The organism is Pseudomonas sp. RIT-562 (genome assembly GCF_026241895.1).
Taxonomy (GTDB): Bacteria; Pseudomonadota; Gammaproteobacteria; order Pseudomonadales; family Pseudomonadaceae; genus Aquipseudomonas; species Aquipseudomonas mandelii_F.
Window position 1 is genome coordinate 1 of the sequence record NZ_JAPJIV010000027.1, and the last position, 57439, is coordinate 57439.

At 56.2% G+C, this 57439-nt stretch carries 52 protein-coding genes and 3 pseudogenes; 29 read left to right on the forward strand and 26 right to left on the reverse strand.

Annotation, left to right across the window (positions count from 1 at the left end; genetic code table 11):
• Positions 1–68: 68 nt before the first annotated feature.
• The gene (tssH, locus tag ORL50_RS25190; RefSeq protein ID WP_266018992.1) at positions 69–2693 is read right to left on the reverse strand and encodes a type VI secretion system ATPase TssH; all 2625 of its coding nucleotides are present in this window, start codon (positions 2691–2693) and stop codon (positions 69–71) included.
• On the opposite strand from tssH, the gene ORL50_RS25195 reads away from it, so the two are divergent.
• Positions 2692–2844 carry a hypothetical protein gene (locus tag ORL50_RS25195; protein ID WP_266018994.1) on the forward strand — a complete coding sequence of 51 codons (153 nt, stop codon included), beginning with the start codon at positions 2692–2694 and terminating at the stop codon, positions 2842–2844. The two genes, tssH and ORL50_RS25195, sit on opposite strands and share 2 nt — an antisense overlap.
• Before the next feature lies 1 nt (position 2845).
• Here ORL50_RS25195 and tssD read toward each other — a convergent pair whose 3' ends face one another.
• The 6 genes and pseudogenes from tssD to tssB all read right to left on the reverse strand — a co-directional run bounded on the left by tssD (position 2846) and on the right by tssB (position 9209).
• Positions 2846–3328 carry a type VI secretion system tube protein TssD gene (tssD, locus tag ORL50_RS25200; RefSeq protein ID WP_266018995.1) on the reverse strand — a complete coding sequence of 161 codons (483 nt, stop codon included), beginning with the start codon at positions 3326–3328 and terminating at the stop codon, positions 2846–2848.
• A 33-nt stretch (positions 3329–3361) separates the two neighbouring features.
• A complete protein-coding gene (locus ORL50_RS25205; RefSeq protein ID WP_266018996.1) occupies positions 3362–5068 on the reverse strand; it encodes an OmpA family protein in 1707 nt (568 codons plus the stop codon).
• A gap of 7 nt (positions 5069–5075) precedes the next feature.
• Positions 5076–5760: pseudogene (tssL, locus tag ORL50_RS25210) on the reverse strand (type VI secretion system protein TssL, short form).
• A complete protein-coding gene (tssK, locus tag ORL50_RS25215; RefSeq protein ID WP_266018998.1) occupies positions 5757–7112 on the reverse strand; it encodes a type VI secretion system baseplate subunit TssK in 1356 nt (451 codons plus the stop codon). Before tssK ends, tssL begins: the two are co-directional and overlap by 4 nt.
• A gap of 23 nt (positions 7113–7135) precedes the next feature.
• Positions 7136–8674 carry a type VI secretion system contractile sheath large subunit gene (tssC, locus tag ORL50_RS25220; protein WP_266019000.1) on the reverse strand — a complete coding sequence of 513 codons (1539 nt, stop codon included), beginning with the start codon at positions 8672–8674 and terminating at the stop codon, positions 7136–7138.
• A gap of 31 nt (positions 8675–8705) precedes the next feature.
• Entirely contained in the window at positions 8706–9209 is a 504-nt protein-coding gene (gene tssB / locus ORL50_RS25225) for a type VI secretion system contractile sheath small subunit (protein ID WP_266019002.1), read from the reverse strand.
• A 316-nt stretch (positions 9210–9525) separates the two neighbouring features.
• Between tssB and ORL50_RS25230 the strand changes: the two genes are divergently transcribed.
• From ORL50_RS25230 to ORL50_RS25250, 5 genes are all read left to right on the forward strand, one after another.
• Positions 9526–10836 (forward strand): flavin-containing monooxygenase, encoded by a 1311-nt coding sequence (locus tag ORL50_RS25230; protein ID WP_266019004.1) that lies wholly within the window; start codon positions 9526–9528, stop codon positions 10834–10836.
• Between the two features lie 21 nt (positions 10837–10857).
• Entirely contained in the window at positions 10858–11274 is a 417-nt protein-coding gene (locus tag ORL50_RS25235) for a RidA family protein (RefSeq protein ID WP_266019014.1), read from the forward strand.
• Positions 11275–11414: 140 nt separating this feature from the next.
• A complete protein-coding gene (locus tag ORL50_RS25240; protein ID WP_266019015.1) occupies positions 11415–12092 on the forward strand; it encodes a DUF1028 domain-containing protein in 678 nt (225 codons plus the stop codon).
• Entirely contained in the window at positions 12089–13249 is a 1161-nt protein-coding gene (argE, locus tag ORL50_RS25245) for an acetylornithine deacetylase (RefSeq protein ID WP_266019016.1), read from the forward strand. Before ORL50_RS25240 ends, argE begins: the two co-directional genes overlap by 4 nt.
• 298 nt (positions 13250–13547) lie before the next feature.
• On the forward strand, positions 13548–14963 hold the full coding sequence (locus ORL50_RS25250) for a purine-cytosine permease family protein (RefSeq protein WP_266019017.1): 1416 nt from the start codon (positions 13548–13550) through the stop codon (positions 14961–14963).
• Between the two features lie 187 nt (positions 14964–15150).
• Here the strand turns inward: ORL50_RS25250 and ORL50_RS25255 are convergent, their stop codons facing one another.
• On the reverse strand, positions 15151–15534 hold the full coding sequence (locus tag ORL50_RS25255; protein WP_266019018.1) for a hypothetical protein: 384 nt from the start codon (positions 15532–15534) through the stop codon (positions 15151–15153).
• 1273 nt (positions 15535–16807) lie between these two features.
• On the opposite strand from ORL50_RS25255, the pseudogene ORL50_RS25260 reads away from it, so the two are divergent.
• From ORL50_RS25260 to ORL50_RS25275, 4 genes and pseudogenes are all read left to right on the forward strand, one after another.
• Positions 16808–16906 (forward strand): annotated as a pseudogene (locus ORL50_RS25260) (VOC family protein); the annotation flags it as partial.
• Between the two features lie 50 nt (positions 16907–16956).
• Positions 16957–17175, forward strand: coding sequence for a PLD nuclease N-terminal domain-containing protein (locus ORL50_RS25265; protein ID WP_266019019.1), 219 nt, complete (start codon positions 16957–16959; stop codon positions 17173–17175).
• A 261-nt stretch (positions 17176–17436) separates the two neighbouring features.
• Positions 17437–17874 carry a hypothetical protein gene (locus tag ORL50_RS25270; protein WP_266019020.1) on the forward strand — a complete coding sequence of 146 codons (438 nt, stop codon included), beginning with the start codon at positions 17437–17439 and terminating at the stop codon, positions 17872–17874.
• 40 nt (positions 17875–17914) lie between these two features.
• Entirely contained in the window at positions 17915–18343 is a 429-nt protein-coding gene (locus tag ORL50_RS25275) for a PaaI family thioesterase (RefSeq protein ID WP_266019021.1), read from the forward strand.
• A 68-nt stretch (positions 18344–18411) separates the two neighbouring features.
• On the opposite strand, the gene ORL50_RS25280 is transcribed toward ORL50_RS25275, so the two are convergent.
• The 4 genes from ORL50_RS25280 to ORL50_RS25295 form a co-directional block, all read right to left on the reverse strand.
• Positions 18412–18960 carry a cupin domain-containing protein gene (locus tag ORL50_RS25280; protein WP_028623608.1) on the reverse strand — a complete coding sequence of 183 codons (549 nt, stop codon included), beginning with the start codon at positions 18958–18960 and terminating at the stop codon, positions 18412–18414.
• Positions 18961–19133: 173 nt separating this feature from the next.
• Positions 19134–20417, reverse strand: a complete 1284-nt coding sequence (locus ORL50_RS25285; RefSeq protein WP_266019022.1) for an NAD(P)/FAD-dependent oxidoreductase — start codon at positions 20415–20417, stop codon at positions 19134–19136.
• Positions 20418–20469: 52 nt separating this feature from the next.
• Entirely contained in the window at positions 20470–21960 is a 1491-nt protein-coding gene (locus tag ORL50_RS25290; RefSeq protein ID WP_266019023.1) for an aldehyde dehydrogenase, read from the reverse strand.
• 188 nt (positions 21961–22148) lie between these two features.
• Entirely contained in the window at positions 22149–23525 is a 1377-nt protein-coding gene (locus tag ORL50_RS25295; protein WP_266019024.1) for a glutamine synthetase family protein, read from the reverse strand.
• 280 nt (positions 23526–23805) lie between these two features.
• On the opposite strand from ORL50_RS25295, the gene ORL50_RS25300 reads away from it, so the two are divergent.
• From ORL50_RS25300 to ORL50_RS25320, 5 genes are all read left to right on the forward strand, one after another.
• Positions 23806–24567, forward strand: coding sequence for a gamma-glutamyl-gamma-aminobutyrate hydrolase family protein (locus tag ORL50_RS25300; protein ID WP_266019025.1), 762 nt, complete (start codon positions 23806–23808; stop codon positions 24565–24567).
• 351 nt (positions 24568–24918) lie between these two features.
• Positions 24919–26061, forward strand: a complete 1143-nt coding sequence (gene potA, locus ORL50_RS25305; RefSeq protein ID WP_266019026.1) for a polyamine ABC transporter ATP-binding protein — start codon at positions 24919–24921, stop codon at positions 26059–26061.
• 29 nt (positions 26062–26090) lie between these two features.
• The gene (locus tag ORL50_RS25310) at positions 26091–26972 is read left to right on the forward strand and encodes an ABC transporter permease subunit (protein WP_266019120.1); all 882 of its coding nucleotides are present in this window, start codon (positions 26091–26093) and stop codon (positions 26970–26972) included.
• Positions 26969–27853: an ABC transporter permease subunit gene (locus ORL50_RS25315; RefSeq protein ID WP_266019028.1), complete on the forward strand. Its 885-nt coding sequence runs from the start codon at positions 26969–26971 to the stop codon at positions 27851–27853. The genes ORL50_RS25310 and ORL50_RS25315 overlap by 4 nt, the downstream gene beginning before the upstream one ends.
• Before the next feature lie 119 nt (positions 27854–27972).
• Positions 27973–29070: a polyamine ABC transporter substrate-binding protein gene (locus tag ORL50_RS25320; RefSeq protein WP_266019029.1), complete on the forward strand. Its 1098-nt coding sequence runs from the start codon at positions 27973–27975 to the stop codon at positions 29068–29070.
• 262 nt (positions 29071–29332) lie between these two features.
• Here the strand turns inward: ORL50_RS25320 and thpR are convergent, their stop codons facing one another.
• On the reverse strand, positions 29333–29872 hold the full coding sequence (gene thpR / locus ORL50_RS25325) for an RNA 2',3'-cyclic phosphodiesterase (RefSeq protein ID WP_266019030.1): 540 nt from the start codon (positions 29870–29872) through the stop codon (positions 29333–29335).
• Positions 29873–29932: 60 nt separating this feature from the next.
• Between thpR and ORL50_RS25330 the strand changes: the two genes are divergently transcribed.
• On the forward strand, positions 29933–30127 hold the full coding sequence (locus ORL50_RS25330; RefSeq protein WP_266019031.1) for a hypothetical protein: 195 nt from the start codon (positions 29933–29935) through the stop codon (positions 30125–30127).
• 14 nt (positions 30128–30141) lie between these two features.
• Here ORL50_RS25330 and ORL50_RS25335 read toward each other — a convergent pair whose 3' ends face one another.
• Both ORL50_RS25335 and ORL50_RS25340 read right to left on the reverse strand, forming a co-directional pair.
• Positions 30142–30495, reverse strand: coding sequence for a DUF1428 domain-containing protein (locus ORL50_RS25335; protein WP_266019032.1), 354 nt, complete (start codon positions 30493–30495; stop codon positions 30142–30144).
• Positions 30482–31579, reverse strand: a complete 1098-nt coding sequence (locus ORL50_RS25340; protein ID WP_266019034.1) for a hypothetical protein — start codon at positions 31577–31579, stop codon at positions 30482–30484. Before ORL50_RS25340 ends, ORL50_RS25335 begins: the two co-directional genes overlap by 14 nt.
• 410 nt (positions 31580–31989) lie before the next feature.
• Here ORL50_RS25340 and ORL50_RS25345 point away from each other — a divergent pair, with 410 nt between their 5' ends.
• Entirely contained in the window at positions 31990–32268 is a 279-nt protein-coding gene (locus ORL50_RS25345; RefSeq protein ID WP_266019035.1) for a hypothetical protein, read from the forward strand.
• Here the strand turns inward: ORL50_RS25345 and ORL50_RS25350 are convergent.
• Positions 32250–33187, reverse strand: a pseudogene (locus ORL50_RS25350) (LysR family transcriptional regulator). The gene ORL50_RS25345 and the pseudogene ORL50_RS25350 sit on opposite strands and share 19 nt — an antisense overlap.
• Positions 33188–33323: 136 nt before the next feature.
• Between ORL50_RS25350 and ORL50_RS25355 the strand changes: the two are divergent.
• A complete protein-coding gene (locus tag ORL50_RS25355; protein WP_266019036.1) occupies positions 33324–34712 on the forward strand; it encodes an MFS transporter in 1389 nt (462 codons plus the stop codon).
• Positions 34713–34730: 18 nt separating this feature from the next.
• On the opposite strand, the gene srmL is transcribed toward ORL50_RS25355, so the two are convergent.
• Positions 34731–35879, reverse strand: coding sequence for a PheS-related mystery ligase SrmL (gene srmL, locus ORL50_RS25360; RefSeq protein WP_266019037.1), 1149 nt, complete (start codon positions 35877–35879; stop codon positions 34731–34733).
• Between the two features lie 216 nt (positions 35880–36095).
• Positions 36096–37133, reverse strand: a complete 1038-nt coding sequence (locus ORL50_RS25365; protein ID WP_266019039.1) for a GGDEF domain-containing protein — start codon at positions 37131–37133, stop codon at positions 36096–36098.
• A 256-nt stretch (positions 37134–37389) separates the two neighbouring features.
• Between ORL50_RS25365 and ORL50_RS25370 the strand changes: the two genes are divergently transcribed.
• Entirely contained in the window at positions 37390–39015 is a 1626-nt protein-coding gene (locus ORL50_RS25370) for an NADP-dependent glyceraldehyde-3-phosphate dehydrogenase (RefSeq protein WP_266019040.1), read from the forward strand.
• 417 nt (positions 39016–39432) lie between these two features.
• Here the strand turns inward: ORL50_RS25370 and ORL50_RS25375 are convergent, their stop codons facing one another.
• Positions 39433–40323 (reverse strand): DMT family transporter, encoded by an 891-nt coding sequence (locus ORL50_RS25375; RefSeq protein WP_266019041.1) that lies wholly within the window; start codon positions 40321–40323, stop codon positions 39433–39435.
• Between the two features lie 135 nt (positions 40324–40458).
• On the opposite strand from ORL50_RS25375, the gene ORL50_RS25380 reads away from it, so the two are divergent.
• The 8 genes from ORL50_RS25380 to ORL50_RS25415 all read left to right on the forward strand — a co-directional run bounded on the left by ORL50_RS25380 (position 40459) and on the right by ORL50_RS25415 (position 50183).
• Positions 40459–40896 carry an Lrp/AsnC family transcriptional regulator gene (locus tag ORL50_RS25380; protein WP_266019042.1) on the forward strand — a complete coding sequence of 146 codons (438 nt, stop codon included), beginning with the start codon at positions 40459–40461 and terminating at the stop codon, positions 40894–40896.
• 57 nt (positions 40897–40953) lie between these two features.
• Positions 40954–41283, forward strand: a complete 330-nt coding sequence (locus ORL50_RS25385; protein ID WP_266019044.1) for a YceK/YidQ family lipoprotein — start codon at positions 40954–40956, stop codon at positions 41281–41283.
• Between the two features lie 418 nt (positions 41284–41701).
• Positions 41702–43897 carry a hypothetical protein gene (locus tag ORL50_RS25390; protein ID WP_266019045.1) on the forward strand — a complete coding sequence of 732 codons (2196 nt, stop codon included), beginning with the start codon at positions 41702–41704 and terminating at the stop codon, positions 43895–43897.
• Position 43898: 1 nt separating this feature from the next.
• Positions 43899–45950: a tyrosine-type recombinase/integrase gene (locus ORL50_RS25395; RefSeq protein WP_266019046.1), complete on the forward strand. Its 2052-nt coding sequence runs from the start codon at positions 43899–43901 to the stop codon at positions 45948–45950.
• Complete coding sequence (locus tag ORL50_RS25400) at positions 45950–46972, forward strand: hypothetical protein (protein WP_266019047.1); 1023 nt, start codon at positions 45950–45952, stop codon at positions 46970–46972. Before ORL50_RS25395 ends, ORL50_RS25400 begins: the two co-directional genes overlap by 1 nt.
• Before the next feature lie 2 nt (positions 46973–46974).
• Positions 46975–48258, forward strand: coding sequence for a site-specific integrase (locus tag ORL50_RS25405; protein WP_266019049.1), 1284 nt, complete (start codon positions 46975–46977; stop codon positions 48256–48258).
• A 546-nt stretch (positions 48259–48804) separates the two neighbouring features.
• Positions 48805–49494 (forward strand): hypothetical protein, encoded by a 690-nt coding sequence (locus ORL50_RS25410; RefSeq protein WP_266019051.1) that lies wholly within the window; start codon positions 48805–48807, stop codon positions 49492–49494.
• A gap of 284 nt (positions 49495–49778) precedes the next feature.
• Positions 49779–50183 carry a hypothetical protein gene (locus ORL50_RS25415; protein WP_266019053.1) on the forward strand — a complete coding sequence of 135 codons (405 nt, stop codon included), beginning with the start codon at positions 49779–49781 and terminating at the stop codon, positions 50181–50183.
• A gap of 18 nt (positions 50184–50201) precedes the next feature.
• Here ORL50_RS25415 and ORL50_RS25420 read toward each other — a convergent pair whose 3' ends face one another.
• Entirely contained in the window at positions 50202–50663 is a 462-nt protein-coding gene (locus ORL50_RS25420; protein WP_266019055.1) for an Xre family toxin-antitoxin system antitoxin, read from the reverse strand.
• A gap of 242 nt (positions 50664–50905) precedes the next feature.
• Between ORL50_RS25420 and ORL50_RS25425 the strand changes: the two genes are divergently transcribed.
• Positions 50906–51691, forward strand: coding sequence for a hypothetical protein (locus ORL50_RS25425; RefSeq protein ID WP_266019057.1), 786 nt, complete (start codon positions 50906–50908; stop codon positions 51689–51691).
• Between the two features lie 1054 nt (positions 51692–52745).
• On the opposite strand, the gene ORL50_RS25430 is transcribed toward ORL50_RS25425, so the two are convergent.
• Positions 52746–53039 (reverse strand): antitoxin Xre/MbcA/ParS toxin-binding domain-containing protein, encoded by a 294-nt coding sequence (locus tag ORL50_RS25430; protein ID WP_266019123.1) that lies wholly within the window; start codon positions 53037–53039, stop codon positions 52746–52748.
• Between the two features lie 283 nt (positions 53040–53322).
• The gene (locus tag ORL50_RS25435; RefSeq protein ID WP_266019058.1) at positions 53323–53889 is read right to left on the reverse strand and encodes a GIY-YIG nuclease family protein; all 567 of its coding nucleotides are present in this window, start codon (positions 53887–53889) and stop codon (positions 53323–53325) included.
• On the opposite strand from ORL50_RS25435, the gene ORL50_RS25440 reads away from it, so the two are divergent.
• Entirely contained in the window at positions 53888–54760 is an 873-nt protein-coding gene (locus ORL50_RS25440; RefSeq protein WP_266019059.1) for a Fic family protein, read from the forward strand. The two genes, ORL50_RS25435 and ORL50_RS25440, sit on opposite strands and share 2 nt — an antisense overlap.
• A 138-nt stretch (positions 54761–54898) precedes the next feature.
• On the opposite strand, the gene ORL50_RS25445 is transcribed toward ORL50_RS25440, so the two are convergent.
• The 4 genes from ORL50_RS25445 to ORL50_RS25455 all read right to left on the reverse strand — a co-directional run bounded on the left by ORL50_RS25445 (position 54899) and on the right by ORL50_RS25455 (position 57435).
• Complete coding sequence (locus ORL50_RS25445; protein WP_266019060.1) at positions 54899–55507, reverse strand: hypothetical protein; 609 nt, start codon at positions 55505–55507, stop codon at positions 54899–54901.
• Between the two features lie 472 nt (positions 55508–55979).
• Positions 55980–56288 (reverse strand): hypothetical protein, encoded by a 309-nt coding sequence (locus ORL50_RS25450; RefSeq protein WP_266019062.1) that lies wholly within the window; start codon positions 56286–56288, stop codon positions 55980–55982.
• Between the two features lie 133 nt (positions 56289–56421).
• Positions 56422–56997 carry a Cap15 family cyclic dinucleotide receptor domain-containing protein gene (locus ORL50_RS29175; protein ID WP_416236045.1) on the reverse strand — a complete coding sequence of 192 codons (576 nt, stop codon included), beginning with the start codon at positions 56995–56997 and terminating at the stop codon, positions 56422–56424.
• Complete coding sequence (locus tag ORL50_RS25455; RefSeq protein WP_266019064.1) at positions 56998–57435, reverse strand: hypothetical protein; 438 nt, start codon at positions 57433–57435, stop codon at positions 56998–57000. It lies immediately after the preceding gene.
• Positions 57436–57439 lie beyond the last annotated feature (4 nt).

Below are 57439 nucleotides of genomic sequence, written 5' to 3' on the forward strand. Positions count from 1 at the left end.
GTGGCTGTCGACGCCGTGGACCTTGAGGGTGTAGAGGTTGTGGTTGTAAGTGAATTGCTCGGACATGGTCACAGCTCCCCGACTGCGTCGACAAACTGCAGAGTGATCCCTTCTTCTTCGCTGTAACCCAGGCTCACCCCGTGGGTTTTCAGCTGCGCTGCCTGGCGTTGCAGCAGCTGTTGGCTGAGCACCGGCAAAATCTGCTGGTTGAGCAGGCTGTCGATATTGCGCGCGCCGGTGTCAGGCAGCAGGCAGGCGGCGACCAGGGCGTCGGTAAGCTGATCGTCGATCTGGCAGCTCAGGCCGTAATGACGATGCAGACGCTGGCCGACCTGGGCGAGTTTGATCGCGACGATGCACTTCAGCGCGTCGGCTTGCAAGGGACGGTAGATGAGGGTCTGGAAACGGGCGAGCAAGGCTGGCTGGAAGTGCTCGCGCAGGATCGGGCGCAGCCATTCATGCAGGGTGTTGTCGCAGGCTTCGGGTTGTTCCTGCAAGCCACTTTGCAGTTCGTCGCTGCCGAGGTTGGAGGTCATGAGAATCACGGTGTTGCGAAAGTCGATTTCCCGCCCTTCGCCGTCGCGCATGAAGCCGCGGTCGAACACTTGATAAAACAGGTTGAGTACGTCGCGGTGGGCTTTTTCGACCTCATCCAGTAGCACTACGCTGTAGGGTCGCTGACGCACCGCTTCGGTGAGCACGCCGCCCTGGCCGTAACCGACGTAGCCTGGCGGCGAGCCTTTGAGCTGGCTGACAGTATGGGCTTCCTGGTACTCGGAAAGGTTCAGGGTGATCAGTGATTTTTCGCCGCCGAACAGGCAGTCGGCCAGTGCCAGCGCGGTTTCGGTCTTGCCGACACCGCTGGTGCCCACCAGCAGGAATACGCCCAGTGGCGCCTGGTCTGCAGTGAGGCCGGTCTTGGCTGCGCGCAGTCGCTGGGCAAGCGCGCCAAGGGCATGATCCTGGCCGATGACTCGCTCGCTCAAGTGCTGTTCCAGTTCCAGCAGGCTGGTCTGCTCGTCCTTGAGCAGGCTGCCCAAGGGCACGCCGGTCCAGTCGGCAATGACTTCAGCGACGTTGCGGGCGCTGACGTCCAGCGACAGCAGGGGTTGTGCTGCCTGGATGTCAGCCAGTTGTTGCTGCACGTCTGCGCACAGGCTCCTGTCTGGTGATTCAGCCTGGCGGGCGTCGCGCAGTTGCTGAGTCAATTCCAGTTCGTGCCAGTACTGGCGCTCCACGACAAATCGTTGGCGATTGAGCTCGGCGTCCTGGTTAGCGATCAATTCCAGCCGATCAACCGATGCGCTGCCGCTGAGCCGCGCATCGTCTTCCAGCGCCTGTCGTTCCAGGTCCAAGGCGGCCTGCCGCGCCTTGATGCGCACCAGCGCCTGTGGCTCGCAGTCGAGGCTCATGCGCACTCGGGCGCTGGCGGTATCGAGCAGGTCGACGGCTTTGTCGGGCAGCTGCCGTCCGGTCAGGTAGCGACGCGACAGGCTGACTGCCGCCTGCACTGCCGCATCCTGGATGTGCACGCCATGATGACTTGCGTAGCGCTCCTTGAGTCCGCGCAGCATCAGGCAAGCGCTGTCGTCATCCGGCTCGTCGACCTTGACCATCTGGAATCGTCGTTCCAGCGCTGCGTCGCGCTCGAAGTACTGCTTGTACTCGCTCCAGGTGGTAGCGGCGATGGTGCGTAGTTCGCCCCGAGCCAGCGCCGGCTTGAGCAGGTTTGCCGCATCGGCACCGCCGGCCTGGTTTCCGGCACCGATCAGGGTGTGGGCTTCGTCGATGAACAACAGCACCGGGTTGGCGGACTGCTGCACGGCGTCGATCACGTTTTTCAGGCGCTGTTCGAATTCGCCTTTCACCCCCGCACCGGCCTGCAAAAGGCCGAGATCCAGGGTGCGCAGGCTGACCGGTTTGAGGCTGTCGGGAACGTTTCCAACAGCAATGCGCAGGGCCAGGCCTTCCACCAGTGCGGTCTTGCCCACCCCTGGCTCACCGACCAGGATCGGGTTGTTCTTGCGGCGCCGGCTGAGAATATCGATGACCTGGCGGATCTCATCGTCGCGCCCGAACACCGGATCGATCTGCCCTGCGCGGGCCTTGGCGGTGATGTCCTGGGTGAACTTGTCGAGCACGGCGAGCAACGCGTCGTTGCTCACCGGGCCGGGAGTTACGGTGTCGAAACTGTTATCCAGCGTTGCCTCTTTTTGCACCTGCGGGCGCTCCTGCGAGTGCTGGTCAAGTATTGCAAACAGCTGCTGCAGCTGGTTTTCACTGAGGCTGAGCAGCGGCCAGGCCGCATCGCATGCCAACAGGTCGGGGGTTTCCAGCAGTGCGCCGAGCAGATGTGCCGAGCGCAGGGTGTCCTGGCTGTCCAGGGAGGCTCGCAGCCAGGCTGTGCTGATCAGCTGCTGCAACCTGACGCACAACTGCGGCTTGGCCTGCACGCTGCGCGGCAAGGTGTCGAGATGGTCGAGCAGGCCGCGCCAGAGTGCGTCCATGTCCCACTCGTAGCGTCGGGCAATCAGGGTCAGGTCGCCCTCGCCTTGCTCCAGCAACTTGAGCAGCCAGTGCTCAATGCTGATGTGTGCGTGGGCACGGCTTTGACACAGTGAGGCCGCCGCACTCAGGGCCTGGGCGCAGTAAGGATTGAGGCGGCGTAACAGGCGCGTGGAGTTCTGAGGCATGCGAGGGCGTCCTTGTTCGGAAGACTTGCGAGTCGTCGATGAAAGTGGCGTGAAAACGCAACAGGTGCGGTTGAGTGTCCGCGAGCAGACGCTCAACCTATCGGAAGGCCTGGCAGCAGCCGCTACCTGCCAGGCCCTGGGACTTCACTGAGTTAGCGAACGGCCCAGCTATCCGTGTGGCTGTGGTTGCCATCGACGAAAAGCCAGTTGATGCCCTCGTAGCGCAACTCAACTAGCTCCAGGTGATTGTGCCGCTCCTTGGTCGGGTCCTTGATGTCGTGCATCTTGGCGGCTACTTTCACCACTTTGACGTTGCTCAAAGTAATGCTGTAGTACTCAGCTTCCGCACCGCTGTCAGTGATACGGTAAAAACGGAACAAGGCGGTCTTGAGTGTTTGTCCGTTGGCGACGGCCTTGTACAGGTACACGCTGGATACATCAATTTCCTTGGTGAACTCGAAAGGTGCATGCAAGCGTGTGCTGGTCAACTTGCCTGTGTTGTTATCCGTAGGGGAATAGACGCTGTGATCGCAGGCCACCACCTCGATGGAACCCTCTCGCCCCTCAACGTCGACCGAACCCTCTATGCTGGCGCCAGTCTCATCTGTCAGCCATAAGTAAACGGGAATTGCCATTTGAAGCTCCTTCTCTTGAACATCAACGTCGCATTACGCGACAGGGGGTTGCAGATCCGGCCCCGGATTGGGGAACTCACACGCCCCCCTTTCCGGCACCAGACGAATTTCAACTCGACGGTTGGCCGAACGTCCGGCCTCGGAGTCATTGCTGGCGATCGGCTGGCTTTTGCCAAAGCCCTGCACCGCAAAGCAGCTGTCGGGAATACCGCCCATGCGTTGCATCCACTCATGCACCGCCGCCGCGCGGGCCCGTGAAAGCTTGAGGTTTTGCTCGTCGCTGCCAACTGCATCGGTATGACCGGCAATGATGATCAGCCAGCCTGGTTGAGCCTTGATGCCCACCAGGGCCTCGATCAGCACCCTGGTCGACTCCGGCTTGAGCTGCGCACTGCCGGTACTGAACAGGGAGAGACTGTCGAGCCGTACGGGTCGGGGACTACCCGCTGGAGCTAGCGCCAGCGACGGGTATCGATGCCCGGTAATCGTTGCCTGCACCAGCTCGCGCAGACGCTCGCCGCGATACAGGCCAAGGCCCAGAGACAGCGGTTCACCTGATCGGTAGTAGCCATCGAGGCGATCGGCATCCACCCGCAACACATCCAGTGCCGCCTCGCGCCGGGCGAACTCCGCGTCGTCCCGTTGCGCGGTCGGGGGAATGGACGTGTAGCGACGCAGGTCATCGCTGACCTGGCGTAGTAGCAAGGTGTTCTGCCAGGCTGAATTGGCCAGGGCGACGACGCCAGCCGCAGCGAACAGCCAGAGCGCGATGACCTGGGCACGACGCCTCGGGGAACGCAGCGCCCGGATTGGCAGAAGATGCAGTAGCGCATCAGGGAATGGCAGCGTCGCATCGGTCACAGACAGCGCCGACCCGGCGTCCAGCAACGCCACCCTTTCACGCATCCATTGTTGCCACAGGTTGCCTGACTGGTTCCCTGGCAACGACGTGACGAAAGTGATCGCGCATACCACCGGCAAGCTCACGACATGGCGTGCTTCGCGCTGCCTGAATGAGGGCAAGACCTTTTGATCTAGCCAGTCGGCGGCGCTGTCCAGTTGAATGCTTGCGCACAGGCGATCGGTGTGGGTCGTACTGTCAGCTGTTTGCCGCTGCCATTCAGCCATGCCCAGGCAGGCTCCGGCATCGCGAACGCTGGGGCTGGCCTGACCCACTTCCCAGCTGAACCAAGGGCCTTCGCTGCGCGAGGCCTGCAAGTAACTGACGAGCATCAATGGCACAGCCAGGCCGCGCTTACGCACCTGGGCGAGCTGATAGTTGAAGGCGCGCAGTTCTCCGCAGAGCACCGCCGCGTCGCTGTGCTCACCAGGGTTGACGCTGAACATCACGCACAGCTGCTCGCCCCAGCCTGGTCGCATGGCCATTACGCTCTCGCTCAATTCTGGCAACTGTTCCACGCAGGGGACGCGTAAATAGCAACCTCGCTCGGTCACCCGTAGTGTGTTGAAGCCAAACAGACCGTCCAGCCCATTGCCGCAAACCAGGATAACCGGCTGACGGAAGGCCTCCGGTGGCAACGACAGGTTATCGATCCGCTCCAGAACTTCGCGCTGGCGTGCCGCCAACCGTGCGGCCCGGGTCCAGGCAAGCGCCACGACACCGATCACCATTACCGCGCCAGTTACGCGAATCCAGGTTGCCCCGGGGATCAAAGCCACCAGCACCAGGCACAATGCTCCCGCCCACAACCACAGGCTTTGCTTGAGTTTGAGGGTCATGGGCGTGTCACGCCCGACCGGGCAGAAGCGTGGCGATCACGCTTTTCAACTGGTGATCCAGCGCCCACCAGACGACGATCAGCAGCAGGCCAACCACCAGAATGTGCGACAGCGCAGTTCGCAAGCGTAAGCGAGTCATCAACCCCTGGCTGGCCTGCACTTGAGTTGGCAACATGTGAGCGGTTTCCAGCGGCGCCACTCGAGCATTGAGCTGCTCCAGCAACTGCGCCCGCTCAGGGTCATCGACCTCGCGATAACGACCGAGAAAGCCCAGGGTCAACACCCGTTGGAAAGCTGTGCACCGACAGGTCCGGCGCTGGCTCACGCAATACCTCGCGCATTTCTTCGTAAAGGAATTCACCGGCTTGATGCCGATTGAAAAACTTGGCCTGCAAGGACTCACTGGCCCACCTGGAGTGGGCGTCGTCCGTGGCACGACCGAGCATTGTTTCATCGAGCAAGGCACATTGGGCGTGGCTGATCAGCTCGATGCTGCGCTTGCTCAGGCCTGCGCGCTCAAGATGCAGGCGAACATATTCGACCTGCTCCACGCAGAGGTCCATCAGGGCATTGCCGTTGTGTGCGGACGCGCCGTGGCGCAGCTGCACCACCAGCAAGTAGCTGTCCTGCAACAGCGAATCGAGATCAGGCACCATCGAGTCGGATGGGTGTGTCGATGCAGTAGGATTCATGTGCGTAACACCGCGAACAATTCAAGTTTCACGTCCGCGAGGGTGCTCGGGACATAGAAGGCACAGACCCCGGCAGCCAGCATTGCCTGGCCCTTGGGATGACCGAGATCCAGGGCGAAATACTGATTCTCCAGGCGCAGGGGAATAGCCGCCGGCACATGGCTGAGGGCCTGCAACGGCACTCCGTCCAGCGCGGCATTGATCAGGTGAACCACATCATCCGGCGCCCCTACCTTGCACAACCGCGGGAACAGGCCCTGCAGTTCGGCAGCGGGCATACGGCAGCGCACCGACAGGTAGAAGTCGGCACCGTCACGCTCCAGCAAGCGCGGATCGTTGAGTTTTACCTGCCAGCGGTTGGCACCGGTTTCCTCCAGCGTCAAGGCGATTACCCGCGACGGCAAGCTCGCTTCAAGCAAGGTGGAGATCATGCGTAATAGCGGTGGAAATACTTTTTCCAGCTGTTGATGCTGGTAAGCCGGAATCTGCTCGATATCGTGTTCCAGCGAGAAAGTCAGCAAGCTCCCGGCCAGCTTGGCCAGCTCCACATAGACTTGCTCCGGATGCCGTGCAGGCCAGGCCTGCAGGTCGGCCAACACGGGTTGATAGGTGTTCAGGGCATTGAGCAACCAGAACAACGAGACATCCGCCACGGCAAAATCCGCCATGCGCTGATTGCTCTCGCGACGCATGCCCATCAGGCGCTGGCGCTTTGCCGACAGCTGGGTCATCAGGTTGTCGAGCTGAGCCCTCAACCCCGGATGCGCGGCGAAGCTCAGCAATGGCGGGACATAGGCAGGATCGATCGACCATGCGCCCTGCCCGTCTCGCATCAGTCGAGCAATCGGGCAGGTCAGATAGTCGCCATTTTCATCGTGCTCAAATCGCAGGCTCAGCATATGCTCGAGCACGCCGATCGACTGCTGCTCATCGGAGTAGATGTCCTGCACCTCTCGGTAGTCCCGGCGATAACGCATAGGTCTATCAGCTGCAGTCACCTCCAACAGGCAGTTGCTGCCATTGGCCTGTTCCAGTGGCAGCGCCAGCAATACCGTGGCCTGCCGAACGTCCTCCGGCAGTTGCCGGGCTAGCTCCAGGCCGGGGGGTAGCCGATCCACATGATCAGAGTCGATCAAGGTGCCGTCAGGCATGCGCAGCAGCAGCTGGCTGGCCTTGAGCTTGCCCAGTCGCAGGGCATCAGGATCGAACGCCACGGCCAGGATGCCCCAGGGGTTTATCAGGGACAGATGAGCCAGTCGCTCATTGACCCAAGCCTCCCAACGCGCCTGTTGCTGGAATTGCTGCGGGCACAGCAGTGCTGCCGCGGCCCACAGGGGGCGGTCGATCTTCATGCCTGTTTCTCCTGCGAAGTGACTTAGGACTTGGCTTTGGGCATCTGCGAAACCAGCGACAAATTGACGTCCATGCCTTCCACCTGGAAGTGCGGCACGGCGTACAACTTGATGCGGAAGAAGCCCGGGTTGTCCTCGATGTCCTCGACCGTGACCTTGCCATCGCGCAGCGGATGGGAAGCCTGCAGGTCGTCGCCTGGGTTGGTCATCTCGGTGACGAGCCCGCCGATCCACCTGTTTAGTTCCTGCTCCAGCAGGCGCCGATCCTTGGTGGTTCCGATGTTCTCGCGCTGGATCAACTTCAGATGATGCGCGATGCGCGACAGCAGGAAGATGTACGGCAGACGTGAGTTGATCCGGCTGTTGGCGGTGGCATCGGCGGTGTCATAGACCGCTGGTTTTTGCGCTGAGTTGGCGGAGAAGAAGCACGCGTAATCGCGGTTCTTGTAATACGAGAGCGGAATGAAGCCGAGGTTGGCAAACTCGAATTCGCGGGTCTCCGGGATCATCACTTCAGATGGGATTTTCACCTGGTTGCCGGTGCCCAGGTCGTATAAGTGGATCGGCAATTCAGTCACCGCGCCACCGGACTGCGGGCCGCGAATCTGCACGCACCAGCCGTTGGCGATAAAGCTCTTGACCATGTTCGCGGCAAAAGCGAACGACGCGTTGGTCCACAGGTACTTGTCGTGATCAGGGCCCTTGATGCTCTCGACGTAATTGAAGCTGCGCACTGGAATGGTATCCGGACCGTACGGCAGGCGACCCAGCACACGCGGCATGACCAAACCGATATAGCGGGCATCGTCAGTGTCGCGGAAGGCTTTCCACTTGATGTATTCAGCGCGGTCAAAGTAGTTGCCGATGTCCTTGATTGCAGCCACTTCTTCCATCGACTGCTTGCCAAAGAACGCCGGCCCTACCGCACCGATGAAGGGCATGTGCGCCGCAGCCGAAACCTTGGAGATATTGCGCAGCAAGGCGATGTCCTGCGGGCTGCGGTCAAACTCGTAGTTGGATACAGCGGCCGCGATCGGCTCGCCGCCAGGGGTGTCATATTCTTGAGTGTACGTGTGCATATACAGACCGCTTTGGGCGATCTCCGGAGCATCCTCAAAATCCTGGACCAGATGGTCCTTGCTGATATCCAGCAGCTCAATGCGCACGTTCTGGCGGAAGTCAGTCTGGTCGATCAACGATTTGACGCCGCGCCAGGTTGACTCGGTGCGCTGAAAATCCGGGTGGTGCATCACCGCGTCAAGCTGACGACTGAGCTGTGCATCCAGGGCCGCGATATGACCATCCAGCAAAGTCCGATCCAGGCGCTCGAATTTCTGTGAAGACTGTTTGAGCAGATTGAGGAACACGCTGACCGCAGCGGTGACTCGCTCATCTGGAGAGGCCTCGGCCATCGACTCGGCATTCTGGAAGCTGTCGATATCAACCAACTTCGCGACCGGACTCAGGTTGATCTTGCCGAACAGTGCGCCATACACACTGGAGCTTTCTTCGGACAACACTGTAGTGCCGCGCGATTGCACGTTAGAACTTTCTGTGGACATTGAAGAACTTCCTTTTAACCAACGAATTGAATTAGTGAACTTCTTGCGGAGCCAGTGCAGCCAATTCGGCGCGCAGCTCATCACTCAATGCATCGTCCTTGAGAATGCGCTCCAGTTCGTGGCGAAAGGTGGCGTTGTCCAACAGGTTGGACTTGAGGTCGCGCAACAGGTTGCGCATGGCCAGCAGCGCACGCAGCTGCGGAATCTGCCGGGCCACCTGCTCGGGTTCGAAATCCTTCAGGCTCTGGAAGCTGAGTTCAACCGAGGTGTCGGCTACTTCATCGAGCAAAGTGTTGTCCACGGTCATTTTCAACGCCGGGGAATAATCGGCCAGTACGCTATCAAAGTTGTTCTTGTTGATATCGACTTTTTTTCTTTCGGACAGCGGGCGTTGTTCGCGACCGTTGCTGTAGTCACCCATTACCATCAACTTGAGCGGCAACTCGACCTTCTTCTGGGCCCCGCCAGTGTGCAGGTCGAGTTTGATGTTGACCCGGGCCTTGGGCACTTCATTCTGGAAACTATTTGACGTCATCCTGATCTTCCCAAACGGAGGGGCAATGGCGGCTGCCATTACGAAAATGTAGGCTTGCGAGACACAAGATGAACCATCCGACATGCCCGATTCCACCCCCGCTGTGAAATTCAGAAGAGTCCTACGCTGGTTTCGAAATAGCTGATAGGTACCTGTCTATTTTTCCTACAACCAGGCGCAACTAAATCTCTGCCTCAGTTATTTATACTCAAACCCCAGCTTAATAATATTTTACCGATACCAGGGTCATCCCTAGTCTTGAGCCCAAGAGATGGCAGGCCACGAGCGCCTGAATCCCACTTCGAAGGGTAGAGAGATGACCACTGAAAAAATAAAAACAGATACGCTGATTGTGGGCGCCGGTCAGGCTGGCGTGGCGATGAGCGAGCACCTGAGCAAACTCGGAGTGCCGCACCTGGTGCTGGAGCGCAACCGTATTGCCGAACGCTGGCGCACCGGGCGCTGGGATTCGTTGGTGGCCAACGGTCCAGCCTGGCACGATCGATTTCCCGGCCTGGAATTCGACGACCTTAGCCCTGACGGCTTTGCCCCGAAAGAGCGGGTGGCCGACTACTTCGAAGCCTACGCCAAAAAATTCAATGCGCCGGTGCGCACTGGCGTGGAGGTGTTCAAAGTCGAGCGCAATGTCGGTCGTCCCGGCTTCACCATTGAAACCTCCGACGGCGTGATCGAAGCCAACCGGGTCGTTGCAGCCACCGGGCCGTTCCAGCGTCCGGTCATTCCGCCGATCGCGCCGCAGGATTCGCCGTTTCTGCAGATCCACTCCGCCGACTACCGCAACCCTGGGCAACTGCCTGAAGGCGCGGTGCTGGTGGTGGGAGCAGGCTCATCCGGGGTACAAATCGCCGATGAATTGCAGCGTGCCGGGAAAAAGGTTTACCTCTCCGTGGGTGCCCATGACCGTCCGCCCCGTGCCTATCGCAACCGCGATTTCTGCTGGTGGCTGGGGGTACTCGGCGAGTGGGACCAGGCTGCAATGAAACCTGGTCGGGAACATGTGACCATTGCCGTCAGTGGCGCCCATGGCGGGCGTACGGTGGATTTTCGTGGCCTGGCGCATCGCGGCATGACCTTGGTAGGTTTGACCCAGTCCTTCAACGGCGCTGTGGCGACCTTCCAGCCGAACCTGGCCGAGAACCTGGCCCGCGGGGACGAGAACTACCTGGCGCTGCTCGACGCGGCCGACGCCTATATCGAACGCAATGGCCTGGACTTGCCCCTCGAGCCAGAAGCGCGCCACACCTTCCCCGACCCGGACTGTGTCACCCACCCGATCCTCGAACTTGACCTGGCCAAGGCCGGCGTGACCTCGATCATCTGGGCCACCGGTTTTGCCACTGACTACAGCTGGCTGAACGTCGACGCCTTCGATGAGCACGGCAAGCCCAAACATCAGCGCGGCGTGTCGAACGAGCCCGGTGTGTATTTCCTCGGCCTGCCGTGGCAGTCCCGGCGCGGTTCGTCGTTCATCTGGGGAGTGTGGCATGACGCCAAGTACGTGGCGGATCACATCGCCATCCAGCGCTCATACCTCGACTATCACGATGCCGCACAGCGCCAGGCAGAGACCTTCGCGGTCGCGCCAAAAACCACGATCAGTGCTTGATTTCCATTTCAGGAGCCTCACATGTCCACGCCGACCCATACCCGTATTCGCATGTTCAACACCAAGCAAACCTACCCGAATCAGACCCTGGACAACGACCTGTGCCAGGCCGTGCGCGCCGGCAACACGGTGTATGTCCGTGGCCAGGTCGGTACCGATTTCGAGGGCAACCTGATCGGCCTCGGTGACCCGCGGGCACAGGCCGAACAGGCCATGCGCAACGTCAAGCAATTGCTGGAAGAGGCAGGCAGCGACCTGAGCCACATCGTCAAGACCACCACTTACCTAATCGACCCGCGTTACCGCGAGTCGGTGTACCAGGAGGTGGGGAAATGGCTTAAAGGGGTTTTCCCGATTTCCACCGGGTTGGTGGTGTCGGCCCTGGGACAGCCGCAGTGGTTGATGGAGATTGATGTGATTGCGGTGATTCCGGAGTAGAGACCGCAGCGCGGCCATCGCGAGCAAGCTTTGCTCCCACAGGCGAAATGCAGACTGACAACCTGTGGGAGCAAAGCTTGCTCGCGATGAGGCCAGCAGACAAACCAGCAAAAAATCGGCCTACCAAGGAGCAACCTCCCATGACTTTTTCCATCGCCGCTCGCTGTCCCGAAACCGGTCAGTTCGGCATCGCCATCAGCTCCTCCAGTATCGCCGTCGGCGCCCGCTGCCCGTGGCTGCTGCCGGGTGTCGGGGCGGTCTCCACGCAGAACATCACCCTGCCCTCCCTCGGCCCGGAAACCCTGGCCCTAATGGAACAGGGCGTGGCGCCCGCCGAGGCACTGGACAAGGTGCTGACGCGCAACGGCTACAGCCAGTATCGCCAGATCACCGCCATCGACCACCTCGGGCGCACCGCGCATTTCAGTGGCAGCGACACCCTCGGCAATCACAATGCAGTCTCCGGCGAACAATGCGTGGCTGCCGGTAACATGCTCGCGAGTCGATCGGTCATCGAGGCCATGGTCAGCGCATTTGAACAGGGTGAAGGTCAGCTGGCCGACCGCCTGCTCGCCGCGATGAACGCCGCGATCGCCGCCGGTGGCGAGGCCGGGCCGGTGCATTCGGCAGCACTGGTAGTAGTCGGCGAACTGACCTGGCCGATCATCAATTTGCGGGTGGATTGGGCAGACGAGGAGCCCATCGCGCAACTGCAAAAACTTTGGCAAGCCTATCGCCCGCAGGTCCAGGACTACATCGACCGCGCCCTCGCTCCCGACAGATCCCCAGGTTACGGAGTCGCCGGAGATGATCGATGAGTAACAGCGTCGATCTGCTGAAAATCCTGGTGGCGTTCGACACCACGAGCCGCGAATCCAACCTGCAACTGATCGAGTTCGTGCGCGACTACCTCGCAGGTTTTGCTGTGCCCTGCGAGCTGGTCTACAACGAGCAGCGCAGCAAGGCCAATCTGTTCGCCAGCATCGGCCCCGCCCAGGTGCCAGGCATTGTCCTGTCCGGCCACACCGATGTGGTGCCGGTGGACGGCCAGCCGTGGACGGTGCCACCGTTTGAGCTGACCGAGCGCAACGGCAAGCTGTACGGTCGCGGCACCGCGGACATGAAAGGCTACATCGCCTGCGTACTCGCCCTGGTGCCGTCGCTCGTCGAGGCAGATCTGCGCATGCCGGTGCACATGGCGTTGTCTTATGATGAAGAAGTTGGTTGCCTGGGCGTTCGTTCGTTACTCAAGGCATTGGAGCAGCGCCCGGTAAAGCCGAGGCTGTGCATCATCGGCGAGCCGACCGAGTTGAAGCCGGTGTTAGGCCACAAGGGCAAGCTGGCGATGCGCTGCGACATCCATGGTGAAGCCTGCCATTCGGCGTATGCCCCACTCGGGGTCAATGCCATTGAGTACGCCGCCGAGTTGATCGGTGAACTGGGCCGGATCGGCACTCGACTCAAAGCACCAGAACACCACGACGCGCGCTTCGACCCGCCTTTCAGCACCGTGCAGACCGGGATGATTTCCGGCGGCAAGGCGCTGAACATCGTACCCGCCGATTGCCGTTTCGATTTTGAAATCCGCGCGCTCCCGTCCCACGACCCGAGCACAGTCGCGCAGGAATTGAAGACCTACGCCGAGCAACAGGTATTGCCGCGCATGCTGGCCGTGAGCGAGCGCAGTGCTATCCATTTCAGCGAGCTGTCGGCCTACCCCGGACTAGCCACCGACGCGCACAGCGAAGCGGCTGAGTTGATTGCCGCATTCGCCGGCTCCCGGGATTTTGGCACGGTAGCCTTCGGCACCGAAGGCGGCCTGTTCGACGCTGCAGGCATACCTACCGTGGTCTGCGGCCCCGGAAGCATGGATCAAGGCCACAAACCCGACGAATTTGTGAGCCTCGAACAACTGGCTGCGTGCGATGAAATGCTGCAGCGAATGCTGTCATCCATCCGCCTACCAGCCCAATAATCCAAGGCTGCTATACGTCTTAATCCCCCGCATATCCATTGTAGGAGTGAGCCTGCTCGCGATGACGGCCTAACATTCAACATCGATGTTGCCTGTTAATCCGCCATCGCGAGCAGGCTCACTCCTACAGGTTTTGCGGCCCCCCACCGACCTATTTTTTTTAGCGTCTATACCAACAAACTTACTAATTTATCTATCCCACCCCACCGCACATCATCAACTCCAACAAGAAAAGTGTCGCCCCCGTGCAGCGCTCACCGAAGTACGTCCACGTACTCAAATTGCCTTGGAGTTCGTCATGGCCACCTCAGCAGCAACCTCCGCTCCACTCATCGAAAAACACACGATAGGCTACGTGCCTCCCGAAGATCGCCATGGAAAAACCAGGGACCTGTTCACCCTCTGGTTCGGCGGCAACATCGCACCGTTGCCCATCGTCACTGGCGCCCTCGGCGTGCAAATGTTCCACCTCAACCTGGTATGGGGCATCGTCGCCATCCTTGTTGGCCACCTGGTCGGTGGCGTGCTGATGGCGCTGCATTCGGCCCAGGGTCCGCAGATGGGCATCCCGCAGATGATCCAGAGCCGCGCGCAGTTCGGCTCCCTTGGTGCGCTATTGGTGGTGCTGATCGCCGGCATCATGTACATCGGCTTCTTCGCCTCCAACATCGTCCTCGCCGGCAAATCCCTGCACGGCGTGGTCGACAGCGTGCCGGTGCCAGTGGGCATCGTCATCGGGGCCCTCGGTTCAGGCATCATCGGCATCATCGGCTACCGCTTCATCCACGTGCTCAACCGCATCGGCACCTGGGTGCTCGGCGCTGGAATCGTGCTGGGCTTCGGCTATATCTTCACCCATGTGCAGACCGCCGACTTCCTCACCCGCGGCAGCTTCAACATTTCCGGCTGGCTGGCCACCGTATCCCTGGCTGCGCTCTGGCAGATCGCCTTCGCCCCTTATGTCTCGGATTACTCGCGCTACCTGCCGGCCGACGTCCCGGTAGCGGCCACGTTCTGGACCACTTATCTGGGCACCGTGCTCGGCTCCAGCCTGTCCTTCATCTTCGGCGCCGTCGCCGTGCTGGCCACGCCCGTCGGCATGGACACCATGGACGCGGTCAAACTCGCCACCGGCTCCATCGGTTCGCTGATGCTGGTGCTGTTCCTGCTCAGCGTCATCAGCCACAACGCCCTCAACCTCTACGGCGCTGTGCTGTCGCTGATCACCCTGGTACAAACGTTCGCCTACCGCTGGATCCCCACCGCAAAAAGCCGCGCCGTCATCTCGATCATCGTCCTCGCCGGCTGCTGCTTCGCCGCCGTCGGCGCATCGGCGGACTTCATCGGCCACTTCGTCGACATGGTGCTGGTGCTGCTGGTGGTCCTCGTGCCTTGGACCGCGATCAACCTGATCGACTTCTACGCGATCCACAAAGGCCAGTACGACATCAACTCGATCTTTAAAGTGGACGGCGGCATCTACGGCCGCTACAACCCGCAGGCGCTGCTGGCCTACGCCATCGGCATCGTGGTGCAGATTCCGTTCATGAACACGCCGATGTATGTCGGGCCGATTTCCGAGCACATCAATGGCGCAGATTTGTCCTGGCTGGTGGGGTTGTTGGTGACTTCGCCGCTCTACTACTGGCTGGCCAACCGCGACACCGCCTACAAACGCCGACTCTCCAACGGCAAACTGGCGAACTCGGTTTAATCAGCGCCACTGCCCACCTGTAGGAGTGAGCCTGCTCGCGATGGGTCCGTGATGGCCAATATCAATATTGGCTGTCACACCGCCACAAGCAAATCCCACAAACCCTACCTAAACAATCGCTCTCATCCGCTAGCCAGCCGATGAGTAAGATCATTGATTGATGAGATAACAGCGCCAGTTTTCAACGCTACACGACTTGTTCAGAAACCGTGCGAAAAAAATGAACAAGTCCGAGAGCGATAGTCAGAACAAAGCTTACCCCCCAAGTTATAAACAAAACGTGCTTCAAGCCGGCCGGGAAATTTTTAACATCATCGACAGCCAGCAACCCGCGCTTAACAGCAATATTTGGCGTCAGCAATGCCAGAGTAAGCAATCCATTTCGCATGCTCTTCCCAACTAGGCCAATATTGACATAGAGAGACTTGTTAGCCTTTACGAAATTGCTGTTTTTCATCTGCTCCTCCGCTTTATCGGTATAAACATGAACCATAAAAAACAACCAAATCGCCGACAACAAAAATGGTACGAATATTATTAACGATATCAGCCTGATAAACTCATGATTCATTGCACCATTCTTCCGTAAAGGTATTCACCAAAATCTCCCCCCTCTTCCGAGCCGATTTTCCCCGCCTGCCACCCAGCCAATGCGCCGCCTACTACACCACACACCAAAGCCCCTGGGCCTCCAGTAGCGATACCTAACACGACTATGCACCCATACGTGGCCGCGGCTCCGCCAATGGAACCGAATACGGCACTTGCGCCGAGACCCCCAGCCAACGAAAAGCCTTCCACGTATTTGGCTTTGGTACACTCCTCATCTCTGTCTAGAGCGAATGCATTTCTGATCGCAAGCCCGGATGAAACGACCGATAGTGCAGTGCCGATATTTGCACCCTATCTAATGAATGCCACCTAAATCCAGGCATGTATCAGCGCCCCAGCGACAGCGACAGCGACAGCGACAGCGACAGACTCCAGTGTTTATCGACAGGTTTTAAAAATGCGCTAGACATCCGAGTTTCTCTCAGACACCACCAAGCCGGCCTGTGTAACGGAGATAAACCCCAAAAACCATCAATGTGCTGAATAGTACAAAACACATCCCGCACGAAAGGAATAATATCCACTTCAAGTCTTCGGGAATTCCTGCTCCTCTTTGAGATCTAGGATACCCCGCCTCGCACAAATACCCGAAATCATCAAAACCAAAGTGAGAACGCCATTACGCATGGCTTTGCCAAGGAGTCCAGCTTGCGCAAACGCTGCTCGATTCGTTTCGACGAAAACACTCTTAGGCAATATTGACTCAGCTTTCTCCGTGTAATGATGAACCATGTAGGCCAACCATATTTCTATTAGAATCATGGGCGCGAATAGTAATAGCGATATCAACCCGAGGGGAACATGGCTCAATGATCGACTCTTCAAAAAAATTCTTCGTCGACTCTTATCCTCCCCAAATGCCCAGTGCTTGGTCAGCCATTTGGTACACATAGCATTAATGCGACACCAGAAAGAAAAAGCATGGACCACGCACCTACCAAGACCCTTTTCAAAGCTACCGGAAAGCTTTTAACCTGATCAACGTTGACCTCCTCTCCTGGCCATCAATTCAGGCATTAATAAGACGACCACAATAAAACCACTCCTGACTACGTTCCCCATGCTTCCTCTCCTTTATTTTTGTTTTCAGGAGTGAATGTACGGCGGTTCAGATGGGCGGCGGGCTGTTGAATGGCCTGCAAAGCGCAAATTCAGACCGTTCCTATCCCGCTGCAGATTCGGACTGTAGGACATGTCTTATAAGCCTGGCTTTCAATGCTATCTGCTCCAGGGAAATCGCTGCCCCGCTCGACAAGCCCTGGGGCCAGACCATTTCTTACGTGCGTTGCCCCGACGGGACGCTGGTGGAACTCTGCACGCCAATAAAATGAACCCTCAGCGCCTCCGCCCACCTAACTGAAGGACTATCAGGAGGTGGCTTATGCAAATCGAAACGATCTGGATCGTACTCGCGGCAGTTCTTGTGCTGGTGGAGTTGTGGGCGATTAATCGGGTGCGTAAAGCCGAGGGCAAGTCGAGTAACAAGCTGGTGTGGATTGTGGTGATCGTATTTGTGCCGCTGTTCGGGTTGCTGGCGTGGGCAGCAGCTGGACCGAAGCACACAGCGCGTAATCCGCATTCGCCGCAGGCCAGGCAGTAAAACCAAGCGGCACTGACATCTAATCCTCAAACAACCAAGCCCCGACAATTCGGGGCTTGGTTTTTTTATTTACTCGCGCGCTCTCTCGTGAGCAGCTGCCGGAGCCTCGCACAGATGACCGCCCTGTCACTTCTGACAGTAGACAGCTGAAATACAAGCGCCTAGCTTAAATTCACTTCTTCCATCCCAGTACTGCTCACTCAACCAGGTCAGGACGGTGTCAGCCAAGTAGTGCCCTGCCGCATCACAAGGTACTCAGACATGAACCTGTACTCCTGGCTCGCACTCGCCAGTTACTCACTGGTTTTCCTGATCGTTGTGACATTTGCGCTGGTATACCTGCGACGCTCGGATTTCCTGCCTTACCACAGCATCGCCACGGCTCGAACGTGGGATCAGCTCGATTCGCGCATGCAGTTGCTGATCATGGCGCTGATCAAAGTTGCCGGATGGGCATGGCTGGCTTTGGCTATCGCCGGGTTCTCGCTGCTGTACCTGTTGTTTACGGGCAACGCTGCGGTCACCCAACTTGTGATGTTTCAAGTCTTCTGCCTGGTTGCCGTCACGCCCCCGGTAGCCATCGCTATTTACGTGCGCAACAAAACCGCTGCACCCACTCCGATTCGCAGTGGCTCTCTCGTCGTAGTGCTCACGCTGCTGGGATTCACCTTCGCGTTGCTTTCTGAGTTTTACCCTTAGCTGTGCAAGTTCGTACTCCACTCCACATAGGTAACTGACCATGCATCCCGACTCGTTATTCCTGGCAGTCGTTAACGGTGAGCGTCATCTGTCGAATGCAGCGGATTTACTCGGCTGGAAATTCATCAGGTACGACGAAGGTGACGCCTATATTGAGTTTGAGGCCTCCGGTGCGCTGACCAATCCAATGGGCAATATTCAGGGGGGCATGTTGTCTGCCATGCTGGATGACTGCATGGGGCCAGCGGTGTATCTGACTCTGCCTTCGGACCAGGTCGCCGTGACGGTGGAGGCACAGACCCGGTTCCTGCGGGCCGTCAAGCCAGGTCGCATCTACGGATTGGGCCGAATCGATCACGCGGACGGCAAGAGATGCTACACCTGGGGCCAACTCACCAATGAAGCAAACGAAGTGGTGGCGACGGCGACGGCGATTTACCAGGTCGTCACCCTGGGTAAAAAGCCGTGACACTGGCGATTGGGAATTAAGCGGACGCAGCCCCCGGCAGCAGCCACAGGCTGCCGTGCGCACTGCTATCAGAAGTTCGCCGGGGTGTTGGCGCTGATGATTTCCGCTTCATCCTGGCCGATATTGCGGAAGCGATGCGGTAGCGTCGTCGGGAAATAATAGCCGTCGCCCGCGTTGAGCACGCTGATCTGGCCGTCGACGGTGAGCTCGACGGTTCCGCGCGTTACCAGCCCGCACTCCTCGCCTTCCGAATGCACAATCGGCTCTTCCCCCGAGCTCGCCCCAGGGGCGTATTGCTCGCGCAACAGGCGCATCTGCCGGCTGGGTACCGAAGCGCCGATCAGCAGCAGCCGCAGCCCGTGGCGGCCGAGATCGGGCTGCTCGTTGGCGCGGAATACGTATTGGTGCTCGCGGGGTGGCTGGTCGAAGGTGAAGAAGTCCGCCAGGGACATGGGGATGCCTTCGAGCAGTTTTTTCAGGGAACTGACGGAGGGACTGACGCGATTCTGTTCGATCAGGGAGATGGTGGCATTGGTGACGCCGCTACGCCGGGCCAGCTCGCGCTGGGAGAGTTTGTAGCTTTCGCGTACTAATTTGAGTCGTGAGCCCGTGTCCATGACAGCCTTATGCGAGGAAAACTTAAGGGTTATGGGGGTGGATGGCGGGCGACTTGTGGCCGCGAAGGTACCGCTTCCCTGTCCCGGAGATTTGAAAGTCGGGTATTAAATCACGTTTGGGGGTGTTGCTGTAGGAGCGAGCGGGCTCGCTCCTACGGGGGTTGACGCCAGGGTTATATACCGAATCGATCGCGCAGCGCGTAATACGCGGCGCCCATGGCGGTCAGCGGGGCCTGGAAGGTGCGGCCGCCGAGCATCGGCATGTGCGGCAATGAGGCGAAGGCGTCGAAGCGTTCGGCGTCGCCGCGGATCATTTCCGCGATCAGTTTGCCGGCCAGGTGCGAGCAGGTGACGCCGTGGCCGCTGTAGCCTTGCATGTAGTAGGCGTTTTTCTCGATGCGACCAAATTGCGGCATGCGTGACATGGTCAGCAGGAAGTTGCCGGTCCAGCGATAGTCGATCTTCACGTCCTTGAGCTGCGGGAAGGTCTTGAGGATTTTCGGCTTGATCAGCTGTTCGATGTCATCCGGTTCCCGCGCACCGTACACCACGCCACCACCGTACAGCAGGCGGTTGTCGGCAGTGAGGCGGTAGTAGTCGAGCAGATAGTTGCAGTCTTCGACGCAGTAGTTGTTCTTGATCAGGCTGCGGGCAACCTGTTCGGACAACGGCTCGGTGACGACGATTTGCGAACCGCACGGCATGCTTTTGCTGGTGACTCGATTGTCGAGGCCCTGGGGCAAATAGGCGTTGCCGGCGATCAGCAAGTACTTGGCGCGAACCAGGCCTCTTGCGGTGCGCACGGTGATCGGTTCACCGTAGGTGATTTCCACCGCCGCCGATTGCTCGTAGATCTTGCCGCCCAGGCCAATGATCGCCGACGCTTCGCCGAGTGCCAGGTTCAGCGGGTGAATGTGCCCGCCCTGCATGTCGAGCAGGCCGCCGACGTAGTTGTCAGAACCGACTTCGCGCTTGATGTCCGCCGCGTCGAGCATTTTCAGGTTCTTGTTGCCGTAACGTTCCCAGCTGCTTTTCTGCTCGGCCAGGCCTTTGAGCTGCTTCTTGTTCAGCGCCGCGAAGATGCCGCCCGGCTTGTAGTCGCACTGGATGTCGTAGTGCTGTATGCGCTGGCGGATGATGTCGGCGCCTTCGAAGATCATGCTGCCAAGCACTTCGGCGGTCTTGTCGCCGTAGCGTTCTTCGATGACATCGACGTCGCGGCTGTAGGAGTTGACCAGTTGGCCGCCGTTGCGACCGCTGGCGCCGAACCCGACTTTGGCGGCTTCCAGCACGGTCACGCTGTAGCCCGCTTCGCACAGGAACAAGGCCGAGGACAAACCGGTGTAGCCGGCGCCGATCACACAGACGTCGCAATCCACGGCTTGTTCGAGGACCGGGAAATCGCCGGTGAAGTTACGGGTGGCGGCGTAGTAGCTGTTTACATGCGTTTGTTTCATAGGTTTCTCCGAAGGCCGTCGACCCCTGTCGACGACCGCCGCTGTAGAGGTATCAGAGCTTGATCCAGGTCGCCTTGAGTTCGGTGTACTTGTCGAACGCGTGCAGCGATTTGTCCCGGCCATTACCCGATTGCTTGTACCCGCCGAACGGCGCGGTCATGTCGCCGCCGTCGTACTGGTTGACCCAGACGCTGCCTGCGCGCAGGCCGCGGGCGAAGGTGTGAGCCTTGCTCAAGTTGCTGGTCCACACGCCGGCCGCCAGGCCGAAGATGCTGTCGTTGGCGATCGCCAGCGCTTCATCGAAGGTGTCGAAGGTGATCACCGACAGCACCGGGCCGAAGATCTCTTCGCGGGCAATGGCCATGGCGTTGGTCACTCCGTCGAAAATCGCCGGTTCCACGTACAGGCCGCCGGTGGCTTCGAGGGTGCGACTGCCGCCCGCGATCAGCTGAGCGCCCTGGTCTTTGCCGACCTGGATGTAGCGCAGCACGTTGTCCAGTTGACGCTGATCGACGACCGCGCCGACGGTGGTTTCAGGGTCCAGCGCATGTCCCGGTTTCCAGGCTTGCAAGGCTTCTACCAGCAGCGCAATGAACTGCTCGCGGATCGAGCGCTCGACCAGCAGGCGCGAACCGGCGGTGCAGACTTCGCCCTGGTTGAAGGCGATCGCAGCGGCTGCGGCCTGCGCCGCCGCGCGCAGATCCGGCGCATCGGCGAACACCACGTTGGGGCTCTTGCCGCCTGCTTCGAGCCAGACGCGTTTCATGTTGCTTTGGCCGGAATACACCAGCAGCTGCTTGGCAATCGCGGTAGAGCCGGTGAACGCCAGCACGTCGACGTCCATGTGCAACGCCAGGGCCTTGCCGACGGTATGACCGAACCCCGGCAGGACGTTGAACACGCCCTTGGGAATGCCGGCGTCGAGCGCAAGCTGCGCGATGCGGATGGCTGTGAGTGGGGACTTTTCCGACGGTTTGAGGATGAACGAGTTGCCGGCTGCCAGGGCCGGGGCGAACTTCCAGCTGGCCATGATCAGTGGGAAGTTCCACGGCACGATGGCCGCCACCACGCCAGCAGGTTCGCGGGTGATGAGGCCGAGTTGGTCGTGGGGCGTGGCCGCGACTTCATCGTAGATCTTGTCGATGGCTTCGGCACTCCAGCGGATCGCGTTGGCGGTCGCCGGGATGTCGATGTTCATCGAGTCGTTGATCGGCTTGCCCATGTCGAGGGTTTCGAGCAGGGCAAGTTCTTCCTGGTGGGCCAGGATCAGGTCGGCGAAACGGATCAAAATGCGCTTGCGCTCTGCGGGCGCCAAACGCGCCCAGATGCCGGATTCGAAAGTGCGGCGCGCGACGCTTACGGCTTCGTTGGCGTCGGCTTCGTCGGTGCTGGCGACGTTGGCCAGGAAGCGCCCGTCGACCGGGCTGATGCATTCGAAAGTGTCACCGCTCAGCGCTGCGCGGTATTGGCCGTCGATGAACGCGCGGCTTTCGATGGTGAGGGACTGGAAGCGTTGCTCCCAGTCGCTGCGAGTGTTTGTCATGGTTGTGACTCGACGCAGGAAATTGTTGTGGGTGGGATCAGCGCGCAATCCATGTAGCAGCTGCCGAGCCTGCGAGGCTGCGTTCGAGTGCGTAGCGCTCGTAGGGTGGCGAATGCTGCGCATTCGAACGCAGGCTTCGCCAGCTGCTACAGGGGACGTTTGCCCGTCAGTTGGCAGGCATCACGCAATCAAACCGTATGCAGGTACCAGTTGTACTCAAGGTCGGAGATGGAGTTCTCGAACTCGGCCAGCTCGCTTTCCTTGCACGCCACGAACACGTCGATGTACAGCGGGTCGATGTAGCGCGCCATGACTTCGCTGTCGTCCAGCTCGCGCAGTGCATCGCGCAGGTTGTTCGGCAGGCTCTGCTCGTTTTGCTCGTAGCTGTTGCCTTCCACCGGAGCGCCCGGCTCGATTTCGTTGGTCAGGCCGTGGTGAATGCCGGCCAGCACCGACGCCATCAACAGGTACGGGTTGGCATCGGCACCGGCGACGCGGTGTTCGATACGCACCGAGTCCGGCGAGCCGGTTGGCACCCGCACCGCGACGGTACGGTTGTCGATGCCCCAGCTCGGCGAGTTCGGTACGTAGAACTGCGCGCCAAAGCGGCGGTACGAGTTGACGTTCGGGCAGAGGAAAGCCATCTGCGCCGGCAGGGTCTCGAGCACACCGCCGATCGCGTGTCGCAGCGCGGCGTTCTGCTCGGGATCCTCGCTGGCGAAGATGTTGTTGCCTTGCTTGTCCAGAATCGAAATGTGCACGTGCAGACCATTGCCCGCCTGGCCCGGATACGGCTTGGCCATGAAGGTGGTGTCCATCTCGTGGTCGTAGGCGATGTTCTTCACCAGACGCTTGAGCAGCACCGCGTAGTCGCAGGCCTTTATAGGGTCGGAGACGTGATGCAGGTTCACTTCGAACTGCGCCGGGGCGCTTTCCTTGACGATGGCGTCGGCAGGGATGCCCTGCTCTTTCGCGCCTTCGAGGATGTCTTGCAGGCAATCGACGTATTCGTCGAGGTCGTCGATCAGGTACACCTGGGTCGACACCGGACGTTTGCCCGACACCGGCGAACGCGGCGACTGCGGACGGCCGTTCACGTTGTCCTGGTCGATCAGGTAGAACTCCAGTTCGAACGCGGCACAGATAGTCAGGCCCATGTCGTCGAACTTGCGCACCACGTTAGCCAGCACTTCGCGCGGGTCAGCGAAGAATGGCTGGCCTTCGAGTTCGTGCATGGTCATTAACAGTTGCGCGGTTGGGCGCTTCTGCCATGGCTCGATGCTCAGGGTGCCAGGGATGGGGAAGCAGATCCGGTCAGAGTCGCCGATGTCCAGGCCCAGGCCGGTGCTTTCCACCGTCGAACCATTGATGTCCAGGGCAAAGAGTGACGCCGGGAGGTTGATGCCTTTTTCGTAAACCTTATGAAGACTGGTGCGCTCGATGCGCTTGCCGCGCACCACACCGTTCATATCCGCAATCAGAAGGTCGACGTACAAAACCTCAGGATATTTCTTAAGGAATGCGTTTGCTTCGTTGAGTTGAACGGTACGCAGGGGGACCGACATGATGCACCTATTAGCTGTTAATTATTATGTTCACTACCTTGTTGCGAGCTCAGTCAATCCGAAAGGCAAAGTGAAGTCAATAGCGAACACCCGGCCTGCAAAGCTTTATTTTCGGGCCTTTTATGGGGACGGGAGTGCCAGATCCGTCACGCACACCGCGTATTTCCTGATGATCAGACCTGCGGCGTTTAGAATTTTTTACATGAGAGTTGTTAATTAAAATCAACAAGGCTAAGCTCCGGAAAAGCTCGTTCAAGTGTGAAACTTCGAGGTGATAAAAATGGCATTCAAGCCATTGATCGGCGTTACTGCATGCGTCAAACAGATTGGCCTGCACCCCTACCACATCAGCGGCGACAAGTACCTGCGTGCTGTGAGCGTCGCTGCGCTGGGGCTGCCTGTAGTCATTCCTTCCCTGGGCGAACTGAGCGAAATCGAGGACCTGCTTGCGCAGCTCGACGGTCTGTTGCTGACCGGCTCGCCATCGAACGTGGAACCCTTCCACTATCAAGGCCCGGCCAGCGCCCCCGGCACGGATCACGATCCGGCGCGGGACGCCACCACTCTCCCCTTACTGCGTGCGGCCATTGCGGCGGGCGTTCCGGTGCTGGGCATTTGCCGTGGCTTCCAGGAAATGAACGTGGCATTCGGCGGCAGCCTGCACCAAAGGGTCCATGAGCTGCCGGGCATGCTCGATCACCGCGAAGCGGATAGCCCGGAAGTGGCAGTGCAATACGCACCGGCCCACGCGGTGACGGTCCAGCGGGGTGGCGTGTTCGAAGCGCTGCAGTTGCCTGCCGAGTTCATGGTCAATTCGATTCACAGCCAAGGCATTGATCGACTGGCCCCGGGGCTGCGCGCCGAAGCACTCGCGCCGGACGGTTTGATCGAGGCGATTTCGGTGCAGCACAGCCAGGCGTTTGCGCTCGGGGTGCAATGGCATCCGGAGTGGCAGGTGCTGGCGAATCCGCCCTATTTGAGAATTTTCCAGGCGTTTGGCGACGCGTGCCGGCAACGGGCGGCACTGCGCAACAGTCGCTGAGCTAACAACACCCATTTACTGCCCCCGCGAGTTAGCGGGTGCGCCTTTGCGCATCCGTCACTTGCGCAGCTACACACTGCAATAACAACAAGTACGACCCAGGCAGCCAGGATGGCGGCGCCGAATTAGCCCGATTGGAATGGGCCAGTGATTCAAACGCAATACCCCTGTAGGAGTGAGCCTGCTCGCGATTGCAGTGTGTCATGCGACATCAATGTTGACTGATCCACCGCTATCGCAAGCAGGCTCACTCCTACAGGGAGTTCACTGGCACCGTACAGCCCGGGCTAGCAATTCACTATTAAGTCAGGCCGCGTTGGCCCGACGACTGAAACCTGTTGGGAGTTTCACATGGCAAACGCCTCCAGCATCTACAGGAAGGCTCTTGAAGGTCACCAGGCACCGAAAAAGGTGCTGGTGAAAGTCGACCGCGTCACCAAGAAATTCGACGAAACCACCGCAGTCGATGACGTCTCGCTAGAGATCCATCAAGGCGAGATTTTCGCCCTGCTCGGCGGTTCCGGCTCTGGCAAATCGACCCTGCTGCGCATGCTCGCAGGTTTCGAGCGCCCGACCGAAGGACGAATCCTGCTCGACGGAGTCGACATCACCGACATGCCGCCGTACGAACGGCCGATCAACATGATGTTCCAGTCGTACGCCCTGTTCCCGCACATGACCGTGGCGCAGAACATTGCCTTCGGCCTGAAGCAGGACCGTTTGCCTGCCAGCGAAATCGACGCCCGCGTTGAAGAAATGCTGCGCCTGGTGCACATGACCCAATACGCCAAGCGCAAACCCCACCAGCTCTCCGGCGGCCAGCGTCAGCGCGTGGCCCTGGCCCGGTCGCTGGCCAAACGCCCGAAGCTGTTGCTGCTCGACGAACCGATGGGCGCACTGGATAAAAAACTGCGCTCGCAGATGCAACTGGAGCTGGTGGAAATCATCGAGCGGGTCGGCGTGACCTGCGTGATGGTGACGCACGACCAGGAAGAGGCCATGACCATGGCTCAACGCATCGCCATTATGCACCTGGGCTGGATCGCCCAGATCGGCAGCCCGGTCGACATCTATGAAGCGCCGGTCAGCCGCATGGTCTGCGAATTCATCGGCAACGTGAACGCCTTCGAGGGCACCGTGGTCGAGGACCTTGAAGGTCACGCGATCATTCACAGCAAGGACCTGGAGCAGAAGATCTACGTGGGTCACGGCGTCAGCACTTCGGTGCAGGACAAGTCGATCACCTACGCCATCCGCCCGGAAAAAATGCTGGTCAGCACCACCCAACCGGAGTTCCGCTACAACTGGTCCCGGGGCAAAGTCCACGACATCGCCTACCTCGGCGGTCACTCGGTGTTTTACGTGGAGCTGCCTGGGGGCAAGATCGTCCAGTCGTTCATGGCCAACGCCGAACGCCGTGGCGCGCGCCCGACCTGGGACGACCAAGTATTCGTGTGGTGGGAAGACGACAGCGGCGTGGTACTGCGCTCATGAGAACCTTCAACCAGCAATTTCTAAGACTGGTGCCCAGCGGGCGCAAACTGGTCATCGGCATTCCATTCCTGTGGTTGTGCCTGTTTTTCCTGTTGCCGTTCTTTCTGGTGATGAAGATCAGCTTCTCGGAAGCCGCCCTGGCGATTCCGCCTTACTCGGAGATCTACACCTTCGCCGAGCAGAAATTCCAGCTGCTGCTGAACCTCGGCAACTACTCATTGCTGACCCAGGATGAGCTGTACATCTCGGCGTATTTCGGTTCGCTCAAAGTGGCGTTCCTGAGCACCCTGATGTGCCTGGTGATCGGTTTTCCGATGGCCTACGCGATCACCAAGGCGAACAAGGAAACGCAAAACGTCCTGTTGCTGTTGATCATGATGCCGACCTGGACCGCGATCCTGATCCGCGTCTATGCGTGGATGGGCATTCTCAGCAATAACGGATTGCTCAACGCCTTCCTGATGTGGACCGGCCTGACCTCGCACCCGATCGAGATCCTCAACACCAACACCGCCGTGTACATCGGCGTGGTGTACGCGTACCTGCCGTTCATGGTGCTGCCGCTGTACGCCAACCTGGTCAAGCACGACAACAGCCTGCTGGAAGCCGCATCGGACCTGGGCTCGAGCAACTTCAACAACTTCTGGAAAATCACCGTGCCGCTGGCCAAGAACGGCATCATTGCCGGCTGCATGCTGGTGTTCATTCCAGTGGTGGGTGAGTTCGTGATTCCGGAACTGCTGGGCGGCCCCGAGACGCTGATGATCGGCCGCGTGCTGTGGCAGGAGTTCTTCAACAACCGTGACTGGCCAGTGGCCTCCGCCCTGGCGGTGGTGATGCTGTTGATCCTGATTGTACCGATCCTGTTGTTCAACCGTAGCCAGGCCAAAGAGATGGAGGGTCGGGGATGAAACGCTTCGGATTTTCAAAGTTCATGCTGATCTTCGGCCTGGCGTTTATCTACCTGCCGATGTTGATCCTGGTGATCTACTCGTTCAACTCCTCGAAACTGGTGACGGTGTGGGGCGGCTGGTCGGTGAAGTGGTACGTCGGCCTGCTCGATAACACCCAGCTGATGGGCTCGGTGGTGCGCTCGCTGGAAATCGCCTGCTACACCGCGATTGCCGCGGTGGCGCTAGGGACCCTGGCGGCGTTTGTGCTGACCCGGGTTACGCGCTTCAAGGGCCGCACCCTGTTCGGCGGCCTGGTCACCGCGCCGCTGGTGATGCCGGAAGTGATCACAGGCCTGTCGCTGTTGCTGTTGTTCGTGGCCATGGCGCAGCTGATCGGCTGGCCGATGGAGCGTGGCATCGTCACCATCTGGATCGCCCACACCACCTTTTGTGCCGCCTATGTCGCAGTGGTAGTCTCCGCCCGCCTTCGCGAGCTCGACCTGTCCATCGAAGAAGCGGCCATGGACCTCGGCGCGAAACCGTTCAAGGTGTTTTTCCTGATCACCATCCCGATGATCGCGCCGTCCTTGGCGGCCGGCGGCATGATGTCGTTTGCCCTGTCGCTGGATGACCTGGTACTGGCAAGCTTCGTATCAGGGCCGGGTTCGACCACCCTGCCGATGGAAGTATTCTCGGCGGTGCGCCTTGGGGTGAAACCGGAGATCAACGCGGTGGCCAGCCTGATTCTGCTGGCGGTATCGATCGTGACTTTCATGGTCTGGTATTTCAGCCGTCGAGCTGAAGCCACTCGCAGACGCGCGATCCAGGAAGCGATGGACCAGACAGCCAGCGAATCGTGGCAACAACCGAAAAAACAGATGGCAGAAGCGACGGCCTAGCATCGTGAGCCACGCCCCCCTTGTAGCGGCCGAACGCGGGCTTCGCCAGCTGCTACAAGGGGTGCGCCAAGGCTGCAATTGTTTTGCGTATTTGAATAAAAGAGAATGGAGTTGTACCGATGAAAATGTTTGGCAGGACTTTGCTGACACTGTCCTTATTAGGCGCAATCGCCACTGGCGCCCAGGCCAATGACAAGGTACTGCGAGTGTACAACTGGTCGGACTACATCGCCCCGGACACCGTCAAGAAGTTCGAAGACGAGACCGGCATTCGTGTGACCTACGATGTGTTCGACAGTAACGAAACCCTTGAAGCGCGGCTGCTGGCCGGCAAGTCTGGCTACGACATCGTCGTGCCGTCCAACAGTTTCCTGGCCAAGCAGATCAAGGCCGGCGTGTATCAGGAACTGGACAAGTCGAAGCTGCCGAACTGGCAAAACCTCAATCCGGTGCTGCTGAAAAACGCTTCCGCCAGCGATCCGGATAACGCCCACGCCTTCCCGTATATGTGGGGTTCGATCGGCATCGGCTTCAACCCGCAAAAGGTCAAGGAAGTACTCGGCGCCAACGCCCCGACCAACTCCTGGGATTTGCTGTTCAAGCCGGAAAACGCCGAGAAACTCAAAGCCTGCGGCATCAGTTTCCTCGACTCGCCAACCGAGATGCTCCCCGCTGCCCTGCACTATCTGGGTTATCCGGTGAACTCCCAGGACAAGGCGCAGATCGCCGAAGCCGAGGCGCTGTTCATGAAGATTCGGCCGTCGGTGGCGTACTTCCATTCCTCCAAGTACATCTCCGACCTGGCCAACGGCAACATCTGCGTGGCGGTCGGTTACTCCGGCGACGTCCTGCAGGCCAAAGCCCGCGCCCAGGAAGCTGGCAACAAGGTCCAGGTCGACTACAGCATTCCGAAAGAAGGTGCCGGCAGTTTCTACGACATGGTCGCCATTCCTCGGGATGCGGCGAATGTCGACAACGCCTACCTGTTCATGAATTTCCTGATGCGCCCGGACATCATCGCCGAGATCACCAACAACATTGGCTACAGCAACGCCAACTCGGCGGCGACTCCGTTGGTGGACGAAGCGATCCGGGATGACCCGGGGTCGTATCCGTCCCAGGCGGTAATCGCGACCTTGTACGCGATTCCGGATATGCCGATCGGGGTCCAGCGCGTCATGACTCGGGGTTGGACGCGGGTGAAACTCGGGAAGTGATCCCCTTGAGGTATTTGCCGGGCGCAACGCCGCCATCGCGGGCAAGCCTTGCTCCCACAGGATTGGTGGCAAGCAAAAAACACCAGTAAACCGACACTCCTGTGGGAGCAAGGCTTGCCCGCGATGAGGCCCTCACAGCCGCAAAAATCGCCAGTTTTCCGTTCCAGCAGCGCCTTACCACCGCTGCATTTCTTTCACGAAGAACGGCCTCACCTGGCTCCCTCGGCTCAGGTGAATTTGGCGCCCTCCTCGGGCGCTTTTTTTATGCGCCGCCGAACGGCCATTCGGCCAGCGCCCGATACCGCCCCTTGTGGGACTCAAACAAAACAAATCGGTCAGCCCGCAGAAAAAACTCCGGCGCAGTCGCCGATTCGGGCACCGGTGCCCGATAGTCGCGCATCAACGTCAGGTGCGGGCGAAACTCCTTGGGCGCATCTTCCAACCGGAACGGCAGCATCGCCTGCTCCAGCCCGTACACCAGGCGCAGCAACTGCGGAGCCGCCTGCTGCGACGCCAGCACCAGCGCGCCGGCCCTGCGCCACACATCCAGGCGATCAAGCTCGATCCGCAGCGGCCCCGCAGGCACGGCAACCTTGCCCGCAGCGGTACAGATCTCGGCGATCTGTGCCACACCGACCGAACCAAGAAACAGCAGCGTCAGGTGAAAGTTTTCCGCCGGCACCGGGCGCCCGGCCCGCAGTTGCAGCGCGCTACGCCATTGGGCAATGGCCTTGCGCTGGGCAGGTGCGCAATCCAAGGCAAAAAACAGCCGCTTGGTCGGCTCGTGGGTTTCGTCGCTCATGCCTGGCAGCTCCTGATAGGCAAGTTATAGTTCAGACAACCCAATCAACGGGAGGTGGTCATGCGAGAGATCATCAGCAAGGAGCCCTGGTGGGCAATGCCACCGCGGCCGGGTCAGGATGAGTTCGAGCTGGACTGGGGATGGCTGGTTCACTATAGCGAAGGTGAACCGCGTTTTGAGTTTATCCGGGAGCGGCCGACGGACATCGAGATCCGCAACCGCAAGAGTTGCAGGATCACTCCGTCAGCGGAGTGACCCTGCGCCAGGTCTCAGGCCTGCACGATCATGTTGAAGCCGCCGAAGACCATGCGCTGGCCATCGAACGGCATCGGGTTGACGTCCGGTTGCATGCGCGGATCGGACATGAGTTTGTTCATCCCGGCATCGCGAGTGGCCTTGTCGGGCCAGACGATCCAGGAAAAAACCACGGTTTCGTCCTCCTTGAGTTTGACCGCCATAGGGAACGACGTGAGCTTACCGTCGGGCACGTCATCGCCCCAGCATTCGACCACGCTCAAGGCGCCGTTTTCCTTGAAGATGACGGCGGCCGACTCGGCGTGTTGCTTGAATTTTTCGCGATTGGCGGTGGGTACTGCCGCGATAAAGCCATCAACGTAAGACATGGTCATTCTCCTGCGGGGTTAGAGGGTCGAGCTGCTGGTTAGTCGATTCCGTCGGGCTCCAGTCGACTGCCGAATCCTGCGAACCGACCAACGGCGGCTCGACACTTCCTGCCAGATTGCCCTCCACCTGCCCCGCCATGTACAGGGTGCCTGCCATCACCCCGGTTGTCGGATTCTGAACCAGCTTTTGCCAGGCCTTGTCGAACGTATTGCCCAGGCTACTGCGGATCAGCGCCTCACTGTCGGGGCGGTCGTTCGCCCGGATGATGGCGCGTATGCCCGCCACCCCTACGGTGATCAAACCTCCCGCGAGCTTCCCGGCAGCGGCTGCCACGGCACTTGCCGCACCGCGCGGGGCCATCTCGGCCTCCATGCGCTGACTGGCGCGCTTGGCCACGGGGGCCATGGCCGTGTCAGTGGACCCCACGCCCCTGTCGCCACCGGCGAGGTGGATTTTCTCGATCAGCGCCGAATACGCCGGCAAAGTGTTGAGTTCGGTGTGAATCACCTGGTACAGCGAGGCGTCCCGGCCAGCCGGCGGCCCCAGCGCGATGGCCGGGATCTTGTTGACCCGGGCGTTGAGCTGATCCATGGGCACTCGATGGCGCTGGGAAATCACCTGCAGCTGCTGGCCCATGAGCTGCACGTAGAACTCGGTGGCCTGGTGCAGAATCGCATCCGGATCAACCTCGACGGCCACCGGTGCCAGCACCCTCTCCTGGTACTCCTCAAGCAGATACTCGGCAAGGCGCTTGGCCGAGGCGTCCTGCTCGCCCTTGGCGCTGATGGTGTACCAGCTGACTTTCATCGACATCCATTCCTGGGTCCAGTAGCTGCTGAACCAGGGGATGAAGTTCTCTTCGGTCTGTTGGTAGATCCGCGTGCGCCAATGTTCCATGGAGCCACGCGCAAAGATTTTGGCCTGCTCGGTGGCCGACCGGGAAGCCGCCACTATGTCGCGGTCCACCTGCTGCCAGGTGGCCTGGGGCACGATGATCGGTGGCGCTCTGACGGGCGCGCGGTCAGGCGTGGCGCATCCCGCCACGACCAACAGCACGGCGACGATCAGCGAACGCAGGTTCAAGGTCGCAGCTTCCTGAAAAACGTGAGGCCGAACAGGATGATCGGCGCTCGCAGGGTTTCTGATTTGAGTATAGGTGGCGGTGGGTCGACGTTCAGATCGTTTTCGTTCTGGAGGACGTCATCGCGAGCAGGCTCACTCCTACAGCAGATCTGTGCGCCCTTGTAGGAGTGAGCCTGCTCGCGATAGCGCCCTCATGAACACTCAAATTTGCGACCATCATTCCCATCGATAACCACCATCGTGCCGAATGCCTTCCGCAAAATTTCCGTCAGCGTAGGATCAACTCCATCAAGCCATCACCCCGAACCGGAGGGGCCCACCATGTTGATTCATCTCCTGACTTGCCTGGCCCTGACGGCCTTCACGCTGAGCGTTTTTTCCTGGTTCATTTTGTCCGAGGAGCACCCGTCATGATTCACCCCGTCACACTCTCCGTCAGCTTCCCGCTCTTCGGCGCCAACTATTACTCCCAGCAAGTGGTGTCGCGCAAAGTCTTCGCGCTGGTGTTCGATCAACAGTTTGAAGACCTGTTGATGCCGGCTGCCGCCAACCACTTCAGCAACGAAGTAGTTGGCCTCAATGACCAATTTCGCTTCCTCAACGACGTACTCGCCGAGCACTTGCTCAACAGCGCCACCCCGACGCAACCGTCACGCCCGGCGTACCAGGCTCAGCGGGGCGTGCGTTGATCATCCAGCTGCAGGTTGCCCAGCGCGACCTGGCTGGAACACACCTCCCGCAAGCAGGCACGTAACCACCGATGCACCGGGTCGGCATCCAGCCGTGGATGCCAGAGCATCGCGATGGTTAACGGAGCAAGATCCACCGGCAGCTCGAAACTGTGCATGTCCGTGCGCAGATTGGCGGTGTGGCGCTCTGGAACCGTGGCGATCATGTCGCTCTCCCGGACCAGCACTAGCGCAGTGGCAAACCCTGCAACGGTCGCCGCAATCTGCCGCGCCAACCCCATCGCTTCGAGTGCCTGATCGATCGGCCCTCACCCTCTGCGCGCCGCGCGACACCGATGTGAATACCCGACGCATAACCGACCGGTGTAACAGCGCCGCAGGACAGCGGGTGCCCGGCCCTCACCACGCCGATGAAACGGTCGTGAAACAAGCCCTGGGTGCGCAGCTCCGGGCTGGTAGCTTTGCCCACGACGCCGGTCTCCAGATCCACCGTGCCATCGCGCAGCGCGGTGCTGTCCTTGTCATTCCTGGGCAAAAAACGCAGGCGTATTCCCGGAGCTTGTTCCGCCACCTGAGCGATCAGCCGGGCACCGAAATTTTCCACGAAGCCTTCCCGGGTACGCAGGGTGAATGTGCGCATCACGCGCCCCAGGTCAGGCTGCTCGGCCGGGCGCAATAGCGCTTCTGCCTCCTGCACCAACTGACTGACGCGCTCGCGTAATTGCAAGGCCCTGGGAGTCGCCACCAGACCACGCCCCGCCCTGACCAGCAGCGGGTCGCCAGTGGTCTCGCGCAGGCGCGCCAAGGCTCGGCTCATTGCCGAAGGGCTCAGTCCCAGCCGCTTGGCCGCCCGGGCCACACTGCCTTCGGCGAGCAACACATCGAGCGTCACCAGCAGATTCAGATCGGGGGTGGCCATGGCATGCCTCGTCAAAGTTGGAGATGGCGTTTGGTGCACGTATTACATGCATATCATGCGCCTTCCGCCATGACAGGCCCAAGCGTAGATTTCCGACAGCGCTCCATCCAAAGCTGTTTGAATCCGAGGTTTGTCCATGAAGCCAACACCTGCCGTCGCCCACACCCGCCCCGTGTTTCAGTGGCCGCTGCTCAGCCTGTCACTGTCAATGTTGCTGGCCGCGCTGGGCACCAGCATTGTCAACGTTGGGTTGCCGACATTGGCTGAAGCGTTCGATGCGTCCTTTCAGCGGGTGCAATGGGTGGTCATCGCTTATCTGCTGGCAATTACCGCGCTGATCGTCAGCGTCGGCCGGCTTGGCGACATGCTGGGCCGGCGACGCCTGCTGCTCGGCGGCATTGCGCTCTTCACCCTGGGCTCGGCCCTGTGTGGCCTGGCGCCGAGCCTTGGGCTGCTGATCGGTGCGCGGGCGCTGCAAGGCGTGGGTGCAGCGCTGATGATGGCGTTGACCATGGCGCTGGTCGGCGAGGCGGTGCCCAAGGCCAGGACCGGCAGCGCCATGGGCTTGCTGGGAACTATGTCGGCGATCGGCACCGCCCTGGGGCCGTCCTTGGGTGGACTGTTGATCGACGGATTCGGCTGGCGGGCGATGTTCCTGATCATCGTGCCCATGGGGTTGCTGACCTGGCTGCTGGCGTACCGCTATCTGCCGGCCGAATCGCCAAAACCCACATTCGCCCGCAGCGGTTTCGACCTGCCTGGCACAGTGCTGCTAGCTTTGACGCTGGGCGCCTATGCGCTCGCCATGACGCTTGGCCGCGGTACCTTCGGCTCGCTCAATGGCGCGCTGCTGCTCGGCGCTGGAGTGGGGCTTGGCCTGTTTATCCATGTCGAAAACCGCAGCGCTTCGCCTTTGATCCGCCTCGGCATGATGCGCGACCGCAACCTCAGCGCCAGCCTGGTCATGAGCGTACTGGTGACCAGTGTGATGATGGCGACGCTGGTGGTCGGGCCTTTTTACCTGGCCCAGGGCTTGGGACTGGAGGCGTTGCAGGTCGGCTTGGTGTTGTCCGTCGGACCTATAGTCGCGGCGCTGACCGGGGTACCGGCCGGTCGCTTGGTCGACCGTTTCGGCGCCCGCCGCATCACGGTCGCCGGCCTCGTGGCGATGGTGCTGGGATGCCTGGGGTTGTCGACACTGCCCTTGGCGTGGGGAATTGTCGGCTACGTGGCGCCGATGATGGTGGTCACCCTGGGTTATGCGCTGTTCCAGACCGCCAACAACACTGCGGTGATGGCTCAGGTTGTCCAGGATCAGCGGGGAGTGACTGCCGGCTTGCTCACTCTGTCGCGAAACCTGGGGCTTGTGAGCGGAGCCTCGGTGCTGGGGGCGGTGTTCGCCCTGGGCACCGGCGCAGCACTGCATCCCCAGGCGATTGCCGATGGGACGCAACTCACGTTTATCGTTGCGCTGGCGCTGGTGGCGGTGGCGCTGGTGATTGCGCTGGTGCAGCGCTCGCGCTGAGCGAATCTGGAACCCGTGTCAAATCTTGCTCAGGTTCATCCGGTAGCCTTTCCCGGGCGCCCCTTCGTGCAAAGCCGACTGGATCGCCGAATACAGTCTATTCGCCTCTGCGGTGGTGATCGATCTTGAACAATCCCTTAGCACCACGCGCAGCAGCACATTCTCCTGACCCGGCAAAATACCGAGGCGCTCGACTGCATGAGGCGGTAACTGGGTATATTTCCAGCGATCCTTGACCTGCACTTCCTCAATCCATCCAGAGCACTCTGCCGCCGCCTGCAAAATACGCTCGGTCAACACTTCTTCGCTCAGCCCCGGAGTCACCGCCAGGGAAACATCCCGGGCAATCGAGGGCAAGCGTGATACGGCGACCCAGGGTTCGAGGTCGTGCATCTGCGCCTGTACCCGCTCGTTCGGGTCGCGCAGCAGGCGAATATCCGCGATACCCTTGCGCAGCATGGTCAGGCGATCCAGCCCCATGCCCAGGGCCAATCCGCCGTGCCGCAGGGAATCTATCTGCAGCCGCTGCAACAACGACCTGGCGATGCGGCCGCACTCCAGCACCTCGACCGGAAGGCGCTCGTTCAACACGTTTACTTCGATGCCGCCCTCGGTGTAATGATGCCGACTCTCGGTGAAGATCCAGGACTTTTCCGGCACCGCCAGTTGCATAATATCGTCGACCAGGCGCAGCAGATGTTCATGGGTCGATAACGATGGATCGCCCAACACCCAGATGTCCATCTGATGCGGCTCCGCGCAATGCCAGCGATCGCGACTGTCGCGCCGAAAAGTGATCCCCGGCGCGGCCAACAGAATCATCTCCCCAGGCTGGCGCGCCTGCGCCGCGCGCTGCAACGCAGCGGGAATCTGGCTGGTGGTTTGCGTGCGCAGCAGCGAGAACTCATCTACCCAGCGGGTATGCTCACTGCCGAGCGTGACTTCGGCGGAGTCGTAACCCAGCAGGCCATAGTTGTCTTCAGCGGAGACGATCCTGGGCCCAGTCTGCCACTGCGCCTGAGGCCAGCCCCGCGTAGCCAGCCCGCCGAGGATCTCGTCGACCAGCAAGCGCACGGCATGGTCGGGGCTGCTTTTTTCGGTCAGGTCGACCTGGGTCAGGGCTTGATGGACGGCGGCATAGGCCAGGAATTTCTTCGGTGCGTGCACTTGGTGATCCTCTATCGAAAGTCGTCCCCGGCCCCTTCTGTTTAATGAAGCCTGCGGGCTAACGTAACGACACGAGACGACCTGCCACAACCGAAAAAAGCGCAAAAACGCATTTTCAGAATAGCGCTACAGACGCTTCCTACCTGGCTGGACATAACCCTGTAGGAGCAAGGCTGACCCGCGATGAGGCCAGTGCATCCAACATCAACATTCCCCTCACATCACCTGATTACGCCCACCCCGCTTCGCCCGATACAGCGCGTCATCTGCCCGGGTCAGCAGACTGTCGAGCGAATCGCCTGGCTGAGCCAGCGCCGTACCAAACGAAGCAGTGATGGTATCCAGCAACTTGCCGTCACCCCGGGTCTTGATCCGCAGCGACTGGATCTTCAGCCGCAGTTGCTCGGCGAAGGTGCGGGCGGTAGCAAGGTCCGGGCAACGTTCCAGCACCACGCAGAACTCTTCGCCGCCGTAACGCGCGGCATGGGCATGCGCCGGCAGCGTGCTGCGCAGGGTTTGCGCCACGTGCTGCAATACTCGGTCGCCCAGCGGGTGGCCGTACTGGTCGTTGAACTGTTTGAAGTGGTCGATATCCAGAATCACCAGCGCAACCCCCTGGCAGTCCTTGGTCAGCGCCTGCTCCAGCACATGGGTGAGCGCGGCGCGGTTGAGCAGTTCGGTCAGACCGTCGAGAGTAGCCGCGAGCTGGGCGCGCTGGAGTTTGTCGCGCAGGCTCTTGATCTCGTCCTGGGCGCTGTGCAACTGGGACAGGAAGTGTTCCTGCTGGCTCTGCATCAGCCGGGTACTTTGCTGCAGCTCGCTGAGGATATCAGGCAAGCGCTCGTCAGCGGGCGCCTCGAGCATGTCCAGGCAATGATCAAGGCTGGTCTGGAAAGTGCGATTACCCTCCACACTGCGCGACACGTTGCGCGCCATGTCATCGACCAGGTTGATAGCCTGCTGCTGACCTGCCCGTGCAACCTCCAGCTCGTCGCGAATGATGTAGTCGCGAAACAGCTTCGAGGCGGACTCGGGCGGGAACTGCGCAAAATCCTGCACCACCTTGTCCAGCTGGCGATTGAGCTCCGGCACCTGGCCCTTGCTGTAGGTGTACCAGAGGGCGTAATGCACCGGATTGGGCGGAATGTTGTGACGTACCATCAGCGGGACCGCCTGCTTGAGCAGCGCCGCCGCCTCGCGGGAATCTTCCGGATACAGCGCCAGGGCTGTCGAACGCATCTCTGATGGGCTCATTACGTCACTTTCGCAAGTTATCGTGGGCAAATGCAAAACGCGTCGAGCATAACCGTACGTCTGAAAAACGCATAGCCACTAGCCACTAAATTCGTCGCTGCCTGGGTGGATTATTCTGTGATCCATGTGACCGCACATGATGTCAGGACAAAGTCGGCATGAAGTGGGCAAACAGGCACATGGATCATGACAAGCACAGTGCAGGTCTGCTAAAACGTTTCATCTGCGCATCAGCCAATCCAGACGGGGTAGCGACATGACCACAGCACATATCCTTGATCACTTGTTCCCGGAAGCCGACAGCATTCCGGAAAAGTACCGCCTCGAAGGCCAGACCGAACAACGCGAATACCTGGTCGATGGCGAACTGAGAACCTGGTCCGGCCCCCTCGCCCAAGTCCGAAGCCCGGTGTACCTGAGCGGTGAACAAGGCGATCAGCAAGTCATTCTGGGCAGCACGCCGCTGCTCGATGCCGAGACCGCGTTGACCGCCCTCGACGCCGCAGTGCGTGCCTATGACCGAGGCCAGGGCCTGTGGCCGACCATGCGCGTTGCCGAGCGCATCCAGCACGTTGAAACCTTCCTCGGGCACATGCGCGAACAGCGCGAGGCGGTGGTCAAGTTGCTGATGTGGGAAATCGGCAAGAACCTCAAGGACTCGGAAAAAGAGTTCGACCGTACCTGTGACTACATCGTCGACACCATCAACGCGCTCAAGGAACTCGACCGCCGCTCCAGCCGCTTCGAACTGGAACAGGACACCCTCGGCCAGATCCGCCGGGTCCCGCTCGGCGTGGCGCTGTGTATGGGGCCTTATAACTACCCGCTGAACGAAACCTTCACCACGCTGATTCCGGCGCTGATCATGGGTAACACCGTGGTGTTCAAGCCGGCCAAGCTCGGCGTGCTGTTGATCCGGCCGTTGCTGGAGGCGTTCCGCGACAGCTTCCCGGCCGGGGTAATCAATGTGATCTACGGCAGCGGCCGGGAAACCGTCAGCGCGCTGATGGCCAGTGGCAAGATCGATATCTTCGCGTTCATCGGCACCAACAAGGCTGCCAGTGACCTGAAAAAACTCCACCCTAAACCGCACCGCTTGCGCGCGGCACTGGGCCTGGATGCGAAGAACCCTGGCATAGTCCTGCCCGAAGTCGACCTGGATAATGCAGTCAACGAAGCCGTCACCGGCTCGCTGTCGTTCAACGGCCAACGCTGCACCGCGCTGAAAATCCTGTTCGTCCACGAAGACGTGGTCGATGCCTTCATCGACAAGTTCAACGCCAAACTCGCCACGCTCAAACCCGGCATGCCGTGGGAAACCGGCGTGTCCCTCACCCCACTGCCGGAAGCGAGCAAGGTCGATTATTTGCATGCACTGGTCGCCGATGCCGAAAGCAAAGGCGCCAAGGTGGTCAATCCCAACGGTGGTGAGACCCGCGCCTCGTTCTTCTACCCGGCCGTGTTGTACCCGGTGACGCCACAGATGCGCGTCTACCAGGAAGAACAGTTCGGGCCAGTGGTGCCGATCGTGCCGTACCGTCATCTGGATACGGTGATTGATTACGTCCTGGAATCGGACTTCGGCCAGCAGTTGAGCATCTTCGGCACCAACCCGGTGGCAGTGGGCCGGCTGGTCGACACCTTTGCCAACCAGGTTGGCCGGATTAACCTCAACGCCCAGTGCCAGCGGGGGCCGGACACCTATCCGTTCAATGGCCGCAAGAATTCTGCTGAAGGTACGTTGTCTGTGCACGATGCGCTGCGGGTTTTTTCGATCCGGACACTGGTGGCGACCAAGTTCCAGGAAACCAACAAGGAACTCATCAGCGAGATCATCAGCGGCCGCAGTTCGAGTTTCCTGACTACCGACTACATCTTCTGAGGACAGCCGATCCTTGTCGGAGCCTGGCTTAGCGGCGATGGCGCTCGTCAAGACGCCATCGCTGGCAAGCCAGACTCCTACAGGGGATCGAGGTGCACGCAAAAATTGTGGATCGACACAAATCCGTAGGAGCCTGGCTTGCCAGCGATGGCGATCTCAAGGACGCCATCGCGGGCAAGCCTTGCTCCCACAGAGGATCGAGGGTATTCGCAGAAATGTGGATCGACATAAATCCGTAGGAGCTGGCTTGCCAGCGATGGCGATCATCAAGACGCCATCGCTGGCAAGCCAGACTCCTACAGGGGATTGAGGTGCACGCGAAAATTGTGGATCGACACAAATCCGTAGGAGCCTGGCTTGCCAGCGATGGCGATCTCAAGGACGCCATCGCGGGCAAGCCGATTGATGATGCGTGCGCTACATAGCCACCCGCCGCACCCCCAAGTTCCAACCCTGTTGCATGCCCGCCGCCGCCAGCAAAATCGCCGCGACCCCGATCCACTGCAACACCTGCAGCTGATGACCAAACGCAAACCAATCAACAAAAATAGCCGCTATCGGGTAGATAAACGACAACGCCCCGGTCAGCGCCGTCGGTAATTTCTGAATCGCCCCATACAGCAACACATACATCACCCCGGTGTGCACAATGCCCAGCGTCACCAGGCTGGCCCAGGCACTTGGCGCTTGCGGCAGCGCGGAAAAATGCGCAAAGGGCGCCAGCAACAACACCCCGGTGCACACCTGGATCAATGCGATCAAATGCGGCGCAGTGCCGGTCAGGCGCTTAATGATCAACGCAGCGATCGCATACAAAAACGCCGCTCCCAGTGCCAGCGCGATTCCCATCAGGTAGTCATCGCCACTCTCGCCTTGAGTACCGTGGGCACTGACAATCGCCAGCATCCCCATGAACGAGATGCCCAGCCAGAACAGCTTCTGCAGGGTGATTTTTTCGTTGAGAAACACCGCCGCCAGCCCCACCAGCATGAACGGCTGTACGTTGTACACCGCCGTGCCGATGGCTATCGATGCCCGGGAGTACGAGGCGAACAACAGCACCCAGTTGCCCACAATCGCCACTCCGCTGAGCACCGCCAGAAGGAAGGTGGTGCGGGTGAGCATGCCGGGGCGCAGGAAACCGAACGCCGCGCAGATCAACAGCAAAGTGCCGGCGCCGAACACGCAACGCCAGAACACCACATCCAGTACCGGTTGACCCGACACCAGCACGAACCAGCCGATGGTCCCGGAAATCAGCATGGCGGCGGTCATCTCGAATGACCCGCGACGGATTGTTTTGTCCATCATCAGACTCCTGTGATTGAGCCCAAATTATGCCGAGCAACGCCCCGACGCCTCCATAGCAAAAAGCAGGCTAGAATCCAGATCTGCCTTTTTTATCAAGGCCAATTCGCTTAATTGCCTAACCGAGGTTCTGCCATGACCGACGACATAGACCAGATGCTGATCAAGGCCCTGATGGAAGACTCGCGTCGTTCCCTCAAGGCCCTGGCGGGTATCAGCGGTCTGTCCTCGCCCAGCGTCGCCGAGCGTTTGCGCCGCCTGGAAGAGCGCGGGGTGCTCAAGGGTTACACCGTCGAGATCGACCCCAAATGCTTCGGCTATCAGCTCCAGGCCATCGTGCGTATCCGCCCGCTGCCTGGGCAGTTGCAGGAAGTGGAACGACAAATCCAAGCGATCGCCGAATTCACCGAGTGCGACAAGGTGACCGGAGATGATTGTTTCATCGCCCGCCTGCATGTGCGCTCGATGGAACAGCTGGACACCCTGCTCGACCGCCTCAACACCCACGCCGAAACCAACACCGCGATCGTGAAAAAAACTCCGGTCAAACGCCGCCTGCCGCCAATGGAATGAGTGATATTTTGTTTCGAAACACGTAGATTGAATGTTTTCCAGCTAAGGATTGGCAGCATGAAAATTCAGGTCATGGCATTGGCAGCGCTGATGCTCGCAGGTTGCGGTACGGTCCAGACGGTGATGCGCGACGATGAAGTCGCCGCAAAAATCCTCAAGGAACAAAAGAGTTACTGCGGTGCAGTCCCGCGCATCTACAGTGGCGTGACCTTCGACTTCTGCTACCTGAATGCCCCGCTCGAAAGAGGCCGCGAAGCCGAGGTGCATACCACTGCACCAGCCGTCGTACTGGTCGACGTGGTGCTGTCAGGCGTGATGGACACCTTGGTATTGCCCTACACGATTTATAAGCAACAGGCCGACGGCAGCATTATCGTGTCCAAATAACCTGGACTCCAGGCAATAAAAAACCCGCCGAGGCGGGTTTTTTTTTTAGCGCCAGCGATCAGTCATCGCGGCTCATGATGCCGAACAGCTGCAGCAAGCTGACGAACAGGTTGTAGATTTAGTTCTCGTTGACAAATATGTCAACCCCTGTATCGTTAGATCTCACACAGACAAAATGTAAACATCCAGTCCTTCATCGAGAAATCTAAGACCCTCATGTTCTCTGCACCGAACCGAATAAAAAATCTAGTAAGGTTCCTGCTAATTTTCCTTTTCGGCGCTAGCAATTTGTTAGCGTATATGCTAGCGAAGCCCTCATCCATGGCCACGCGTTTTAACTCTAGATGTTGCAACAAAACGCTTAAGCGGACACCTCAAGTATTGATCAAATTCAATTATATTACCTGAGTCGTAACTTGTGACCGATTCAATCTCGCCAATATTTAATACCATTAGTGTGCCTTCCGTTAAAGGAATTATGGTCAAGTGCAACTATATGGATCATGAGCACTTCCAGTTCGATGCTGGTTATTCAGAGGATTTACACAGAATTTTTATCAGCTATTGCAGAGAAGTTTCATACTCTACTGCAAGCGGCTTAAGAAAATCCATTGATGAGTTTCTCTCGTTTGTCGGACAGTATAATGAACTGAACAAATCAGAACTAGCCTTCCAGGGAATGGCAGATTACGACATTGAAATACATAACCAATTTCAAAACTATTTATACGCCAATTGCGAAAATGCAAACCTTGCAACGACTCGCATGGTTCTTTTCAAAAGCGCGATTACTACATATAGCAAAAAATACAACTTATTTTCCAATCTACGGTTTACCACGCTTTCAAATGCCGAATACAATAGTGCCAAACCTCTTTCACTTGAGTGCGAAACAAGTCTTGCAAACTGTTTGAATCAGCATATTGAAAAAATTTACAAAAAAATCGAATTCAGAATGCAAGTAGAGGCTTCGGAGCCTTATACCTATTCATCGATGCTCTCCGAAACAAACCCCCACACACTGGAAAATATATTTAAGTGGATAAACTTCAATCTAATAAAAAACGGCCGCATTCTTAATAAAGCCAATTTGGCAAAATTTTTAGCAAACTCTGCAGACAAAGCCCTTAACATACTCGCTACCCAGCCAGATTATTACAACAAAGTAATGGACTTATATCAACAACAGTATAAGCATGCTGACTATATTGAACTTAGTCCTTTCGATGTCAAAAGTAAAATTGGGGGGCTCACGAATTGGAAACCTGAACCAATCAGGGTGTTGAAAACTTTTCTTACTCACGGATTCCCCTTCGATATACCTCTTGAAACCATTGCAAAAGAATATACATCGAGCTCTTTAATCAACATTGATGATTGCAAATTCGATATCGTCAAAACCATCATTCTAAGAATTGCAAGATACAACGGTCGCACGCCAACTTTCTCCCAAGACGAATTATTAGAAATGTATTATCCCTCGGAACTGGATATGACTGTAATCGTTTTGAAAATCATGCTTGAGACTGGTTGGAACAAGGAAACAGTTTTATCCATTACTCCTGACACTGCAACTCATTTCCTCTCAGGGGTATTTAACACAGACTCAAAAGTAATCCAGGGCGAGAAGAATAAATCTCAAGGAAAAGGTCTACCTTACGCCAACCCCCAAGCAATTTTTAGCCTGAGCGATAAAACCGATAGGTATTCCGCTTACAATTTAATTTTTTTGGCCAACACCCTTGCAGAGCCATTACAAGGTAAGCCCTTAGACAAGGTTGGAGTTTTTTATGACGAAGACGCGAGCAAGTTATTCTTGTGCATTAAAACATCCAAAACATGGGCTGTACATGGCCGACATACATCACTCTATAACGCCTATTATTTCGAAACAGGGGTGAAACAATTCCTGGCCCAATATGAAATCTTTGAAAATGGGGAACGCTTAAAATCAGCTGAAGACTTCACTGCTAGTTTAAGACCTACCTGGGCTGAGAAAGAATACACCAAGAGCCCTTTAAGTTTCGTCGCTACGCAGATGGGTCACAAACAAGAAGACACCACAGATATATTTTATTGTAGTTCAGGGCCGGCAGTAAAGGAAAGAGAGCAACGGCTACGTGGGGCGCTAGAGCAGACGATGGAAACACTGAGATCCTTGAAGTTCCGCGGACAGCTCCTTCCGCCAAAACCTGGACAAACAAATGAAAACTCTAAATGCATAACCTTGTTCAGCATTCCAGGTATGGAGCCACCATTATGGGGATGTTCCGATCAAAAGGCTCCAGATTGGACTGGATTTGATAAATACATAAAAAAAGGGAAAAAATGCGCCCACATTTCAAAATGTCTATTTTGTAGCAGAGTTATGATTTTCGAAGACTCTCTACCTTACTTAATGGATAGGGCTCATTACTTGCAGCAATACTTAGACGACAATTTATCAGCTAGTGGGATCTTCCAGCTCAGAAGCGAACTTAAAATTATTGAGTATATCATTGATAACTGGAATGACTCAGGCGCAGTGAGCAAGGCAGTTGTTTTCTTTAACGCGAACAAAGGGCTGCTACCAAAGAGCCTAGAAATATTAAACACCCTGTTCCAGGATGACTAAGATGACAAGTCTCAACGACGCTCGCCAATCCGCGAATGATATCAATGATAATGATCTTATATCGGAATTTGATTACGACTTTGAAGAGTATGCAGATGAAATACTTGACGAACTGCTTAACAACTCAGGATCAATACACAATCCAAAATCAAAGCAAAAAACAGAAGGACTAAAAGGCAAACTAAAGCTCTTCCCAAATCTTGACTTCCCAGTTAGCAAGCATTCAAATTACGGTGATGATCAGTGGGTTCTCGGTCAACCTAATAACTATAAAAAACTAAGCATTTCGTTTAATAGATTACTGCCGGGAGAAAATGATCTTAAACGGATGCTAGGCTATCATTTAATTCCGGACTTCTCTCCATACGGGGGATCTAGAAGCTACATTACAGCCGAGCACAAAACATCAACGTTCAAGCTGTTGGACGACTACTGCTTTACACCTAATCACCTAGATGCAACACCAAGCAGTATAAGTTTGATCACAGTACCGATGCTGAACATGGCGCTTGATGCGGCTAGAGACTCAGGCAAGGTTTCGCACTACAGCAATCTCTATTATTTAATCCGTTTTTGGCTAAACCTGGGGAGAGATGGTTTTATTCCAGAGCCTTATTGTCTAGACATCCCTGCTAATAAAGTTGACACAAAAGAACGCGAGCGCGACGTCTTCGATCATTTGAAAAACTCCCTCGGTAGCTGGGAATCTTATGATGAAGATGAGTTGGAGCGCCTCATTGAATACGCGATGTTTTGGATTGAAAAGGCATTGCCAGAACTGACAAAACTTAAAGACTTCATAAAACAAAACAAAATCGAAAAGTTTTATGGATTTAAAGTTCAAGTCCTTGACCGTGACTTGAGCCTGGAGGAATCCACTACGGTCATTGTTGACAACATTGAAATATTTAAACCTCAAATGCGCCAATATACAATTGCACAAAATAACACCACCCGATATATTTATAATTTTGCCATGCCGTATATTAAAACGATCGACAAGGTCAGAAGTGCATTGTTTATTTTGATCGCGCTTTGTACTGGAGCACGGTCAAGAGAGTTATGCGGACTGTGCTTTTCAGACTTTTACTATGCTCGCGGAGAGTGGTGGGTTTCTTTAACGAGATTCAAGGTGACAAACGACCCTAACTACAAAGGTCAAAAACAAGAAATTCCTTTGCCATCTTTTATTGGCGAGAATTTAATTCTACTAAAAAATTTGAAAAATCTTTACAAACCAAATTCGGACATATTATTTCGATCCATGCGTTCTTCTCGAACTGACTCGAACCACCGAGTGCTTCTGCCTATCTTGACTCATCTGAAAAATGAAACAGGCCTAGACAGCATACACGTGCATCGTTTTCGAAAGACAATCGCAGATATCATTATCAATCGCGGCGAAGCCAACATCGATATTCTTAGACATCTTTTTGGGCACAAAAGCTACACAATGACCCTCCGCTATATCGCGAGAAACCCTTACATTATCCAAAGTGTAGCTTTAGCAATTGAGCAAAATTACAGTGATGATTTTGTCGATGTGCTGGATGCTGTTAAAAACGGACAACATTCGGGTGAGACCGCTACCAGGATCGCCAATGCTATAAATGCCAAACCTGAACACTTCAATGGAAGACAATTTAAAGTGACAGTATTTCACTACATCAAGCATTTGCTTGAATCTGGTGAACCTATATTTATTAAACGTACTGCACTGGGTGTATTTTGCCTATCTGATGAGAAATACAGCCAAACATATCTTCCTCCATGCTTAGAAGGGAAAGTTCTTTTGCCGGATGAGACCCCTCTCCCAGACCCTCAGAACTGTCAAACATACTGTAAGCATGCCGTTGTTACAGAAAAAGCCCGCGAATCACTACAGGAGGATGTAAAGTTTTACACTTCACTGCTCGATCATATGACGGGCCAAGAGAATAAGGTTTCTTTTCAAAAACTAAGCAAACAATTAAGAGCATGCCTAATTCACCTAGATAATTTAGGGCGCTCAACTATCACAATTACATCTGAATCTGATTCGGCGAGATCATAATGCGTACTGAAACAACACGTGAAACTTTGATCAGGATTATAACAGAACAACAAATCGAAACAGGAAATGCCAAACTAAGAATAGGCGTTATCGCGGAGATGGCGGGCATAACCAGGCAGGCATTCCATCGATACCATAGTGAACTCAAACCATACGTGCTAGGTGAGAAACCTATCTCCACGTTATTTCAAAATCAAACAGACGGAATGGGATCTACCCATCTGTTGAATGCCCAGAAAAAAATTAACGAACTTCAAAGCTCACTTTCTAAAGTGGAAGATGCACATAAAAAAGAGTTGCAGGAGTTCAAAAACAACTGCATAACTTCTCTCATGAAAAGCGACTTGGCTTTGCACGATGCTGACAATGTACGAAAGCGGCATGCACAACAAATCAGCCATAACGAAAAACTCAGACAAGATCTTAGCGCGCTTAAATTGGCTTTACTTCATGAACAGTCCCGTGCGCTAGCAACCGAAGCTGAATTAAATAATATTAAAACAAATACCAGAGTACAATCGACGGCACGAGACATATTAGTAATTGACGAATTCGAACTCTTCAACAACAGAAATATCATAGAAGATGAATCAAATTTTATTCAGCTAAAGAACAAATACGCCGAGAAAACGATCAACACACTCAATACAATAATCGATCCAACCAACTCGTTAGTTGTTTTATATATTGACAGATTCATATCCAGATTTGAGAAATTTGCAGACCAATACATCCCAAGCGATAGTAGTACCGTAATATTGGTTAGGTTTCCTATTTTTGATCAATATTTGATTAAAAGCTATCTAGCGCAAATAGCTGCGAGTACGCGCGTCCAAGTTATCATTCCGGTCTGCGATGTAGAAAATATTGTTAAGGCGCAACGAACTTTTTTTGTGAGAAACGTTCCACCTTTTGAACTAAAAAATGCAGATGATTTCGGGCTTCAGGATATATCGCTAAAACGATGTAGGGCAATGGGAATAAATGCCATCTCGTTTAGCCAAATTTCGCATGGAGATTAATCATGATAAAAATAAATAGGCAGGCAATTTCCTATCTTGATGATGAAACGGGCAAGAGTACGTCGCATTACATTTTAATTGCTTCTAGCGATAACAAGACTACTTTACTCAGCCACCCTAATCTTTATCTCTATAGTAACACCAGATCATCACTGAAAACGTCTGACAGGTATTCCCAGATAATATCGTCATTCTACAAGTTCTTGTCAACACATGTACGATTTCGCGGATTAGAAGTCGCTGAATACCATGCACACGTTTCAAACAAGGATATTATCCGATGGCAAGTTTCAAGATTGGAGAAACGTCTTAATGATCAAAGCGCGAGCCCTTCTACAAAAACCATCATTGAAGATGCACGCATCCTACTGCAACTATTCAGTTGGCTTGAAGAGCACGGCTACCCCTCCGACATAAAAATCAGTACACTCCAATCAACTATTAACTTCAATAAGGAAAGACTTCTAAATTACATTGAAAGAAAGGCCAACAAAACCCTATCTAACAAAGGAATTAGAGTCTTAGACAAAGAAAGCCGACAAAAAAACACTGTCACGCTAATTTCCAAGAAAGAAATTGACGCTCTAATTAATAATTATAACGACCCGGTATATTCTGCAATTTTAAACTTTGCACTTGGCACAGCAATGCGCCCAATGGAAATATGTAAATTTCCTCTATACGGGACGGGAATAAATCAGCATATTGCGCCATATACTGATATGAACAAAGCATCAGGAATAGTGGATTATACCCTTGTCGGGAAAAGAAAAAAAACCCGCACAATCAAGATTAATGTCAAAGACATCCGCGATCTCCAAAACTCTTATACTCAGAAGCTATACAAAGAAAGGGCAGAAAAATATGCCGACCTTTATGGGCACCCTTGCCCCTTGTCAATCTTGTTCCTCAATGAAAAAGGGGTGCCCGTTACTGAGAAAATGATTTCGCAACGGACAAATTACGCGAAGAAACAATCAAAGAAGGCTTTTCCTGATTTTCGTGACACTTCGGTATTTTACTCTACTCGAAAATGGTGGCCGACGAAATTCCTTATCAATTTCCACAAAGGAGACATTTTAACCAAATCTGCCGACTTCTTATATGCTGCGTGTTCTCAAGCGATAATGGATCAAATGGGACATGACGATATAAGTACAACCTATAAACATTATATCGACATGGCTCGAGTCATGGTTCATTATCAGGGATGGGGCTACCAGGAGTTTAGCGAACCGGTACAGACGGTAGCGGAGTTTATAGAATCATATCCAGGTAATACTTGATAGATTGCTGATGGCGCGAATATCCAGCGATTTGTCTCTTAGCCTCCAGTCCGAAGGAGCACTAGCCGAATCAGCTTTAGCTGCGCCGCCCAACACGTCGCCTATACAAGTCGACGATTGAGTTTTTGGGGCTTACCTTAACGAGATCAAGTGAGGTCTCTACGAACCCCAGCGCGTTCGTTAGCAAAGCATCGAACAGCTGTTCCTTCGTCCGTTTTTTCTTGCTTGAGCCACCGGACGGAAGAAGGTATGACTTCAGTGCGAAAGACACTTTCAATCCAGTAGGCCTTCTATCTCAAGATGAGCACCGTTCGCTTGAGGAGATGCTCCGTTGTATCTGAAGAATTTGTCATTGTTCGACCACACTGCGAGGCCAGGAGATCGAGTCGCCGTGCACCTGGGGAGATCAGCGAGGATCATCCGGATTATCAACCTTTCAAACAGAGCTCAGTTGGATAACAACTGGCCATAGACCTGCTGTTCATGCTGATGGTCTCCAAGGTATCTAGTGGGTCACCACCTGCTGCTTTCAAGGAATTCGAATTCATGGACAACAACTACCTTGCCAAAGCCAAGCGCCTTCTATCTGAGGTTGGCGCCCACCAGCTTTCGGAACGTGTATGGGCATTCACGGATGTTCACATTGTCAGCCAAGCCTACATCCACCACTCACTACAACCGGTCGCCCTTGCTGCCTACGCGGCAGTTAACCCCACGTTCGCTGCTGGCCGTTTTCCCAACTGGGCGTTGGTCGATATGGTGGATAAAGTGCCTTGCATGGACGGTGCTGAGCTTACGGCGCTGTCGATGGTTTGCGGAGCTTCCATCCCTACATTCCCCAGTGCATCAGAGCGCGGAAATATTTCTGGGCAAGCAGTGTGGGGCTTCGTAGAGGCTTACTCGCTTGAGGGTTGTTTTGAGCACGTCGAACGCGCCTATGGTAGTCAAGGCAGCCATTACAACTTGCGGCCTCGCGGCTTCGATTGGGCAGGCGGAGAAGATCCTGTCCCCGAGTCCTTGAAGGCAATGCGTCAAAGTTATCGCGCTATGTCGCCGCTGCAACAGATCATGGTTTTAACGATCATGCACTTGTACAACCAGGGTAAAGACAAGACGTATCTGACTGGGGGCTGTCCGACCAAAATTCCCGCCGTCGAGGCAATGAGTATTCTTCGCAGAAATGGGCCGGCGCTCTCGACCTGGGGCCACATGGTTACTCATTATGCGGGCTGGTAAGTACACAACTATCGACGAGCTTAACACCTAAGGAAATGAACACTGACAGTATGATGTGGTAGCAAATACCCGCAAGCCGGGCCCAAGGGCCCGAAATCACGACGTCTTTTGATAGCTCCAGATCTCCCACCCTGTAGGCAGCCTCATCAGTCCACGCAGCGCGACGGAGCTGATCCTGTCGACCTACTATGTACTTAGGGGGCATGATCAGCTCGAACAGTTGCACGCTAAATCGTGGATCGAATAAACGAGCTCACTGGGGCCTGGAATGTCGGAAAATAATGATGACTGACGCGAATCGTCTCTGGCAGCGCGAACGCAAACGACGCTACGCTTTGTGGGATTTAGAAAGGCAGCAGCCTGGATCTGATCGAGCGATTCAGTACCTTGCGATTCTTGATGAAATTGAGCGCGAAGATCGAGATGACCCCATTGGTGATGCAGTCGCCATGTCGGTTGATGAGCTACGAGAATGCGTACCAGAAACCGAGATCAAGGAAGTCAGCGGATCCCACGTTGTTGTCGTGCTTGACGAGCACATACCAGAACCCTGGAAGACTCGTTTCGAAGAAGCGAGTACCGGGTCTACCCGTTTACGCCAAGGTTGCTATGCGAGAGATTGGCGTCGGTTTTTACGACTATGGACAGTCGAAATGCAGCACCTCGCGGCACATAGAGAGATGCGTTAAGCGCTGGCCTGACGAGTCTCAAACGAGCACCGCCCTCTCCAGTCGACCGATAAGGTTGATGACGGCCTCCGTTTCCACCCTCGTCCTCATCATATCCAGAGGACGCTTCGAACCAAGCCCACGAACCGGCGTGTTCAACCAATGCGCTGCAGCGGCGACATCGTTTTCGAAGAGGAAAAGGGCTTCCTCAAAGACAGCCACCAATGCAACCAGGCGGTCGCTTTCTACGGCGTTGAACCGCCTTGCTTTCGCTCTACGAGCCATCGTTGCGGGAGACATGCATATCGCGTTGGAGACAACTCGTCGCGGCACCTGCAGAACGCTCGCTATCCTCGCAAGATATTCGAAAGGTAGTCCTTCACGAACTAGGTCATGAAGCATGGTTCCGCGTGACGGCAGCCCGAGCGTCATCCAAATGCTCTGTGGAATCTGGGGCCCCGGTTGGTATTCCTTGATCGATGACAGCACTTTCACCTCCATCTGAAAACCTAACACCAAGCCGTGCCAGCAAGTGCTCATATCCGTTGACGACAAACCAGCTGTGGATATCGTGATCTGGGCTGACCCCAACTGCTTGCGCAAGCGTGAGGATAGAAGCCCTTAGGGCCCATATAGGTCAGCTTGACTGAGCAGAGTTCACGGCAGCCGACCCGGCAGGGGCACGCCAACACATCACGCCCGAATGACATCGACAGCTCTAGCACGTGCCTTGACGAGCAATCATGCCATACCCACAATGGGCAAATTGCCATCTGCCCTTCGGGATTTTTTCAGTGACGAAATCACCACGCATCAACCCGCCCGGCCCAGTATCCGTCCTGCCACGCAGGGACAAAACCGGCTATGCGCGAATTGAGTTTCTGCCCATGACTGCCGCCCATGCAACATGGTGGCACCAAAACGTCCAATCAATAATCAATACCAAGTACCGAGCGCTGAGCGACAGCACTCCCAAGAATGCGCACAAAAAAGTCAGGACTGACATTGATTGGGACTGGGAGCTCTGGCACTGGCTTCTGTCTGTTCATAACTTCGGCCATGCAAGTGCCATAAAGTCTCCTGCCATGGGACTCACCTTGGCCGCGATCAACGAAGAAGGGTTCGCCGTCCCTATTGGGATGATGACGCTAGTCCCACGCTACCTCTGCAACTCCGACAAAATAGGTGAAAAAACGTATCTGTGGTTCTTAGCCTCAGCACCGTCGACAACATATGATGATTGGCTTGATGGCAAAGCGCTGGACGGTGTTGGGAGCGCCCTTATCGATGCGGCCATCCAAGAATCGTATAAGGTCAAAGCTGACGGGGCCGTTTTGCTGCACGCCGATCCGGATGGGGGTCAATATCTTCTGGATACTTACAAGGGATTGGGCTTCACATCACTGGGCTCATCGTTTGGCCCTATCACCTTGTTCCGCTGGCGAAATAGATCGCAGTACATGCTGCTGGGCGCAAAAGAAGCACGGAAGATCATCCGAGACAACGAAGTTTATCGCAACAGAACGTGAGCGGTGATGACGGCAGTATCAGTGCGAACCTGAATGCCGTCGGTATCCTGTGATCGAACCTGCTTTACAGCCTCAATGTGGCACGTGCTAGGCTGAAAGTATGAAGGTAGGATGACGAAGAGAAATGAACATGCAGCCAGATTTCCTAGATCCAAAATCGCTGGCATCAGCGGTGAAAGCCATAACGGGTAAAAATTGTGATCCAGAGACGCCTGAAGGACTGGACGACCTGCGGGCTATTGCTCGCAGCCTGGTGTTGCAGCCTGACTCACCCGAGACTGCAGCAATTTGGGGCCATATGAAGAGCCCCGTGCGCTCTCAGGACAGAGACCTGGCAGTAAGACCGGGAGGCGGGCCTCAAATGGTCGAAGGTGTCCACATTCCAGATCGCCTCAACTTATTGCAGCGTGGCCGTACCTATGTGGCTGCAAACACCCATGATGGCCCTTCCACCTCTAACAGGTAGACACTGCGCAAAAAGCCTTAGACACCCACCGCTTAGCTAATACGTTGCTCAAAAGACCTGCGCTGGTAACGAACCATGCCCTGCGCCCTTCAACCGCCCTTACTGGCAGCCCTATCGATAGAGGCAGGTGTGGTTACAAGCCACTTTCCAATTTTCGGTTTAACCAGGAGCTTAGCCATTCGCGCGTGGCAAGCGGCTAGGAAGGATTCCATCATTTCGACCATGTGCGTCTCCTGGTACCCGGCGCCGATGATGCGTAACGGGCCTCCGGTCATATCGTATCGTAGGGGGGTAACGTGTGACTTTTATCCCAGTATGCCGCCGGTATGTCACACGCTGGAAAGCTCGACCCGATGGGCAGATAGTAGGTGCCGAGGTCGATGATAAAGTGATTAAGTTCAACCCAAAAATGAGCGTGCTTGCTGGAATCGGATGCATATCTATCACCGAGGGATAGACGACGTTAGAAATGTCGCTCACTCGTAAAAGAGATGCTCGGCTGACTATATAAGCCGGACTTTCAGCCAGAAGGAGCGATAGCAACAACTAGGCTCAGGAGCCTCCGCTCAGTGATCCGTGCGATGAAGCTTAGGCTAGCACTCCCCTGTCCAATCGACCGATAAAATCGAGGACGGCTTCTGTTTCCACTCTCGTTTCCAGTATGTGCAATGGGCACTTCGAATCAAGCCCCCGAACCGGAGAGATCATCCATTCCGTTGCAGCAGCGACATCGTTTTCGGACAGGGAAAAGGCCTCCTCAACGACAGCTACCAATGCGACGAGGCGGTCGCTTTCTAAGGCGTTGAACCGCATTACTTTCGCTCTACGCGCCAAAGTTGAGAGTGCTATGCAAATAGCCTTGGCGATAACCCCGGGCTGCACCTGCAAGAGGCTTGCTATCCGTTAGGGGTAGTCGAAAGGTAGTCCTTCACGAACTAGGTCATGAAGCATGGTTCCGCGTGACGGCAGCCCGAGCGTCATCCAAATGCTCTGTGGAATCTGGGGCCCCGGTTGGTATTCCTTGATCGATGACAGCACTTTCACCTCCATCTGAAAAACCTACCACCGAGCCGGGCCAAGTGGCCCGAAGTAGCGACATCCCCATTTCCCACTGTGTAGGCCTCAGACACGGAACAATATGAATTTGATGGGTAGCCTAGTCATCCTAGCTAGACGTCTTCGTGACTCCCACGAACTGATATGCACCGCTTTGCTCCTTCAACCGTTCCATCTCGCGAGCCTCCTCCCGAGTCAAGGTTACGGTTACCAACAGATGGCACTGCTGCTCCAGAAAGGCTTGCCTACCTGCTTCAGTTTTCAAATCGTAGCCAGTGACAGGCGGGTGGAAGTACAAGTGCTTCGCGAGTATCGACTGCTTGCTCAGGACGTCATTAGGGTTGCTCCATTCTCCTCCTTCCTTAAGCTTGAGACGAGATTGCTTGGATTGCCTGTGCTGAAGTAGCCGCCGACGCAGATTGCCGCTAATTCCTACCTTCAGCAGCTTTCCTTCGTCAGTTACGATCTCATAGAGACCTGGCGCCGATGGCAGTGCGGTTTCGATCTCGGAAAATCTAATTTTAAAACTCTGTTCAATCACGTCGACACGTCCATTCAAGCTTACTGCCTGAATCAAAGCACTATTGAAGATGGACGGCCACCTTCGTATAAGAACGCCAGCTGCAGCGGCATTCGGATTGCCTTTCAACCAAGGCGCGAATAATGTCAGCGGCATGAATGTCTCAAACCCGGCCCTCCCCGATTCGATTCCTCAGCCAATTCTGGCGAGCGCAGACTCGCTTGTAACGAAGACAGCTTTTCTAGCCGGCTTGATCGCACCTGAAACTGCGGCATGCTTAAGCAGACAGCTGAAGATCTCTGACGCTGTGTACTCGAGGATCATCGACGGGCACAACACTGTCCCGAAGCTGCCAGAAGACGCAACCAACTTAGCTAGCACGCAGACCCCGCTGGGGGAAATCACCGAGCTTCGTCGACGTCTCATTGCGGCGCTAGCCCACCACTATCACCTTGTACAAACTCAACAGCTATCTGACGATAATGGGGCTATGGCGAGGCTGGTCGTTCATATGCATTTCGCTCAGATCGGATTGCATCCGCACTTGTGGTCGATGCCTCGTGGCATAGCTCGTAGACGGGAGGAGTATTACGCTGCGCTGGGCATAAATGCTGGCACGCAAGATACACAACTATCTGGTGGTTTCCAGCGAACAGACAAAGCTTCTCTCTCCTTCATTGAGCTCATGCTAGATGTCTGCCATGAAGAGGTGGATTACATGACTGTTGCTTTGAATCGTCGAAAGCTCCGTGAGTCCGTCACTCGTGCGTACAGAGCAAACTCGCTACTTTCGGAAGCAGGCGTCAGGCCAGAAACAATGCCTGCACTCCTAGCACTTTTGATTCAGGGCGCGTTACCTCGCACCGATTTCGAAACCTTTACCGGTCTTCCATGTGAGATAGCGAGCGATCAGCTAAGCAGGTTGATCAACCTCGGCGTCGTGGTAAGCCCTCCATCTAACCGCCATGGGCTGGAGATTGGTTTACCTGTTTGGTTTACTCAGGAGATTTTTTCGGGTTTGCAGTAGCGTTGTCAGCTCATAGCCAAGGTGAAGCCTCATTGAGCCGGGCCTATTTGGCCCGAAGCGGCGACCTTCGCCCCCGCCGCGTAATCACCAGGTCGAGCCACAACGGCGCATGGGTTGCCTAACTAGGATTCTAGTGGACTACCTACCATTCAAACAGAGTTCAGCCGGATAGAAACCAGCCATCGGCCTGCAGCTTTTGCTTGTTGTCTCCAAGATATCCAAAGGCTCACGCCCCATGGCCTCCATCAAAGCGTTAGAAAGCCACACTGCGTCGTGCATGGTGAACGAATAGGACATGAAATCGAAAACAAGCTCTACTCCTCCATCCTCAACCGTGCAGACCCTCACCCGCTCAGTTTTGTCGCTCTCATCCATCGCGAGCTCAACAACATAGATTTCATCTTCTGTCTCGTGGCAGTTAAACCTGCCATTGGCGCAGTAACTCCACTCTCCGGAAACTCTTTTACGATATGTCCTCTCAAGCATACATTCGCGATTTACTGGCGTTGGCACAAACCCTGCGAGATTTCCTACGGTAATGAGCACAGCATCGTAAAGACAGCGTGCGATATCCTCTGCTACGGCGTCGACGAACCTAATAGACATGATGTCTACATTTACACTGACGTAGTTATCTCCCTGTCTGGATACCTGGCACGAATACATTTCATCATCCTCACGCCCTAGCCAACATAAAAATTCGCGCTCGGCAAAAAACTCTGCTGGTTGCACCTTAGCTTTATTCATAAACGGCACCATCACTATATGTCCTTAAACGTCTAATCGGACGGCTTAAGGGCATTCTTTAACGTCGAGAATAAATATTATTCGTAAAGGTAGATTTTGATGAAAACCGTTATTGGTTGAAGATACTCTCGTTACTGCCTGAATTAAGCCAATAAGGCTGAACGAGCGATTTCTTCCTCCCGCGAAACATATCTGTTTCACCTGAAATCTGGGCTGGGAACGGGGCAGCGTGACAGAAACCCGTTCGTCATATGCACGAAGCGACATGCACCGTTTTGCTCCACTCTCCTTTCCAACTCGCGAACCTCATCCCGAGTCGGAGTGACCTTCACCAAGAGACGGCGGAGTGTACCCGTGGACTTTTACACTCTGATAACAGTGGTGAGAAATGAGACTTCGATGCACCAAGCCCCTTATTTCCAATCAGCACACTAGCAGGCGAAACCGGCGACGAGATAGTGGCTCAAAGTTATCAAAGTAAGACATCTTCGAGATTCCAACCTTTGAAAAGATGCTTTAAATCGGGATCATCGCAGCCCATCATACTCTTTGCGTAACGTTCAATCTCCTCACTATTTACCTTTCGAGGAGGCTCAAAAGGCGCATACCTTTGCTTGAAATCTTTGTCCCATTTTGATGCGGCTGTTCCTTTTAGTGCGTCGGTCATCGCGTCCCTGAGAACTTTTTGCTTCCCTACAATGCTGACCTCTGACTTATCAATACCAGCCAATAAATCATCCAAAGCAATAAGGATCCTTTCGCCTTTCTTTTTGTTGTTCATTTTTCACTTTCCTTAACAGATTGAGTTTACCCAGGATCTTCTTCCTGATTTTCATTCAGCATGAACTTGACGTTAAGTCGGGCCAATAGCCCGGACGGCCAACACCCCCGACTTCTAGACTTTTAAGCGCGTGTCAATTCGTAATGACCTTGAGTATTTCGATTCGTAAAATAGTTACCAGAGAGTTTTTCAGAACGCCCCTCAAAAAATTTGAGGATCGCGGCTCCCTCATATGCACGTGTACCCTGACCGTTACGCATTTTTGGTACCACTCTGAAGACATAATAAAGTAAAGGTCGGCCGGACTCAGGATCTTTTTTTGCTGAACGCTTAGAGTTTCCGAGTCTGACCCATCTGCATCAACCTCAATGCTTATTGACAAAAAAGTTTGCCTAATCGACGCTCTAGCCTTCGCTACTCCATTATTCTCAGGCGACTGGTAAAAAATGATCATCTCCCATTCCCCGTTCAGGTCGGGGAACAGAAGGGAACTAAGCCAAGGAACTGCCTTCCATAATTTTCGCCAAGCAAAGTAAACGAACAGTAGTAGTAATATGTCATACACCGTCGCGATTACTGCTACTGCGGAATACGCCTCCTTATTCGATAGGTGAAAATAACTCACTGTATAGACGGCGATTCCTGCGCAGACGGCATATGCCGAGAGAATAAAACTTATGATCTTAAGTGGAGAAAGAACGCTGAACATTCATGCACTCTCATAGTAAATTTCAACGCCGTTTTGGAATACCGCAACACCCTGCGCTCTTGTAGCGATCCCTGATAGTTTGACACCTTTGATCGCTGACCCGAACTGAGCAGCCAAATAACGCCCTCCAAATTTCCTATTCACATTCACAACTACGTTTTCTGGGATCGGCGGCGAAAAATATTGCGCTACGGCGAAAAGCTGGTATTGATTCGTAAGCAGATGAAAACCGTCATGTAAATCGCTCCCTGTTCGCGAAATGCTGACCAAAGACTCCACAACATCCTCTCCCTCTGGAAGTTCCGCCATTGGCCGCATCGGCAATACCGGCAATTCAACATCTGGATCACAAACTAATAGCCCGACACCCGAAAAATCAGCACCTGCCATGTTCTTGATTTGTCGCAATAAGTGAACAAACTCCTCGGCCATATCCACACTC

Bases quoted from the DNA above. Each gene is read 5' to 3' on its own strand.
- ORL50_RS25195 (WP_266018994.1), top strand. From the start codon at position 2,692: ATGCGAGGGCGTCCTTGTTCGGAAGACTTGCGAGTCGTCGATGAAAGT.
- tssH (WP_266018992.1), bottom strand. From the start codon at position 2,693: ATGCCTCAGAACTCCACGCGCCTGTTACGCCGCCTCAATCCTTACTGC.
- tssD (WP_266018995.1), bottom strand. From the start codon at position 3,328: ATGGCAATTCCCGTTTACTTATGGCTGACAGATGAGACTGGCGCCAGC.
- ORL50_RS25205 (WP_266018996.1), bottom strand. From the start codon at position 5,068: ATGACCCTCAAACTCAAGCAAAGCCTGTGGTTGTGGGCGGGAGCATTG.
- tssK (WP_266018998.1), bottom strand. From the start codon at position 7,112: ATGAAGATCGACCGCCCCCTGTGGGCCGCGGCAGCACTGCTGTGCCCG.
- tssC (WP_266019000.1), bottom strand. From the start codon at position 8,674: ATGTCCACAGAAAGTTCTAACGTGCAATCGCGCGGCACTACAGTGTTG.
- tssB (WP_266019002.1), bottom strand. From the start codon at position 9,209: ATGACGTCAAATAGTTTCCAGAATGAAGTGCCCAAGGCCCGGGTCAAC.
- ORL50_RS25230 (WP_266019004.1), top strand. From the start codon at position 9,526: ATGACCACTGAAAAAATAAAAACAGATACGCTGATTGTGGGCGCCGGT.
- ORL50_RS25235 (WP_266019014.1), top strand. From the start codon at position 10,858: ATGTCCACGCCGACCCATACCCGTATTCGCATGTTCAACACCAAGCAA.
- ORL50_RS25240 (WP_266019015.1), top strand. From the start codon at position 11,415: ATGACTTTTTCCATCGCCGCTCGCTGTCCCGAAACCGGTCAGTTCGGC.
- argE (WP_266019016.1), top strand. From the start codon at position 12,089: ATGAGTAACAGCGTCGATCTGCTGAAAATCCTGGTGGCGTTCGACACC.
- ORL50_RS25250 (WP_266019017.1), top strand. From the start codon at position 13,548: ATGGCCACCTCAGCAGCAACCTCCGCTCCACTCATCGAAAAACACACG.
- ORL50_RS25255 (WP_266019018.1), bottom strand. From the start codon at position 15,534: ATGAATCATGAGTTTATCAGGCTGATATCGTTAATAATATTCGTACCA.
- ORL50_RS25265 (WP_266019019.1), top strand. From the start codon at position 16,957: ATGCAAATCGAAACGATCTGGATCGTACTCGCGGCAGTTCTTGTGCTG.
- ORL50_RS25270 (WP_266019020.1), top strand. From the start codon at position 17,437: ATGAACCTGTACTCCTGGCTCGCACTCGCCAGTTACTCACTGGTTTTC.
- ORL50_RS25275 (WP_266019021.1), top strand. From the start codon at position 17,915: ATGCATCCCGACTCGTTATTCCTGGCAGTCGTTAACGGTGAGCGTCAT.
- ORL50_RS25280 (WP_028623608.1), bottom strand. From the start codon at position 18,960: ATGGACACGGGCTCACGACTCAAATTAGTACGCGAAAGCTACAAACTC.
- ORL50_RS25285 (WP_266019022.1), bottom strand. From the start codon at position 20,417: ATGAAACAAACGCATGTAAACAGCTACTACGCCGCCACCCGTAACTTC.
- ORL50_RS25290 (WP_266019023.1), bottom strand. From the start codon at position 21,960: ATGACAAACACTCGCAGCGACTGGGAGCAACGCTTCCAGTCCCTCACC.
- ORL50_RS25295 (WP_266019024.1), bottom strand. From the start codon at position 23,525: ATGTCGGTCCCCCTGCGTACCGTTCAACTCAACGAAGCAAACGCATTC.
- ORL50_RS25300 (WP_266019025.1), top strand. From the start codon at position 23,806: ATGGCATTCAAGCCATTGATCGGCGTTACTGCATGCGTCAAACAGATT.
- potA (WP_266019026.1), top strand. From the start codon at position 24,919: ATGGCAAACGCCTCCAGCATCTACAGGAAGGCTCTTGAAGGTCACCAG.
- ORL50_RS25315 (WP_266019028.1), top strand. From the start codon at position 26,969: ATGAAACGCTTCGGATTTTCAAAGTTCATGCTGATCTTCGGCCTGGCG.
- ORL50_RS25320 (WP_266019029.1), top strand. From the start codon at position 27,973: ATGAAAATGTTTGGCAGGACTTTGCTGACACTGTCCTTATTAGGCGCA.
- thpR (WP_266019030.1), bottom strand. From the start codon at position 29,872: ATGAGCGACGAAACCCACGAGCCGACCAAGCGGCTGTTTTTTGCCTTG.
- ORL50_RS25330 (WP_266019031.1), top strand. From the start codon at position 29,933: ATGCGAGAGATCATCAGCAAGGAGCCCTGGTGGGCAATGCCACCGCGG.
- ORL50_RS25335 (WP_266019032.1), bottom strand. From the start codon at position 30,495: ATGTCTTACGTTGATGGCTTTATCGCGGCAGTACCCACCGCCAATCGC.
- ORL50_RS25345 (WP_266019035.1), top strand. From the start codon at position 31,990: ATGATTCACCCCGTCACACTCTCCGTCAGCTTCCCGCTCTTCGGCGCC.
- ORL50_RS25355 (WP_266019036.1), top strand. From the start codon at position 33,324: ATGAAGCCAACACCTGCCGTCGCCCACACCCGCCCCGTGTTTCAGTGG.
- ORL50_RS25365 (WP_266019039.1), bottom strand. From the start codon at position 37,133: ATGAGCCCATCAGAGATGCGTTCGACAGCCCTGGCGCTGTATCCGGAA.
- ORL50_RS25370 (WP_266019040.1), top strand. From the start codon at position 37,390: ATGACCACAGCACATATCCTTGATCACTTGTTCCCGGAAGCCGACAGC.
- ORL50_RS25375 (WP_266019041.1), bottom strand. From the start codon at position 40,323: ATGGACAAAACAATCCGTCGCGGGTCATTCGAGATGACCGCCGCCATG.
- ORL50_RS25380 (WP_266019042.1), top strand. From the start codon at position 40,459: ATGACCGACGACATAGACCAGATGCTGATCAAGGCCCTGATGGAAGAC.
- ORL50_RS25385 (WP_266019044.1), top strand. From the start codon at position 40,954: ATGAAAATTCAGGTCATGGCATTGGCAGCGCTGATGCTCGCAGGTTGC.
- ORL50_RS25395 (WP_266019046.1), top strand. From the start codon at position 43,899: ATGACAAGTCTCAACGACGCTCGCCAATCCGCGAATGATATCAATGAT.
- ORL50_RS25400 (WP_266019047.1), top strand. From the start codon at position 45,950: ATGCGTACTGAAACAACACGTGAAACTTTGATCAGGATTATAACAGAA.
- ORL50_RS25405 (WP_266019049.1), top strand. From the start codon at position 46,975: ATGATAAAAATAAATAGGCAGGCAATTTCCTATCTTGATGATGAAACG.
- ORL50_RS25410 (WP_266019051.1), top strand. From the start codon at position 48,805: ATGGACAACAACTACCTTGCCAAAGCCAAGCGCCTTCTATCTGAGGTT.
- ORL50_RS25415 (WP_266019053.1), top strand. From the start codon at position 49,779: ATGACTGACGCGAATCGTCTCTGGCAGCGCGAACGCAAACGACGCTAC.
- ORL50_RS25420 (WP_266019055.1), bottom strand. From the start codon at position 50,663: ATGGAGGTGAAAGTGCTGTCATCGATCAAGGAATACCAACCGGGGCCC.
- ORL50_RS25425 (WP_266019057.1), top strand. From the start codon at position 50,906: ATGCCATACCCACAATGGGCAAATTGCCATCTGCCCTTCGGGATTTTT.
- ORL50_RS25440 (WP_266019059.1), top strand. From the start codon at position 53,888: ATGAATGTCTCAAACCCGGCCCTCCCCGATTCGATTCCTCAGCCAATT.
- ORL50_RS25435 (WP_266019058.1), bottom strand. From the start codon at position 53,889: ATGCCGCTGACATTATTCGCGCCTTGGTTGAAAGGCAATCCGAATGCC.
- ORL50_RS25445 (WP_266019060.1), bottom strand. From the start codon at position 55,507: ATGAATAAAGCTAAGGTGCAACCAGCAGAGTTTTTTGCCGAGCGCGAA.
- ORL50_RS25450 (WP_266019062.1), bottom strand. From the start codon at position 56,288: ATGAACAACAAAAAGAAAGGCGAAAGGATCCTTATTGCTTTGGATGAT.
- ORL50_RS29175 (WP_416236045.1), bottom strand. From the start codon at position 56,997: ATGTTCAGCGTTCTTTCTCCACTTAAGATCATAAGTTTTATTCTCTCG.